Below are 42,804 nucleotides of genomic sequence, written 5' to 3' on the forward strand. Positions count from 1 at the left end.
AAGCGCTACCAACGCGGACAAAGAAAGCAGTCCGAGCGATGTCGTCCATTTCTTCAAGATCATTACCCCCTGTTCTGGTTAGGGACCTTTCACGGAGATTATCCATGGTGGCAATCATGACAAATTTTAATTTTGCGATCCCTTGAAGCTATTATAACGGGGGTAAAAATGTGATGTACATAACATCATACGGAAGTTTGACGCCATCTCATTCATGCCAGGATTAAATAGTTCGGGACTTGGGGATAAAAAAAGCCGGCGCCGATCACCATGGACGCCAGCCAGCAGAGAAGAAAATGTAATTTATTTACACTGTATTTAAAAACGCGCTGTAAGCTTAAGCGCAGAACCACTTTTACATTCGATCCCATGGTGAGAGGAGTCTTTTGCATGACAACGTACAGCGTACCCGTAATCATCGTCGGAGGAGGCTTGGTCGGCTTGTCTGCCGCCTTGTTTCTAAACCGGCAGGGCATTTCTTATGTGCTGGCGGAACGGCATTCCGGCACGTCCATCCATCCCAGGGCCCGCGGCTTCAATCTGCGCACGATGGAGCTTTACCGGAGTTTAGGCTTGGAGCAGGCGATCCGCGAAGCTGGCGCATCCTTATCGAAAAGCAAGGGCATGTATACGGCGGAAACGTTGGCCGCAGCCGAGCTGGATCTGCCCAAAACCGGCGTGCCCGAATCAACGCTTCATCTCATGAACCCGTTCGTTCCGAACGACGACATCAGTCCCACGCGCGGAAACCGCTGCACCCAGGACGTCGTCGAACCGCTCTTGCTGCAGGCCGCCCGCGACCGCGGCGGCGATCTGCGCTTTTCGACGGAGCTCCGTTCCTTCCGGCAGGATCGCGACGGGGTCACCGCCGAACTGGTCGATCGGGTCACCGGAACGGTTACAACCGTCAGAGCCCGCTACATGATCGCCGCCGATGGAGCGAAAAGCCCGGTTAGGCAAGCCTTAGGCATCTCCATGACGGATGAGTACTTGCACGGATCTCTGATCAATATCTACTTTCAGGCGGACCTCCGCGATGTGGTGCAGGGGCGCGAATTCAGCATCTGCAACATCATGCATCCGGAAGCGACCGGAATGCTCGTCGCCATTAACAACAGCGACCGCTGGTGCTTCCATGCCCCCTACGACCCGCAGACCGAATCGCCGGAGGATTATACGCCAGAGCGGTGCAAGGAGCTGATCGCCAAAGCGCTCGGGTTCCCCGGCCTCGACATTCGAATACTCAGCGTGCTATCCTGGGAAGCCGCCGAAGGCGTAGCCGAGCGGTTCCAAGCGGGCCGCGTGTTTCTCGCCGGGGACGCGGCGCACGTCATGCCGCCGACCGGAGGCTTCGGAGCGAATACCGGTGTGCAGGATGCGCACAACTTGGCTTGGAAGCTGGCGGCGGTGCTGCGCGGCCATGCGGGCCCCGGACTGTTGGAAACGTATGAAAACGAACGCCGGCCCGTCGCCCGGTTTACGGCGAAACAGGCCGGCATGATTGCGGCGAACAGCATGCTTTCTTTTTTCAAAGGAAGAACGCAGGGAACACCCGCCAACGTGCTCGTCACCGCCATGGGGTACCGTTACAAGTCAACCGCCGTGCTTGCGAGCGACGACAGCGAAGCGTCGCAAGACCAGCCTGAGTTTCACGCAGCTCCCGGCACCCGGGCTCCGCACGTCTGGGTCGGGCATCGGAGCGGCCGAATCTCCACGCTGGACTTATTCGAACGGAGCTTCGTGCTTGTGGCCGGACCCGACGGGGCGTCATGGCATTCGGCGGCCGAAACGGCCCGCAGACGTCTGGGGATCGGCATCGACTGCTATCTGCTCGGGCCGGAAGACGATTTGTCGGACCCTAACGGTCTCGGACAGCAGGCGATCCGGCTCAGTCCCGGCGGGGCCGTGCTGGTCCGTCCGGACGGCTTTGTCGCGTGGCGAAGCGACGGCGACGCGGCCGACCACGAACAGGAGCTCGTACTGGCGCTGGTGCTGCTCCTGAGCCGCGAATCCGGCGGGCACTTGATCCAGAACGTTTAACGATAGAGCAAGGAGTGTTATTCGCGATCCGTTCGAATTCACGAATCCCGCTCTGCCGGTCATACCTTAAACCGGGACATCAATTCCCGAAGCTCCTCGACCATGAGCGTCAACGATTCGGAAGAGGCGGCAATCTCCTCCATCGCCGCGAGCTGCTCCTCGCTGGAGGCGGCCACATGCTGCGCATTGGCCGCGGCCTCCCGCGCGATCCGGGATAGCTCCTGCGTCGTTGCGTTCACCTGCTCGGAGCTGGCGGACATTTGCTGGGAAGCGGCGGAAACCTCTTGGATTTGATCGTCCATTGCATGAATGTGGTGCAGAATGGCTTGGAACGCCTCGCCTGCTTGACCGACCAAGCGGGTCCCCCGCTCCATTTCTACGGCGCCCGTTTCCACCGAGGCGGCAGCCTCCGCGGCGAAGCTCCGGATTTGACCGATCAGCTCTCCGACCTGCTCGGCGGATTGCTTCGTTTGCTCGGACAGCTTGCGGATCTCGTGGGCCACCACGGCAAATCCTTTGCCGTGCTCCCCGGCCCTGGCCGCTTCAATCCCCGCGTTCAGCGAGAGCACATTCGTTTGGTTGCTGATCCCGGTAATCACTTCCATGATTTTGCCGATTTCCCGGGAGCGCGCGTTGAGCTGCCGGATGATGTCGGCCGTCTGCTTGGCGTTCTCGTTCACGTGATTCATGCCGGCTACCGCTTCCTGAATTTTCTCGTTGCCCTCCGAAGCTTTCGCCGTCGTTTCCTCGGAGGAATCGCGGACTAGGGAAGACGACTCGGCAATGCGTTGAATCCCAAGCGTCAGCTCATCCATCGCCCGGACGGTTTCCTCCGCTCCGCGAAGCTGCACATCGGCGCCCAGCGCGACCTCCTGAATCGTCGTGGAAATGTTTTCCGCCACCTTGCTGGTCTGCTCGGCGCTGGCGGACAGCTGCTCGGAGGTGGACGCGGCATGCAGCGTATGCTCGGACACCTTATTCAGCATCTGTCTAAGCTCGCCGGTCGTCCGGTTGAAGTGCTCCGACATTTGCCCGAATTCGTCCCGGCTCGAGACCGCAATGTGATGCGTGAAATCCCCCGCCACCAGCTTCTCGGACAGCTTGTTCAGCTTGGCGATTTGGATGGTAATCCCGCGGCTGTAGACCAGAATGACTGCCGCAATCAGCAGAATTCCGGCCAGTCCGATCAGACATAGCTTGAACAACAGCTGCGTAAGCGGCTCCGTCCATTCCTTGTCCGGCATCACGACCGCAAGAATCCACTGCGTCCTCGGGATTTCTTTATAGAACACGTGGTTCACGCCGTTTGCGCCTGCGTACGTCGTGTTCCCGTTTTTGTTTTGTAGCAGCTCTTGACCCAAACCGGCCAATGCGGAATCGGGGTCCTGCTGGAGCTTGGATTTCATGACTTTCCCCTGATCCGGGCCGGCCAAATAAGTGCCGTCCTTATGGATAAGCAACGCCCAGCCCGTAGCCCCGACCTTCATATCCGCCACGGTCTTTTGCAGCGTGGACAGATCGATATCCCCCGTCACCACGCCGATAAACTGTTTGGCGGTGTTATAGACGGGAGCAGACGCCGTCACCATAGACACTTTCGTAACATTGTCATAGTACGGATCGGTATAAACGGTATCCTTTTGATTAACGGCGGCTTTGTACCAATTTTGGTTCAAATAATCGTAGGCGGGATCGTTGTAGTCTTCCGTCGATTTGATGCTGTCCTTATCCCGAAAGGCATACGTGGAGAAATATTTCGTTTTCGGGTTATAGACGCCGGGTTCGAAAAAAATCCCGAGACCGAACGTCTCCCCGTTCACTCGCACCCCCCCTTTCATCATGGACTGGTAATCCTGAAGCGTAAGCTTCGTATAGGTATCCTCGACCGTATGGGCGATCATCTCCGGAAGCCTCATGTGCGCTACGAGCCGGGTATCGATATCGTTCGAGATGCTCTTCAATTGCTCGTTCATGCCATATCGGCTCTGGTCGAGAATGATCCCCTTGGCATAAACATAAGCGGCGACTAGGACGGCAGCAAACAAAACAAGCACGGCAGGCATAAACAAGAGGAACGTTTTGGCTTTGACGCTTCGAAGTCTCATGAAGGCAGCTCCCTTTGGATGGATATATAGAACCATTTTCCAAATATCATTCGACATATTTCGCCAAAAACCTCTGACTCCTGCAAGTTTACATGCCTTTTATATTTTCGCCCGGGCAGCGAACCTTATGATGCTCACAGTCTATTTTTATAGACTAAGCGTACCCCTATATCCGATTACCGCGCAAAAAGGCCAGCATCGCCTCGTCCGTCTCCTCCGCGCCCTTCCCGAGCCAAATTAAATGGCCCCATGTGTCCAACAGCCGAAGTTCCGACTGCGGAAGATGGCGATGCGCGTGAAACGCGTGCTCCAACGAGACGAGACGGTCGTTTTTGCTGTGCAGTACAAGAGCCGGGCACCGTACATTTTCCAGCTCCGTCGGGACGATGTCCCCGGTCTGGGACAGATCGATGAAAAAGCCGTGACCCGACCGCTGCCGGTTGTTCATCCGGCGGATCGCTTCCCAATCTCCATCGCCGGCCTTGGTGACGATTACGCTCTGGGACAGGGTACTGAACGAAGGCGCCATCTGCCGAAAAATGAAACTCGGAAACCGGTTGTTCAAGCGGCCGAGCAGCTTCCAGACCGCCTCTTCCGCAGGGGGGCGGAACAGCAGCCGCGCCACGCGGTATTCCTTGTCTTGCGGAGTCAACCAAGCCTTCGTGACCGCGCATTGCAGCGTGAACGTGCGGATACGTTCCGGGTATAACGAAGCGAAGCGGATGCCGCTTGGGCCGCCGGCCGAGACGGCCAGCAAATGCACCTTGCCGAGCTGCAGCCGGTCCAGCAAGCCATTGTATGCCTGGCAAGCCTGAGTCAAGCTCGATCCAAGCTCCTTGGAGGTGCCGCCATACCCTGCGCGGGACGGGGTAATCAGGGAATAGCCCTGACGGATCAAGGCCTCGTAGCCGAATTCCTCGTAACAGTTGGAATGCCCGCCGTGCATCACAAGAATCGGCTCGCCCTCTCCTGCAACGGAGTATTCCAAGGGCAGGTCTTCGAATCGGTAAACATCCAAGCGCCGGTTCATTGGCCTTCTCTCGTTCCATCGGCATCCGAAGCCGTAAGTCCGTTGACCACAAAACGGATCAGGAGCTCCACTACCCGCTCGTAGACGTCCCCGAGCTCGGCTTTGTGCAGCGAGACGAAGACAACCGCCCGAAGCAGCCCGGACACGACCTCATGCTCCAGCGGAAGCATGGCCCCTTGGCTCTGCCATTTCTCGAAGAGCTGCTGTGCGGCGCGGGTATCCTCCTCCGCATGCTGCTGCATCGTTTCCTGCGGCAGCTTCCGGACTAGCTGCTCCCATTCGTCCTGCCGGAATACCCGCTGCAGGAACGGATTCGCATCAATCGTCTCGAAGCTCGTCCGAAACAGCTCGTGGAGCAGGACTTTAGGCGGAAGCTCCGAGGACAGCATATCCGCCAGCAGCCGGTCTTTGAAGCCTTCCTCCCGCTTGGCGATCTCGAAGTACAATTCTTCCTTGGTGTCAAAAAAGCTGTAGAACGAGCCCTTCGCGATGCCGCAAGTGGCCACGATATCGTCCAGGCTCGTCTTCTTCAAGCCGTATTGGACGAACAGCTCCTTTCCTTTGGATAACAAGCATTCGCGAATCGCTTCTTTCTCCTCTTTGCGAAATTTCGGCATCTTACTCTTCCTCCCCGCTTGATTTCAGACAGTCGTATACCGCGCGGCGCACGGCATTCTCCCGCGGATTGCGGTCCATATACCCGCCGATCCGGTTCAAAACATAGGCGTAGCCGAGCCCAAGATCGGGGTCCGCGAAGCAAAACGAGCCTCCCGCGCCGGGATGCCCGAACGCATGCAGGCTGCTGCCGAACATGCGGCTGGGGATCGGCTTCCACAGCCCGAGCGAATAGCCGAGGTCGACCCGGTTCACCCGGTCGAACCAGCCGGAGGCCGGCGGCTCCGCAGGCCGGCACAGCTCCTGCATCGTAGAGGCAGCCAGCCCAAGCTTCTCGCCGCCCGTGGCGAACTCGCCGTAAATCCGCGCCATGGCCCGGGCCTCCCCGATTCCGTTGCCGGACGGAAACTCGATCGATAGCATGTCCCGGTCGTTGAAGTTCGCGTTGGCCACCAGCTGTTTGCGGTCCACCATGCTGCGGGACGTGAGCGATCTCGGATTCAAAAATCCGGCGAACAACGCCATCGGGATTTCATGAAGATGAAACAATAAGTCCAAGGGACTATCAATTCCCCTCACCTTGGCGAGTCTCGAATCCGGCACCTCGTCCGGCAAGCCGATGTAAAATTCCGCTTGCAGCGGCGCGCAAATCTCCTCCTGCAGCAGCCGCCCGAGGCTGCGGCCCCGCGGATCGGTCCGCCTCAGCAGCTCGCCGATAAACCAGCCGATCGTCCACGTATGATAGCCGTGCGCCGAGCCCGGCTCCCATTCCGGCTTCATCTCCGCCAATCGGCCTGCGATGTTCGCCGTATCCAAATCGGCGTACCGGTGCAGCTCCAGCCCGTCCAGCGCGCACAAGCCGGCCTGGTGGGACAGCAGCTGCCGGATCGTGACCTGTTCCTTCCCGTGCTTCCCGAATTCGGGCCAATACCGCGCCACCGGGTCGTCGTAACCGAACCTGCCCCGCGAATGAGCCACGGCGGCACACAGCGCCGCGAACCCTTTCGTGCTGGAAAACACGGGAACCATCGTATGCTCCTCCCACGGAATCCGCCGCGCCGGGTCCGCGTAGCCTCCCCACAGGTCGACCACCTTCTCGCCTCGCCAATAGACGGCGCAAGCGGCTCCGGTTTCCCCAAGCCGCTCGAAATTGCGGACAAAAGCCTCTTTTACACCCTCGAAGCCCCGCTTAACCGTTCCGCCGGCGAAGGCGGACTTCTTCGCTTGTATCATGGTCACGTCGCCTCTTATTCTTATTATATGACCAAATTATAATTTATGGTCATATAAATTGCAATGAAAAAAGCTTCTAACCGAAGCCTATTCGACCAAGAATTTATGTCTTTTCTCAAAAAAGATGAGTCAGATCGGATGATCCAACTCATTAATCAACTTGTAATTGGCGGATGTTTCTCAGTCAGTATGGTTTCACACCAAAACAAGAACCAAGCGGATTATTTCCTCTTTTCAATATAACCCAACAATGTAATTATAAACATTCCGAACGCGAAGAGAACAGAAAGAGCCTGAAATAAATCCATTTAACAGCCTCCTCCTTTCGAAGAGCTGCTCCACCATCTTACAAGTTGTACTTTAAATTTAGCCCAAAATGGTTAAAACTGGTAGAACATTAAGAACTATTTTTGAACTTTTTGTTTCAACATTTTTCGCTAGCGAATGTTGGCTTGTCAGGGAATACTAGGAGCAAGCTTGACGAACCGTCGGGGATGTCCAAGCTTGCAAATTCCGGGTAGTCCTACATTTACTCCCGGGAAGCCGTCACGTATAATGAGCCTATATTTCAACGCGGAATATAAGGAGCGTCCGCATGTCAAACCGAAAATGGAACCTGGGACTTCTTCTCCTCTTTACCGTCTTTGCCTGCTTGCTGCTGCAATTCGTGTTCTCTACGCTGCGCATAAGAGAGCTGGTCCGGCCGCTTGAATCCGGTCCCCAGGAAGGAGACCGCCCTCGCCATATCGTCCTGATCCCTCAGGAGCTGGATAACCCGTATTGGCGGTCCATCGAGCAGGGCGCGCGGGAAGCGGCCCGGCAGTACGGCATGGAGCTGGATTATACCGGACCGTTCCGCATCAACCCGGCCGAACAGTCCAAGCTGCTGGAAAAAGCAATCGCAGCCAAGGCCGATGCGATTCTGCTTCAGGGCATCGGTGACCCGCAGTACCGGGGACTGATCGACAAAGCGGCCAACCGCGGCATTCCCGTGATCGCGGTCGATACGGACGAGCCGGAAAGTCGGCGGCTGGCTTATGTCGGCACGGACAACACGGAAGCAGGAAAACGGATGGGCGAGCTTGTGGCGCAGGCGTCGGGAGGCTCGGGAACGATCGGTGTCCTGATCGGCAGCGAAGCGCCCAATCAACGGCTGCGGCTCGAAGGCTTCCGCTCGGTAATCAGCCGTTATCCGAAGCTGGGGATCGCCGAGGTGCGCTCATCGAACATTTCGCGCCTGCAAGCGGCCGACCAAGCGGCAGCCATGCTGCTCGGGCATCCGCAGATCGGCTATTTGGCCGGATTCAGCGCCTTGGACGGCCCGGGCATGCTGGAAGCCGCGGGGCGCATCCGGCCGCAGGGGCTGCGCATTTTTGCGTTCGACGACCTGCCGGAAACGACGGAAGGCGTCCGGCAATGCAAGCTTGCCGCTACGATCGTCCAGCAGCCGCGTCAAATGGGCTTCGATGCCGTAACGCTGCTGCACGATTATTTTCAAGGCAAAACGCCGCAGCCGCAGCACTATACCGATACGTCCGTGCTTGATCGCAGCGCCTTGGAGAACGGGGGAAGCTGCCCATGACGATCCGCACCAAGCTGCTGCTGTTTATTCCCCTGCTCGTGCTGCTCGTCAACTCGGTCACGTTCTTTTTATTCCAGAGCGGAAAGGTCGTGCAGCAAAGCTACGATCTGATGATGAACCGCATCCTGCTGTACAAGCAGTCCGCCCAGGCGGCGGAGGATCATCTCAAGACGCTCTATGCGTATTTACTGAATCCGGGCGAAGACCGGAAAGCGGAGCTTGACCGGGAGCGGGCCAAACTGCTGGAGCTGCGGGCCGCGCTTGCCGGGCTCAGCGGCGCGTCTCCCCATACGTCGGAGCTGACCGGCTACCTCCATCTGCTCGATACGCAGATGGAGCAGGCGCTCGCTGCCCTGCCTGGCGGCACCCCGGCCCGTTACGAGGAAGCGGAGACCACGACCCGGTTTATCCGCGAGGAAGAGCAGCATCTCGTCGATCTGGAGCTGAGCTCGTATCAGCCGGTCTACAAGCAGATCCAGGCGGAAAACGACCGCATGAACCGGCTGGCCGCAGCCGTATTCGTCGTCAATACGCTGCTCAGCGTCGTGGTCGCGGTCTGGATCTCCCGCAGCGTTACCGGACCGGTCAACCGGCTGGTCGAGATGGCCGGGCAAATTTCCCGGGGGAATCTGAATCCGGAGCCGCCGCCGCTGCAATCGGAGGATGAGCTGGGCATTTTGTCCGATGCCTTCAAACGGATGCTGGCCGACCTCAAGCTGCTGATCGAGAAGGACAAAGAACGGCTGGAGATGGGCCGGCTGGTGAAGGAGCTCGAGCTTCAGGCGCTGCAAAGCCAGATTCATCCCCACTTTTTGTTCAATACGCTCAATGCGCTTTCCAAGCTGGCGCTGCTGGAAGGCGCGGAGCGGACAAGCGACCTGATCGTGTCGATGTCGAACCTACTGCGCTACAACTTGCGCAAGCTGGACCGGCCGGTGACGCTGCGTGAAGAGCTGGAGCACGTCCGGGAGTACGTGACGATCCAGCAGGCCCGCTTCCGCGACCGGTTCCAGATCGAGACGGACATCGACGAGTCCGCGCTGGAGGTGCCCATCCCAGCTCTGACGCTTCAGCCCATCGTGGAGAATGCGTTCGTGCACGGCATTGAACGGATGGAGCAAGGCGCCGTGATCCGCCTGACGGTCCGGCGCGAGCCGGAGCATATGCGTCTGACCATCTCGGACAACGGCCGCGGCATGAGCGAGGAAGTCCGGCAAGCCTTGCTGAGGCTGGAGGACGACAACGGCGCAAGATCCGGGCAAGATACAGCAAAAAAGGAATCAACCGGACTCGGAACGCGCAACGTGTTCAAGCGGCTGCAGCTGTTTTTCGGGCGCGGCGATCTGGTGGACATCGATAGCAAACCGGGAGAAGGAACGACGGTGACGATCCGGATTCCCCGCGGAAAGGAGGGTGAGACGGCGCATGTACCGGCTGATGATCGCAGATGATGAAGCGTTGGAACGGGAAGGGCTGGAATGGATCATCCGGCGCGCGATGCCGGATACGTTCCGGGTCGTTCATGCCGAGAACGGACGGAGAGCCATTGAGCTGGCGGAAGAGCATCGTCCGCATATTATTTTGATGGATGTCAATATGCCCGGCATTCAAGGCTTGGCCGCTTTGCGTGAAATCAAAGAGCGGCTGCACGATGCGAAGCTGGTCGTGGTTACAGCCTACGACTATTTTGCCTATGCCAAGGAAGCCTTGTCGCTCGGTGTGAAGGAATATATTGTAAAACCGGCGAAGCGGGAGCAAGTCGTCCGCATGCTGCAGCAGCTCGTGGAAGAGCTGGAACGGGAGAAGCGCAAGCGGACGGAAGAATTGGAGCTCCGGGACAAAATGTCCCAGCAGCTCCCTTTGATGGAGAACGAGCTCGCCCTGATGTTCATGGTTGACCAAGTGCTGGACGCCGGCGCCGGACAATTGTCCGAATGGCTCGGCTTCCCTCTTGATCAAGGCTGCACGATGGTCGTTGCTTTTCCGGAGCTGGCTTTCATACCGGATAAGAAGAAAATCTACGACCTCATCCGCACCTTCGTCAAGGCGCAGGGGGAGCCTTGCATCGTCAGCTCGCTGATCGACCGCCACATGGCAATTTTCGTGCGCAAGAAACCGGAAGAAGCTTCGGAGGCCGCATGGAAGGACAAAATCAGGCAGTGCGGAGCAAAGCTGTGCGAATTAACCGAGCGGCAGCTCGAATTGGCGGTATCGGTCGGCATCGGGTCGGTCCATAAGGAAGCAGCGGGGCTGCGCACCTCGTATTTCGAGGCCGTTTTTGCCTCCACCTATTTCGAGCAGGGCGGCAAAGTATGCCTTTTCGACGAGCTGAAAGAAGACAAGGCTGGCGTGCTTCAAGAGCCCGAAGCAAGGTCCGCCCACAGAGAAACAGCGCGTCAGTCGTACGTAATCTCGGCGCTGCAGCGCATTCGGGAAGAGCGCGAGCGGCAGACGGTCAATGTCCTTGACAAAGCCAAAAGGTACATTCAAGAGCGGTTTGCCGAAGAGCTGTCGCTGGAGGAAGTGGCGGATTACGTCCACCTGAATCCCCACTACTTCAGCAAAATTTTCAAGCAGCAGGTGGGTGAAACGTTTATCGACTTTGTCACGAACCTGCGGATCGGCAGAGCCAAGGAACTGATGGCCTCGACGGATTTAAGCCTGAAGGAAGTATGCTTCGAGGTAGGGTATAAAGACCCGAACTATTTCAGCCGCGTATTCAAAAAAGTGACCGGCGTGACGCCGACCGACTACCGGGGCCAAACGAAATAAACGAATCATGCGGATGTCCATGCTCTCTTAAGGAGACATGGACTTTTTTGCGTTCGGAGAACAAGAAAATGCTAGCCTGCGTTGTGCGACGGACGAAGCAAGGGAATTCCGAATTAAATGCGGGAAGAGCACAAATAAGTGCGGGTGATTGCCGATTAGCCTCGCCGGCTCGCGTGATATAATGAACCCACTTCCGGATACGCGGAAAGGAGAATGGATCATGAGCACGATTCCCACCACGCAAAACGGACAAGTCAGCATGAGGTTCGTTACGCTTGTTTCTATCGTTGCCGCTTTGGGCGGCTTATTGTTCGGTTTTGATACGGCTGTCGTATCGGGCGCAGTCGGTTTCATGAAGCAGCGCTTCGACTTGAACGAATTGGAGGTCGGCTGGGCCGTCTCCAGCCTGATTATCGGCTGCATTGCCGGGGCTGCCGCTTCCGGCATGCTGAGCGATAGATTCGGCCGGAAAAAGGTGCTGATTGCCGCGGCGGCGCTGTTCATTATCGGCTCGGTCGGCTCCGCCATCCCGGATACGTTCACCGGCTACATTATTGCCCGGATGATCGGAGGCATCGGGATCGGCATCACCTCTACCCTATGCCCGCTGTATAACGCGGAAATCGCTCCGGCCCAGTACCGCGGCCGTCTGGTCGCGCTGAACCAGTTTGCTACCGTGACCGGCATTTTCCTCGTTTACTTTGTCAACTCGGGCATTGCCGGCTACGCTGATGACGCCTGGAATATCGCCACCGGCTGGCGTTGGATGTTCGGCATTGGAGTGCTACCGGGCGTGCTGTTCTTGGTATTACTGTTTTTCGTTCCCGAAAGCCCCCGCTGGCTGATCAAGCAGGGAAGACCGGTCGAAGCGCTGCCGATTCTGCTCAAGATTCACGGCGACGATCTGGCCCGGCAGGAAGTGCTCGACATCAAGGAGTCGTTCAAGCAGGAAAACGCCTCGCTCCGCCAGCTGTTCAGCCCCGGGCTGCGCACCGCCTTGCTCGTCGGCGTGGTGCTGGCCGTGCTGCAGCAGGTGACGGGAATTAACGCCATCATGTATTATGCCCCGGAAATTTTCAAAGAAGCCGGTGCAGGCACGAACGCTTCGCTGGTCCAGACCATCTTGGTCGGGCTGATCAACTTCCTGTTCACAATTCTGGCCCTGTGGCTCATCGATAAAGCGGGACGCAAAGCGCTGCTGTTGGTCGGCTCGGCCTTGATGACCGTCTCTCTGCTGGTCATCGGCATCGCGTTCCATAGCGGGCAGACGTCGGGTCCGCTGGTGCTGGTCTTTATTTTGGTCTATGTCGCCGCCTTCGCCATCTCGCTCGGTCCGGTCGTCTGGGTGCTGCTGTCCGAAATATTCCCGAACCGCATCCGGGGCCGGGCGACGGCGATCGCTTCCATGTCGCTCTGGGCAGCCGATTATATCGTGTCCCAGTCGTTCCCTCCGATGCTGAATACCGCGGGACCGGCGATGACCTTCTGGATTTTCGGCGCGCTGTCGCTCGTTACGTTCCTGTTCACCTGGCGCGTCGTGCCCGAGACGAAAGGCAAATCGCTGGAGGAAATCGAAGCCGTCTGGTCGGCCAAAGCGAAAGCCGAATCGGGCGACCAACCGGCTCTGGCTGCAGCGGTCGATTAAGGGCTTCGCATATCACACGAAAAAGAGGAGCGCTCCCCTGCGCGCTCCTCTTTTTACGTACAAATATCGCGTTAGCCGTTACGCCTCCCGCTCAACCAGCATCGCAACCCCTTGCCCGCCGCCGATGCACAGCGCCGCGAGACCGAGCTTCCCGTCACGCTTGATCAGCTCATGGAGCAGCGTGACGAGCACGCGGGCACCGCTGGCGCCGATCGGATGACCGAGCGCGATGGCGCCGCCGTTCACGTTCAGCTTTTCCCGCGGCACGCCGAGGTCCCGTCCGACCGCAAGCGATTGGGCGGCGAACGCTTCGTTCAGCTCCAGCAGGTCGATGTCGTCCATCGACACACCGGTTTTGCCAAGCAGCTTGCGGACCGCATCCACAGGACCGAGTCCCATGACCGAAGGGTCCAAAGCCGCATGCGCATAGCCTCTGATCCGCGCCAGCGGCTTCAGTCCAAGCTGCCCTGCCCGAGCCGCCGACATGACGACCAGCGCCGCGGCTCCGTCGTTGATGCCCGACGCGTTCCCCGCGGTCACGGTGCCGTCCTTGCGGAACGAAGGGCGAAGCTTGCCGAGCGTCTCGGCCGTCGTACCGTAGCGCGGATGCTCGTCGGTATCGATGACGATCGGATCGCCTTTTCGCTGCGGAATCGACACGGGGACGATTTCGTCCCGAAAACGGCCCGATTGGATTGCCTGCTCCGCTTTCTGCTGGCTCCAGGCGGCAAATTCATCCTGCTCTGCACGGGTAAGCTCATACCGGTCCGCGATATTTTCCGCGGTGATCCCCATATGGATGTCGCACATGGCGCACCACAGTCCGTCGCGGACCATCGAATCGACCAGCTTGCCGTCGCCCATGCGCAGCCCCGAGCGGGCGCCTTCCAGCAAATACGGCGCTTGGCTCATGTTTTCCATGCCGCCCGCCACGACGATTTCCGCATCGCCCAGCCGCACGCTTTGCGCCGCCAGCATGACAGCCTTGAGGCCGGAGCCGCATACCTTGTTCACCGTCAGTGCAGGCACCGCATGGGAAAAACCGCTTTTCAGCCACGCCTGGCGCGCTGGATTTTGTCCGAGTCCCGCCTGCAGCACGTTGCCCATGATTACCTCGTCGACCTGCTCCTCGCTGACGCCAGCCCGCTCCAGCGCGTCTTTGATCACGAGGCTGCCGAGCTCCGTGGCGGGAATGCCCGACAGCGCCCCTTGAAACCCGCCGATCGCCGTACGGACGGCGCTTACGATCACCGCATCGTTGTTCATGTGAACCTCCTCCAAGCTTTGTTAAACCGGCATTTATAATTCAAGCTCCCAGTTCCTCCGCCAGCCGGGGATCGACCGTAAACGAAGCTTCCGTTTCCGCCCGCACCTCATCCAGTTCTGCGCCGCCCAGCAATTCGATCAGCACCATCCCTTGAGCGGTAAAGTCGAAGACGGCGAGATCGGTAATGAGCCGATGCACGACGCCTTGGCCGGTCAGTGGGAGCGTGCATTCCTTTTTCACTTTCGCTTCCCCGTGCTTGTTGACATGCTCCATAATGACGACGATCCGCTTGGCTCCGTTCACCAGATCCATCGCGCCGCCCATGCCTTTAACCATCTTGCCGGGAATCATCCAGTTGGCCAGATCGCCCCCTTCGGATACTTCCATCCCGCCCAAAATCGCCAGATCGATATGGCCGCCGCGAATCATCGCGAACGATTCTGCGCTGTCGAAATACGAAGCGCCCGGGATCGCCGTGACCGTTTCTTTCCCGGCATTGATCAAGTCCGGATCTTCCTCGCCCTGCTTCGGATAAGGTCCGATCCCCAGCAGCCCGTTCTCCGAGTGCAGCATGACGCTCAGCTCGGCCGGAATTTCGTCGGCGACCAGCGTCGGCATCCCGATGCCCAAATTCACATACATGCCGTCCTGAATTTCCTGTACGGCCCGTTTCACAATTCTGGTTCGGCTATCGCTCATGTGAACCCCTCCTCTTTTACACGCTGCGGACCGTCAACCGCTCGATCCGTTTCTCGTAGCTTCCGCCCTGTACGACACGCTGCACGTAAATGCCCGGCGTATGAATCTCATCCGGGTCCAGCTCCCCGACGCCGACGATCTCTTCCGCTTCCGCAATCGTAATTTTGCCCGCCGCTGCGGCCATCGGATTGAAGTTGCGCGACGTCTTGCGGAAGACGAGATTCCCCATCGGATCGGCCTTCCAAGCTTTGACCAGGGCAAAATCCCCGACAATCGCCCGCTCCAGCAGGTACGTCCGCCCGTCGAACGTCTTGTGCTCCTTGCCTTCCGCAACCGGAGTCCCGACGCCGGTCGCCGTGTAAAAGCCGGGAATCCCCGCGCCGCCTGCCCGAATCCGTTCCGCGAGCGAGCCCTGCGGCACCAGCTCGACCTCCAGCTCGCCGCTCAAGAACTGCTTCTCGAACGTTTTGTTCTCCCCCACGTAGGAAGACACCATTTTCTTGATTTGCCGGTTTGCGAGCAGCAGCCCCAATCCCCAGTCGTCGACGCCGCAGTTATTGCTGACGACGGTCAAATCCTTCGTCCCTTGTTCCCTCAATGCCGCGATCAGATGCTCCGGAATGCCGCACAGCCCGAAGCCGCCGACGATCAGCACGGCTCCGTCCTGAATATCCCGTACGGCTTCCGCCATGGAGCCCATCACTTTACTTGTGCCCATGCCCTCTCCTCCTCCGAATGGTTTATTGCGCGGTGTAACCTCCGTCGATCAGCAGCGATGCCCCGGTGACGCCCTTCATTTTGTCGCTAGCGATCAGCATGGCGAATTCGGCGATTTCTTCAACCGACAGCAGCCGCTTTTGCGGGACGAGCGGGTAAATGACCTCTTCCAGCACCCGCTCCAGCGGCACCTGACGGGTTTTCGCCAGATCGTTCAGCTGGCCGCGAACAAGCGGCGTGTCGACGTAGCCCGGACACAGCGCATTGACGGTAATGCCGTGTGCCGCCCCTTCCAGGGCTGCGACCTTCGTGAGGCCGATCAGCCCGTGCTTCGCGCTGTTATAGGCGGCTTTGCCCGCGAAGCCGATCACTCCGTTAATCGAAGCCATGTTGATGATGCGGCCCCAGCCCTGCTCTTTCATGATCGGAAACACGTGCTTGATCCCGATAAAAGCGCCGGTCAGCATCACCTTCAGCATGAAATCGAACTTCTCTACCGGAAAATCCTCGATCGGCGCGACATGCTGCAGGCCCGCATTGTTGACCAGAATATCCAGTCTCCCGTAAGCCCCGCGGGCCGCTTCGACCGCAGCGGCAAAATCGCTCTCCCGCGTCACATCGAGGCTTACACCCATCGCTTCATAGCCCGCGCTGCGCAGCTCTTCCGCCGCGCTTTCCGCTTTGTCCCCGTGCATGTCGGAGACGACCACGCGGGCCCCTTCCTTCGCAAAGGTGCGGGCTATTTCCAGGCCGATGCCGCTGGCGGCTCCCGTAATTAACGCGACTTTATTCGTTAAAAAATTTCCCATAGTCCATCCCTCCGCTGGGTAATTATTAAATGAATGAGAAGATCACAGCCAAAATCAGCACGGTCAACGTCTTCAGCACAGTAACAGCAAAAATGTCCTTATACGATTGGCGATGCGTCAAGCCGGTAATCGCCAGCAGCGTGATCACCGCGCCGTTATGAGGCAGCGTATCCATGCCCCCGGAGGCCATGGAAGCGATCCGGTGCAGCAGTTCCGGGCTGATGCCTGCCGCTTGAGCCGTGGCCATGTACGTTTTGCCCATCACTTCGAGCGCAATGGACAATCCGCCGGAGGCCGAGCCGGTCACGCCTGCGAGGATGTTCACCGATACCGCTTCGGAGATGAGCGGCTGCGAGCTTAGGCCCATAATCCAGTTTTGAATCAATTTAAAGCCGGGCAGCGTCTTGACCACGTTCCCGAAACCGACCTCCGAGGCGGTGTTGAAAATCGCCAGCAGCGACCCCATCGCCGCCGCCGTCAGTCCGGCCGCCAGCTTGCTCTGCACATGGCGAATATTAATGCACAAGGCACTGACGATCCCGATGCATAGCGCGATAATGAGCGCCCAAGATGATGCAACCGTTTTCACATTGGCGATATTAAACGATTTTAGCAGCTCCGCATTATACCAGGTCGTTACGTCCAAAAAGCCGCGGCTGAGCAAATAGTTGAAGACGAGCACGAGCAGCAGCGGCAGCACGGAGATCCACAGGCTCGGATACGTCTGATTTTCCAGCAGCTCCGGCTCGTTCTTATGATCCGTTCCATAACCTTCCCCGGCGGCTTCGGCCTGCTTGCGCCGGCGTTCCAGCCACCAGAGTCCTCCGAAAAATACCATCAGACTGCCGGCGATTCCGACGATCGGCGCGGCATAAGCGTCCGTCCCGAAATAGCTGGTCGGGATAATATTTTGAATTTGCGGCGTGCCCGGCAGCGCATCCATCGTAAACGTAAAGGCGCCAAGCGCGATCGTCCCCGGAATTAACCGTTTCGGCACGTTCGCTTCCCGGAAAATCGCCACGGCAAACGGATACACCGCAAACGCCACCACGAACAACGATACGCCGCCGTACGTCAGCACCGCACAGGCCAGGATAACGGACAGAATCGCCCGCTTCGAGCCGAGCGCCCGCACGATGGACTGCGCAATGGAAGCCGCCGCCCCGCTCATTTCCATCACTTTACCGAAAATAGCCCCCAACAGGAAAATGGGGAAAAAGTTTTTTACATAGTTGGCCGCGTTCGTCATATACGTTTCCGTATAGCTGGGCATGAGCGCATTGCCCGAGATGACGACGGCCAGTAAGGTGAAAATCGGAGCAAATACAATGACCGGATAGCCCCGGTAAGCAAAAAACATGAGCAATCCCAAAGCGAACACAATGGCCAGAACTTCGATGATCATCTCGCGCTTGTCCTCTTTTCTTCTCTAAGATGAATACATTGCAAACCCTTCCAAAGATAGCGATTACAAAATCTTGGACCACCGGGTTGTTGAAGCTGTTTTGTTTTGGAAATTTTGCATCCCGAAATTTGGAAGTTCTCGCGGCTCTTCCAGTTTACAATGAGGATCGTCACGAGGTAAAATTCATACATCGAATAACAACGATGCCAAAATATTATAGGTGGAGATGAGTTTTTTGGATTTGCGAAACTTAACTTATCTTCTTGAGGTCGCCAAGCTGCAAAATTTCACCAAAGCCGCAGAAGCGCTTCATATGACGCAGCCGACGTTAAGCAAGCTGGTCCGGAGCATGGAAGAAGAGCTGGGCGTTACGTTGTTCGACCGTTCAGGCAAGCAGGTCAAGTTAACCGATGCGGGCAGCGCGGCGATCCAGCAAATCCATCACATCCTTCAAGCGGTGAATGACCTGTACATTACGCTGGACGACGTCTCCCAGCTCAAGACCGGAACGCTTACGATCGGACTGCCTCCCGTGATCAGCTCCGTTTTTTTCCCGCGCGTCATCGCGCCGTTTCAGAAGCTGTATCCCCGACTCCAATTCGAGATGGTCGAAGAAGGCGCCAAAAACGTCGAGCAGCGGGTCCTGAACGGATCGATCGATCTGGGCGTCGTCATTTCTCCCGACGAGGAAGCCGGCTTCGGGACGATGCCTTTTATCCGGCAGCAATTGGCGCTGGTGCTCCACCGGTCGCATCCGCTGGCGGAGCATCCCCCTGTGAAGCTGGCTGACCTGAGCCGGGAGCCGTTCCTCATGTTCGCCAAAGGCTTCGGCGTCCGCCATCACGTGCTCGAAGCGTGCCACCAGGCCGGATTTCATCCGCTCATCGCGCACGAAAGCTCCCAATGGGATTTGCTTGTAGAGATGGTCGCCGCTGAATTGGGTGTCGCCCTGCTGCCCGAAGCAATCTGCTCCAAGGTCGTGAACCCGGACGTCCGGGTGCTGCCGATGACGAATCCGGCGATTCCGTGGAATCTCGTCGTCATTTGGAACAAGGAGCGCTACGTTTCCTACGCGATGCGCGAATTTCTCCGGTTCGTCGAACAGACCTCCGGCCCGGGTGGCGGTGAGCCCGTTTGTTGAAAAAATTATATGTAGCCTACCTTGTCGTCTTTTTTGGAATCTCCATTGGTGCGATTATTATCGGGAGCTACGGGATTAACGATCAGAAAAGCCACATTTATGTATTGCCGGACGGTTATACGGGATGGGTCGAAATCAGATACGAGCAGGAAGACAGCCCTCCGCTGCCTCGCGAGGGAGCGGAGTATGTCAACCTCATTCCGCGCACGGGGATTTTGAATACGTCGGATTCGCCAACATCGGGAGAAATGAAATTTTATTATCTCGACGAGCAGGGGAACCGTAAAAGAATTGAGCTTGACATGATCCGCACCCAAGGGATGAGTACAAAAGACGTTCTTACCTCAAACGGAACCAGGGAAGAACTTTCAGTCAATGTTTTTTTCGTCGGTACGGAACAGCAATGGAATGAGGAGAGAAGCCGCAATTGAAGCGTGCTTGCGAAAAGAAGAAAGATCAAGCCCATTTCGGGCTGCTCCTTTTTCCGGAGGACAAGCCAAAGATTCCGTCCGAGTTAAATCGGTGCTTTTGTCAATTGAATTAATTTGTATAAACAAGATATCCCGCATATTTGGGACTCGATCCTCTTATCTTGGTAAGTACGGATTTTCTCAGCTATCTTCATGAGCATCTGCAGATCCGTATGTTCGGCAATGGCGATTGATTGTTTAAATTTTACGGTTTCCTCTGAATAAACGGAGTTTTGAAGCACTTGGATCAACCTGATTTTTAGCAGATGAGCTCCATCGTAACAACGATAACGGTTTTCAGGGTCTCGATTCACCGTTACATAACCTGCTTGCTCCCAGTAGCGAATCGTCGATTTAGGTACATGAGTCAGCTTAGATACTTTATTGATGGTGAAGCGTTCCTTTGTATATGGAGATGTATTTTCGTTCAATTGTCGTCGAATATCCTCGATCAGCTTGTCTAATTTCTCTTTGTCCTCAAATAAAGCGACTTCCTTTTCCCTAATGACCCACAAAACATCATGCGTCTTGTCCTGCCGAAGATAATGAAGCACTTCGGTTGTCACTTCCATCCCAAATGCTGGGGCCATGGCTTGAATACATGCCAAGTATGTTGCATGCAGGTCCGTATAAATACGATAGCCATTGACGGATCGTTCTGCTGGAGGAATGAGGCCTTTGGCCTCGTAATTCCGTAAGGTGCTGGCGCTAATCATGAATGTGGCCGCCATTTTTTTGGGACGCATAGTCAACTCGCGATCTCTCCCTAAAAAATCAGGATTAAAGTTAGTTATAAGATTTTCTGGAATTACATTTGATTTTCCTTCTCATTTTGCGTTAAACCTTTCAATTGGCTTGTATGTTATAGAATGAAAGTAGATTTGAGAAAAGAGGTGTATTAAATTATGATGAGTAAACAATTTCCAACCTACCATTGTGACATGACGATCGAAGAAATCGGGGCGGAAGGCAACCGATACATTGCATCTGAATGGAGGGCCTTATACGAGTCGATGTATGTACAATTGACGGCTGCTTTTCTTGAAATCGAGGATGCCGCGTATGGTCTTTTCTTGGATCAATTGATGCCGGTTGTATTTGAGAGGATGGAAGAGGCTGGATTCGAAGTAACGGAGACCCTTGAAGAGGACGATTTTGTCATCGGCAAAAACTTGATTTTTCGAAACTCACTTGAAAAATGGGGACCGGAAGACAACAGATCGCGTGTATTCTGGAACGTTGTCCGAAATAAGCAAGGTCAACCGCTTGGAACCTTATTGACAGATATTCCCCACTCTCATTTGAAGTTTGATATCCCTTCAGCACCGGTGTTTTACACGATACGGGAGAGCGTCAAGGAGCAGATCATTCAAGGGATTCGGCAACTTAAGGAGTAGTGGGAGGGAAGAAATTTAAAGATCAACATGGTTCATGTGGAGTTTCGATAAACAATGAAATTAAACGGAGTACGATAGTTTAACAATAAGGGGCTTCACATATTAGATATGTCTAGTATGCGAAACCCCTTATTTAATATAGCTTTTTAACTAACAGGGACTTGATCTTTCACTTATAAAGCAACTAATTTTCGACGTCGGCTGCTGCGTCAGGATGAATTACAGCTTCTTGAAGATCCGGTACAGGATGACGGCCGTCTCGGCTCTGGTCGCCTGTCCCTTCGGATTCAGTCCGCTGCCGTTGCCTTCCACGATACCGGCTTTGACCATAGCGGCCACGCTGTTCGTTGCGTACGAAGCAACGGCGGCTTTGTCGCTATAGGAAGCCAGATCTGCCGCAGCTCCGCGGATTTCAAGCTTTTTGGAGACGTCCAGCGCTCTTGCCGTAAGCACCATCAAATCTTGTCTCGATATTTTTTCTTTCGGGTTGAATTTATTGTCTTCCACCCCGTCGGTAATGCCCAGCTTCTTCGCAATGCCGATGGCCTGATAATAATAATCGCTAGGATTCACATCGCTGAAGTTGGAATCGAAATCGCCTTTCAAGCCAAGAGCACGAACCAGTAAGGTAATAAAATCGGCTCTCGTTATGTTTTGACCCGGCTCAAACGTCGTGTCGGAGGTGCCTTGAATAATTCCTTTCGAAGCCAGCACGGCGATCGCTTCGCTAGCCCACGAGTAGCGCTCCGTCACGTCGCGGAACGGATTCGGCACCGGCGCAGGCGTCGGAGCCGTTGGCGTTTCCTTGCCCGGTTTCGGAGATGCCGGCTGCTCCGGCTTCGGCTGCTCCGGTTTCGCCGGAGTTCCCGGCTTGGCCCCGCTGCCGCTTCCGTTGCTGCTGCTGCCGCTGCTGTCTTCGCTGCTCGAAGACGAGCTTTCCGTCCGCACGGTGACGCTCGGCCCGGTCGTCCAGTTCCCCGCGGCGTCTACCGCTTCGACTTGGAACATATAGCGGGTGTCGCTGCTCAGTCCCGTCACGCGGTACGACAGCTTGTCGCCAGGCAGCTTGACCAACTCTTTGTCCCCGTTCTTGATCCGGTAGCCGGTAACCGCCACATTGTCCGTCGCGGCGCTCCAGCTTAACGTTACCGCTGTTTCCGTCACGTCCGACGCCTTCAGCGCGCTACCCTCCGGCCATACCGGAGCGGTTTTGTCCGTGCCGTCCGTCGGCGCAGCGCCTGTCGTGAAGCCCCAGATGTCCGACAGCGTTTGCCCGCTGTTGTTGTCCGCCGCCCGCACGTACCATTGATTGTAGCTTTGCGGCTGCAGACCGCTCCAAACGACAGAAGCCTCCTGGCCTCCGGCCACCTGATCGACCTGACCGATGGCTTGGTCCGTATACACGCTGATGCTCATGTAATCCGTCGCCACGCGCTTCTGCATCGGCGTCAAATTCACGTCCAGCTCGAACTCGTCCTTGCCCGGATACTCCTTCGGATCGTAGTAGTTGTAGTCGTCCAAATACGGCGAATACGTTTTAACGTAAATTTTGTTGCGGTTCACATCGAATTGCAGCAGGCGGATATAGCCGAGCCCGCCTTTTTCGGCCCCTTGATAGTCCGCCAGCATCTGGTAGACGGTGCGGTCCGGTTTGCCATCGCCGTCGTCGTCGATCGGATCGATCTTCGTTTCCGCATCATGATAGTGGCCGCTCAAGACGGCAATGACGTTTTTGTTCGGGACGACGACCTTCTCGTAAATTTTGTCCGCAATCGGGGCCCGGTTGCCGGAAACGAGCAAAAATTCATGGAAGTTCAAAATCGCCCTGCGGTCCGGGTACTGCTTCAGCACCTCGTCCATCCACTGAATTTCGGCATCGCCGATGTTCCAGCCCATGTAGACGAAAATAAAGTCGTTGCCGCCCGCGGAAACCAAGTCGTAATGACCGCGGTTGTTCTGATAAGACCCGCCAAAGGTCGGCTGCTTCTTGAACCGGTCCTCTCCAAAATATTTCCAGTACTGCGTATAGTCCGACAGCTGATGGGACACGTCATGATTGCCCGCAAGCACGCCGTAAGGAACTTTTGCATCCTCCAGCACCTTCATATTCCGGTCCGCTTCGATCCACTGATACTCTTTGTCCGCTTCATCCACAATATCGCCGGTATGGACGACATATTTGATTTTCATCGCGTCCTGATTCTGGGCAATCCACTCGACGTTGCGCCGGTAAATTTCCGGGTAGCTTTCCGAGTAATACTGCGTATCGGACATCCACAAGAACGAAAAATCGTACGATTGCTGCGATACCGGAAGCTCGTCCTGCACGATCAGCTGGATCGTGCCGTTCGTATTGTACTCCCCGGCAGCCACGGTAGCGGTCAATGCAAAATCTTCCGCTCCCGCCACCTTGCTATCGAGCATCGTCCACTGCTGCGCCTTCGGGCTCCAGCCGTACAGGCTGACCTTGCGGCCTTCGAGCGATTTGCCCTTCCATTCTACCTTCACACGGTCCGTCGCTTGAACGGACGGGTCCAGCTTCGCTTCGAAACGATGGTACGGGAATTGACCGACGGAATCGTCGATCAGATAGTCCCCGTCCGCCGCACTGATCTTCCGGTAATCTTCCTCCGTGAACGCCTTCTCCCCGGCCAGCTCCAGCTGCTTCGGCGGCTCAATGTCCGACGCGCCCCGCTTGGCGGTCAAACCGGCCCGATGGCTGCCGCCATAGTGGAATCCGCGATAGAACGCCACGTTCATCTCATCGTTGTTCGGGTCCTCGACCTTCACCTTCAGCACGGCGTTCGGATCGACACTGGTCTGCCCGTCGACAGGCGCCACAACCGTCGGCTTATGCGGATCTTCCTCCGGCACCTCGAAGCTGACCGTGCTTTCCGCCTTATTGCCCACGTTGTCCGCTGCCCGGATCACGAGCGTATGCGTCCCCTTGCCAAGCTGGGAAGAGCTCGTCGCATACGGCAGCGTAACCGGCTTGCCGTTCAGCACCGCCTCGACGGCTTTCACGCCCGTCTGCGCATCCGCTACCTTCGCATCAAGCGTAAACGCTCCGCGGTACACCTTGCCGCTTTCGACCGAAGGCTTGATAACCGGAGCGGTGTTGTCGACCGTCACGTTGGCCGTCACCGTACCGTACACCGCGCTGGTGGCCGTCACTTGGTGGACGCCGTCGCTCAGCTGCTTCGTATCCCAAGCATACGCTTTGGCCTTCAATTGATTGGCATCCAGATTGAATTGGAAATCGAGCGCCTCGAAACGGCCGTCGCTGTCACCCATCTTGATCTCTTTTTCCTTATTGGCATACTTGGGATCGTACAGAGCCGTTCCGTCGGCGAGCACCAGCCGCACGTTTTTCACGTTGAAATCGTCCTTGTTCTCCTCCGGACGATCGTCGAACGGAGACGACTTCGAGCCCGCCCGGATCGAAAATACGTTACTGCCTACCCGCAGCCGGTCTGCACCGATTGGCACCGAAAGGGTCTGGTACGTCGGGATCGGGTCTTGGAACGTATAGATGATTTCTTTGCCGATGGTTACGGCATTTTTGAAATAATAATCGACCGAGGCCGCCTCGAAAGCAAAATAGGCATCGCTCTCCATCGCAGCATACGTCTGGGAAGAAAGGTCTTGACCGTCAATGGCCAGCTTCACCGCATCCGGACCGGACTGACCTGCAGCCGCTTTGACGATGCGCTGGCCGGATACGAGCTCCCCGTCCTTCAGGTTCAGCCGGAGGCCGTCTTTATTCATCCCCCCGGTCACGTTCGCACGGTATACGGGAGACGTCGTCTCATTCTTCCCGTCGGACACCTTGAAATAATACTCGATGTACGATTTACCGATCAGGTCGGGCGAATACACCGTATAATGATACTTTTTATCGTTGTAGTTCTGGTACAGGTACCGTTTCGTGTACTCCGCCTGGTTGTCGGAGCGGAAATACAGCGCCGTCGTCAGCACCTGACGGTCATCCACGGCATCGGCGACCAGCTCCAGGTTGCTCCACTGCTCCACTTGCGACGCCTGAGTCAGGTTCGCCACCGTCGGAGCCGACGTATCCGGGGTAACGATCAACGATTGTGCCGGCACTTGCCACCGCTCCAGGCTTCCCGGACTGGCCGGCTTCAATCCGGCGCTCGCCTTGATCATCGTGCCTGTGCCGTCCATCGGATACTTGTAAACGATGCCGTAATTTTCTTTCGTCTCGTTCGGCAGCGAGCCGTCATAATACGCGACGGATACGTCGACATGCGTATTGGTTCCGATGGAAACGCCCCGCTTGGAGCCATTGGCCATCCCGTCGCTGTATACTTTGACGATGTCCGTATTTTCCACGAGATTCGTCTGGTAGGCCGCGTTAAAATCCGCTACGGTTTTGGCCGTATTTTGGCTGTTGATGACCCAGAACACGAACGGCTTCTTCGGCGGAAGAATCAAGTCTTCCCGGTCCGTCGGCCAGAGGACGTCGTCCTCCGGCCCCGAATCGGTATACCGGTAGAACAGCTTGTAGTCCTTGAAGTTAATCGGCTGGTCCGTATTGTTGTAAATCTCGATAAATTCGTAGCCGTCCGCTCCTCCCACATTCGTGCTGTTCGGCAGCAATTCGGTCACGAGGATCGGCGGCAGCTTGGAATAATCGAAGTCGGGCAGCTTCACCGTTACCGTATACGTCTCCGAGGTAACCGTCCGGCTCCCATCCTTCGCTTGAATGAAATACTGCAGCACGGATTCGGCCAGCGACTCCCGCGGAATTTTCGCCGTATAGCCGCCGCCCGGAGCAGCAGACATTGGCAGCGACGTGAACGCCGACTGCGAGCCGGTTTTATAATAGACCGCAGCGGTTACCGTCTGCTGATTCCCGGTAAACACGGCCGAAATCGGCAAATCGTCGGCATTCGACGCTTCCGCAGGAGGCGTGTGATTAATTTGCAGCTTGGAGCCCGACGGCACGTCGTCCGGCGTCAATGCCGGTACCTGAAAGGCCTCGATCCGGCCCGGCGATGCCGCCGTCGTTCCTGCGCTGCTCATCGTCATGTTGACGCTGCCGTCTGTCGGATACTGATACACGATACCCATGTCCTGAACCGTCTGGGCGTCGTTCTGATACGATGCGGAAGAGATGATGCTGCCGCTCTTGTCCTTCACCAGCAGGCTCCGGGGCGCGCTGTTCGACATGCCTCCGCCGCCGTTCACGCGGAACAAATTGACGTTTTCCTGCAGCGACGTGCCGTAATTCGCATTGAAGGCCGCCGTCGGCTCGTTCGTATTGTCGGCGTTCATGACCCACAGCACGATCGTCTGCTGAGGCGGAATCGCCATATTGTTGTTATAGACCGCCGACCACACCGTCTCGCTCGATCCGGCCAGATAGGCCAGCGTATAGTCCTTGAAGTTGACCGTCTGCTTTGAATTGTTGTATACCTCGATGAACTCGTAAGCATCGACGGCTTTTCCCGCCACATTCGAGCTGTCGGGGACAAGCTCCGTAATAAGCAGCTTCGGCACTTTACCATAATCCGGCGTACCGGCCGCCTCCGCTGCCGATGTTCCCCATCCGCCCGGAGGCAGCAGTCCAAGCAGCAGACCGCCCACCGTCAGCGTCGAAACCCATGATTTCCACTTCCTGTTAAACACGCTTTGCACACTCCCGTCTGGTCTTGTAGGTGGATTTCCGTCTTTCAAATCGAACTATACCCGGGAGTGGCCGAGCTGCCTATACACATCTTCTTCGATCCTTTTCACCGCTTGGCATCCGCCCGTTAAGCTTTTGTGAAGCGCCAAATCGTTAAAAAAGCGCAGGATCCAAAAAAGTGACCATACCTTTGGAAGCCGGTATTGCGCTACAATATAAGGAAGCATCCAGACGATAAAGGAGCCCGCCCTCATGATTGCTTTGCTTGTTCGCCAATCTTTATTCCGCAAAATATTAACGAGCTTTATGATCCTGATCGTCATCTTCGCATTGGTCGATGTCGCCATTTTCTCGCTCGTCAAAAACCGCCTTCACGGCGAACGGATCGAGCAGAACCGGTTGACGCTGCGTAATGCAGCGGACCGGTACCACTCCCAGTTCGAGCGGGTGAAAAACGCGCTGTACAAGCAGTACACGGACAAGGACGTGACCCGGCTGAACCGCCTCATCATCTCGATGACGCAGAAGAATTCGTTCAAAACCGATGCGATTGTGGATGATATCCAAGTGATCGTACGGGAGCCGGAGCTGTATTTGGACAATATGATGCTGCTGTTCAAGCCGGTTCCGCTACTGGTGGACAAGAAGGGCGCCACCGAAGAGGAACGGCTTTTCTCCGAAATCTTTACGAGCGAAACGTATTCTCTTTCGTATTGGAAAGCGCAGTTCGAACGCGAGCCGAACTATGTCATTCATCCGGCGGCTTCGTTCTTTAACCCGGCGGAGCATCCGGAGAAAAAAACGCTCATTCCGTATTCCATCAAGCCGCCGACGGCGAGCTATTTGGTCGTCGCCATGATCGACGCCGAACGGCTGCAGCAAGCGATTGCCGGAGAGCGGACAAATCTCAACCTGACCATTCTGGAGCCGGACGGACGCCTCCTGTACCGGACGGATACCGGCGGCTCGGAGCTGCCGGACGGGCTACTGCCCGCGCTGCCGGCAGCCGGCGGCGGGCCGGATTATATGGTGCTGGACGACAACTATTACTTCAGCCAACAAGATACGGACGGCTTGCAATATGTCCTGACCGTTCCGGGCCTGAGCTTCGCGGAAGAGGCGAACCGGCTGAACAAGCTCATGCTGCTTGTGATGGTGGCGGCGGTCATCGTCAGTCTCGTGCTGTCGGTCCTGTTCAGCAAACGAATTCATAAGCCGGTCCGGGAGCTGCTCTCGTCCATCTCGAACCCTGGCGAGACGGCGCTGGATAGCCAAATCCACGAATTCGACCTGATCGGCCATAAAATCCAGACGCTGCTCAAGGAGAAAGACGAGATCCTCGGGGAGCTGCGGCAGCAGCAATCCGTATTGAACGGCTACGACTATATCGCCAAATTGAAAAATATCAATCACGAGCTGAGCGACTGGCACAGCATTCCGCATCATGCGGAGACGTTCACCATCGTGCTCTACGAGCTTCGCTTCCGCTCGGCCGCGTTCGTGGATATGCCGATCAATCGGGAGCTCGCGGCCCAATCGATCGGCGAGCATCTCAAGCTGGTGACGGACGAGCGTTTTCCCGGCTCCTATACGTTCCGGATGGAGGCGCATCAATTTCTGTCCGTCGTGCCGGGCAACGAACGGGACCGCTTGGTGGCGATGCTGGAAGAGCTGAAGCCAATGCTCGACCGCGACCGGCGCCATTGTCTTGTCACGGCGGCCGTCAGCTCGTGGTTCGGGCATTCCGCCCAGCTCGGGCACGCCTACAAGCAGGTGCAGGAGATGGCCCGGCAAGCGAGACTGCTTGAGGAGATGCAGATCGTGCTGGAGTGCCGCAATGATCCGTCCGCCTATGCGCTGACCCTGACGCAGGAGCAAGAGCTGAATGCCGCGCTGCAAGCGGCCAACGCAGCCGAAGCCGTCCGTCTCGTCGGACAATGGCTGGACGAGCTGGACCGGGACGAAGCGAGCGTCCGGCGGTTCCGTCTGTTCGCGTCCTCCGTCTCGGCGCAGGCGCAAAAAATCGTGGAGCATTACAAAGTCGAGGCAAGCACCTCCTGGCGGCTGAAGCCGATGATCCAGCAGCTCGGGGAATGCTGTACGCTGGAGGAATACCGAGGCACGCTGCAAGCGTTCCTGAACGCCGTCACCGTATTCATCAAGGAGAAAAAAGAAGCTTCCGATCCGATCGTCGAGCACGTGCTCGGCGTGCTTCAAGGGCATTATGCGGAGGACCTCTCGCTGGAGGCGCTGGCGGGGACACTGAACCTGACGCCGGCCTACGTCTCCACCTATATTAAGGAGAAAACCGGGGTCAATTTTACCGACCATCTGCATGACATTCGCGTCCGGAAGGCGCAGGAGCTGTTGCTCGAAACCGGCATGAACATTCAGGAAATCGCTGAGCAGGTCGGCTACCGCAATATTTCCTCCTTTAACCGGATGTTCAAAAACCGCACCGGGCAATCGCCCGGCGAATACCGGAGAACGCAAACGATGGCGCGCACTTCGTGAGACGGGGGATAGAACTGAATATAGCGAATCAAGTATAATGGGAAAGAGATCAACTTAACCGTTCTGCGGAGGAATTATGATTCGCTACTCAGAGCCCGTCGTGCTAAAAAGCAAAATTTCACCGCCCCTTACCCGCGAAACGCTTGTAGCGCGGGATCGTCTTCTGCACAAAATTTCCAAAGGCGTGAAGGGAAGACTTACCACCGTCTGCGCCCCTCCGGGATTCGGCAAGACGACCCTTCTCTGCCAATTTGTTCGTTATAACGAACAAGCGGCCGCTTGGGTATCGCTGGACGAGCGGGACAACGATCTGGCCCGCTTCTGGCGTTATGTCGTTCACGCTGTGGACGCCGCCATTGCCCCCGGATTTGCCGAGCTGATGGCGCCTGTGCTGCACACGTTTCCGCAAGGCTCCGTCGATACCATGATCGATGTCATGATGAACGAGCTGCATTCGCTGGACCGGCCCGCGGCCTTGATCCTGGACGACTACCACTGCCTGTACGACAAAAGCATTCATGAAAGCGTCAGCTACATGATCGATATTTTGCCGGATAACGTGCATTTGCTGATCGCGAGCCGGACGGAGCTTCCCTTTTCGACGGCCAAGTGGCTGGTGAGGGATGAACGGACGGATATTCCGGCGCCCCATATGCTGTTTACCAGCGAGGAGGCGGAGATTTTTTACCGGGAAGTCGTGAACCTTCCTTTGTCTGCCGACAACATCGCCAAAGTGCTCGGAGTGACGGAAGGTTGGGCCGCCGGCTTGCAGCTCGTTTCCCTCTCGCTCCAAGAGCGCCGGGATTACGAGCGGCTGGTGCATACCTTCTCCGGCATCGATCTTAATATCGCCGATTATTTGTTTCATGAGGTGCTGTCCCGGCTGTCGACAGAATTGTACGAGTTCGTACTGCAAACGTCCGTTCTGCAGCGTATGGACGATTCCATCTGCGACACGGTGACGCTTCGCGGCGACAGCCGGCTTGTTCTGGAGCAGCTTCGCAGCCGCAATCTATTCATCGTTGCGCTGGACGACCGTCATACATGGTTCCGGTATCACCATGTCTTCTCGGAATTTCTGCGCACTCGTCTGAGACACGAGCACCCGGAACAATGGACCCGGTTAAACCGGTTGGCGAGCCTTGGCTTTGCCGAGCGGGGGATGCTCGACGATGCGATCGACCATGCGATTGCCGCCGAAGATTACGCGCTCGCCTCGGCCCTCCTCGACAAGCACATCTTGACCGCGCTGCTGCGGGGAGAGTTCGCCACCTTGCTGAGCTGGTTCGCCTGCTTCCCTGCCCGTACGGCTTGGCCGCCTCAGCTGCATTTGCTGTATGCTTTTCTATTGGTCGTGACCGGACAATTCGAACGCGCCGAGGATGATATGCGAACCGTCGAGATTCGGCTCGCCAACGGAGAATATGCTCCCGAAATCCGGGACCACGTGCGCAGCGGATTGTTTTTCGTCAAAGCGAATCTGATGTTTTCTAGCGGCCGGTATGAGCAATGGTATGCATTTGCCGAGCGGATGAACGAGCTGCTGCCGGAAGACCCGGTCTTCTACAATTTCAATTACAACGAATCGGAGCCCCTCGTCCGCCGCACCGCCTTCGGTTTGAAGGGAGCGCTGTCCGACGAAGCGGGGAAGATCGGCAGACGATTCGTGCAAATGCTCGAAGCCCGCGGCTGGAAAGATTCGCTGATCAATCAATATGTCGTGCAGACGTTGGCCGAGTCCATGTACGAGTGGAACTGCTTGGAGGAAAGCCGTCAGTTATCGGAGCAGGTGGAGAAAGTATCCCGGGCCAAACGAATTCCCGGCTTGTTCGTGCCCAACCGCATTACACAGGCCCGGATCGATATCGCCGAGGGCCGTCTGTCGCTGGCCGGGGAAACGATGGATGAAGCGATCGACTTCGCATCCCGCCATGCCGAATACTATTGGGTTCGCCCGCTCCGGGCGTTCCGGGCGCGAATTCATTTATTGCAGGGCCGGATTGAGGAGGCCGCCGAGCAGATCGCCCTGCTGCAGCTGCCGCTAGACCTCAAGCCGACGTACAATCGGGAAATGGAGGTTTTGAGCGTCACCCGCCTGCTGGGAGCCTTGGGCAAGGAAGACGAAGCTCTTCGCCTGCTGGAGCAGCTAAAGCCGCAAGGCCGCAGGGAAGACTGCTTGATCAGCATGATCGAGATTCCGATCCAGCAGGCGCTGATGGAGCAGCGGCGTGGGCAGTCGGGTCGAGCGCTCGACTTTCTGCACGAAGCGCTTAGCGTCGCCGAGCCTTACACGTACATCCGCAGCTTTGTGGACGAAGGCCAGGCGATGGCCCGGCTGCTTCAGCAGTACGTCGCGCGGCAAAGCGCATCGGAGACGAAAACGCGCTTGTCCGCCTATGCGGGCAAGCTGCTCGGATGGTTTCCGCAGCCAGGCGATGATCCGCCTGCCGTTCCCTCTTCCGCCGGGCTGGTGGAGGCGCTGACACCAAGCGAATGGAGAATGCTGAACGGCATCCGGCAAGGCGCCTCGAACAAGCAGATCGCCCTGGAGCATGCATTAAGCGAAGGTACGGTGAAAGTATACCTATCGCGCATCTACGGCAAGCTGGGCGTCTCTTCCCGCATCCAAGCGCTGCTGCGGGCGCAGGAGCTGGGGCTTTTCGATCGGCAGGATTTTTGGTTTGAATAGCGAGTAGCCAAAAAGCACCGTCCGTTAGATGGTCGGTGCCTTTAGAGTGTTGATGAAGAGATTATTGATGAAATAGAGATACATACGGAGGTGGGGTATCTACTGGAGGAGCGATAGCGCTCGCCTTTGTCTGCGGGAAATACCCGCTGCTAAGCGGCTTCAATTAAAAATTTCCTGCAGACAAGAGCGACCGGAAGTCCCCACCCCCTCGTACACCTCTATTACCTCAATTGACTACTTTCTCAACGCTCTGAGCACCGTCCGCCGGATGGTGCTTTTTTTTTCGGCAAAATAGCCGAATATCAGGCAATAACCTTATTTTTCTTGCCTCCTGACGGCACGATGGCCGCAGGTCTGGTATAAATACAGCGGATGACGATCTCGGCTAACGCGAAGTTCAGCACTAGCGTGCCGTAAACTCCCAGCGTATAGCTGAGCGCATATTCGACGCCGAATCCATTATGAAAAACAAACGTGAACATATGGATGAATAGATTCGTGAAGCAAAAAGCGTAGCTGCGAACCATCCATTTCCGATGGCTGTCGACCTGTTTTCGCTTGATTTGCACAATCGCTGCAATGGTCAATCCCATAAAAATAAGATTCATCACATTAAACGCGATGCTGTTGATTTTTCCTCCCGTCGAGTAAGGGGCCATATAGCCGGAAGTGAGAACGACAACCGCAACGGACAGGAGGTACAAGTAGCCGTTTACCCGGTGCAGCCTCCGGTGCTTGCTTAATATTTTCGTTGAAAAATTAATGGCCCCCGCGATCATGGCCACACAAGCGAAAACAATATGAACGTACATCACATTTAACCAGACAGGGAGAACAACGGCGCGTTTCAAATCGGTTTTATGACTCAGAAATTCAGCCGCTTGCGGGTCATGAATGAAATTAACATACGTCACGTAAAGCATATAAACGACGGCAACGACGATCATCAGCAGATACAGCGACTTGCTCCTGCTTTGCAGCCTTCTCATGCGAACTATCCCCTTTCCATTTTAGAGACCGGACCGTCCGGTTTCTTTTTTTATTATATATTACCAAGTACTATACCTCACCCATAAAATGTTACAATATATGTACGAGCAAGCGAGCCCTTGAATTCCGCACAACGATAAGGCAAGAAAGGAACCTGTCCATGCGTAAAGGCGAACAAACGAAGGCCCATATCATTAAAAAATCCGCGGAGCTGTTTAATCTAAAGGGTTACTCCGGATCAACGATACAGGATATTATGGAAGCGACCGGCTTGACCAAAGGAGGCATTTACCGCAACTTCTCCAATAAAGACGAAATTGCTTTTGCCGCGTTCGAATATGCGGGGAAGGTGCTGTGGGAGCATTTCTCATCGGCGATGCAAGGCTCCGAGACCGCTACGGAGAAAATATTGGCGATGTGCGGCGTATACCGCGACGCGGTTCATCATCCTCCGCTCCAAGGCGGATGCCCTTTTTTAAATACCGCCGTAGAAAGCGATCATTCGTACCCCAGCATGCGCGAGCATGCGCTGGCGGCTTATGGCGGGATGCTGTCGTTTCTGCAAAGCATTTTACAGCAGGGTATAGCCGACGGGGAATTCCGTGCCGATCTGGACACCGAATCGGTGGCTTCTTTCGTCTTCTCCACGATCGAAGGTGGCATTATGGCGAGCCGGTTGACCCGGGACAACAAGCATGTCGGCTATGCGATGAAGCATATTGAGCAATTGCTGGGCACCTATAAGCACGGTTCAAGAAAATAAGGCACGCGGGCTGAAGCGTCTGGCATGTATTTTTAATCATCCTGTTGTTATAATGTATAGGAAGTTAACAATTAAGGAGAACGTCCCCCATGGAACTCGATCATCTGATTACTTCTAAATTTCGTGAAATCAAAAGTGTGCTTTCCGCCTACTTAACACAAATACTTCCTGCCTATGAAATAACCCCGATTATGATGTATACGCTCGAATATTTGCGCAAACATCCGGATTCCATAGCCGTTGATATCGCGAATGAGTTCGGCTTGACGCGGGGAGCCGTCACTCAGCTTCTGGATAAGTTGGAAGAGCAGGATCTCGTTGTCCGCAAGCCGCACCCGAATAGCCGGAGAAGCCTGTCCCTCCAAGTGACGGATCAAGGGAATGAGCTTGTAAAAGCGATTCTCGATGCGTACAACAAGAAAATTGAAAAGCTTTTTGCAAATTACTCGGCGGACGAGCTCGCGTCCCTGAAGCAGCTTTTGGAGAAATTGCCTTTGTAGATCCCAATGCCTTATGCGTTGGGATTTTTTTAACCTGTCTTGACTTTATTGTTTATTTTCTATATTGTTTAGTTTGTGAACAATAAAGCATAAGGAGTGTTTATACATGGATAAAATCATTGCCATTACCGGAGCTTCTTCCGGCATCGGACTCGCAACCGCCATCTTATTTGCCGGCCATGGCTGGACGGTTTATGCAGGGACCCGCAACGTCCTGCGCGATCAGGAGCAGCATGGCGGACGCCCCAACCTTCACTTTCTCGAAATGGAAGTTACGCAGCCTGAGTCGTTGGAGCGGGCTTTCGCAACGATCGAAAATAGGCACGACCATTTAGATGTGCTTTTCGCGAATGCAGGCTTTGGCTTTTTACGTCCTCTGGGGCAAGCTACGTTCGAGGAAATTCAAACCGTCTTCGATACAAACGTCTATGGAGTCATGCATACCATTCGTGCCGGACTCCCGCTCCTGTGCAAGGCGGAATCCGGTCATCTCGTAGCCACAACAAGTGTCGGCGGGTTAGTCGGTCAACCTTTAAACGAAATTTATTGCGCGAGCAAATTTGCGGTCGAAGGCTTGTTAGAGAGCTTGGCCACTTACTACAAGCCGACTTTTAACATCGATGTCACATTGCTCGAACCCGGCGCGATCGCCACCCATTTCAACAGCACCGTACTCTCGCATGTCGAACAAACCGGCGGCATCCGCGACGATGAATACAAGTCCGTTTTCGAAACGTATATCGGCACGTTCTCCAAACGGAATGCCGTTCCGCAGACGCCGGAGTCCGTCGCTGAGGTGATGCTGAAGCTGGTGAACATGGAGACGAAGCCGCTGCGCATCCGCACATCGGAGCAAGCAGACGATTTCGTACGCTTCAAAGTGGGGCAGGACCCTACCGGACTCGACGGCATGCTGAATACCCGTAAGCTGCAATTGGATCTGTAAAACGAAAAGAGAGGTGCAGTCTAATTAGGCTGCACCTCTTTCTATGCCCGGATGCCGGAGCCGCCGCAAAATTCCGTGTCGTGCAGCGCGGGCTCCCGGCCCCTCTACCGGCTCTTGACCAACAGCTGCACCGCCTCTTGGATCACTTGATCGGGCGAGTTGCCTTTTTCCAGCTCCTCCCGGATACAATGCTCCAGATTCGCCCCGATGACCGTGCCGATCGTCCGGTCCACGGCCGTCCTTATTGCAGATAGCTGCGTTACGATGTCTCTGCAATCTTTTCCTTCTTCCAGCATGCCGAGCACTCCGCGAATCTGGCCTTCGATCCGCTTCAGCCGGTTTTTGACTGCATTATCGTATTCCACACCGATTCACCTCTTCTAAATAAACAAATTCAAGCCCGAATCCTCGGCATCGCCCAAATAGGTCGCTACGCCGGCATAATCGATACCGTCGATCAATTCTTCCTTGTGGATGCCCATAATATCCATGCTCATCGTACATGCAACCAGCTTGACGCCGGACCGGATCGCATTGCCCATCAAGGCTTCCAGCGAATCGACATTTTTGCGCTGCATGACGCGGCGAATCATCTTGGCGCCAAGACCTCCCATGTTCATTTTGGACAAAGGAAGGGCGGCCGCGCCTTTGGGCATCATCATCCCGAACATCGCCTCCAAGCCGTCCTTCTTCACGGCCGGGGCTTCGGCCTTGCGCAGCACGTTCAAGCCCCAGAAGGTGAAAAACATCGTGACCGGCTTGCCCATCGCTGCGGCCCCCGAGGCGATGATGAAGGCGGCGATCGTTTTGTCCAGATCGCCGCTGAATACGACCATCGTCGCGCCGTTTTTCGACGAAACCGGGACGGATTGCTGCGGTGCGGCATCGGCCCCTTTCACGAGCACCGCCCGCACGCCTTCGGGCGAAGATTCGACCGTCTCCAGCGGATTGCCTGTTTTTTCGCACCATTTGGCAATATCCGCAGCGAAGCCAAAATCGGTGGCCTTCACTTCGAGCCGTTCTCCCGGCGCCATCTGCCGGACCGCTTCGTATACTTTCATAATAGGGCCTGGACACTGCAATCCGCAAGCGTCGACCTGAACCTGAGCTTGAACGGGAGAAGCCGGGGCCGGGGAATCGGCCGGCACCGCCGACGGACCGCTGCCCGTCTCGGAAGCCAGAAGGGGCGGCTCGTCAGCCATCGCGGCGTACGTCCTGTAGCCCCCGTCCAAATTGCGCACCTTGTACCCGTGCTGCTGAAGAAGCCGGGCCGCAACATACCCCCGCAAGCCGACCTGGCACGAAACGACAACCGGATGCTGGAGCGGCAGCTCATCCAGCCGGTTCCGCAAATCGTTCAGCGGAATGCAGACCGAACCTGGAATGTAGCCCGCCATCCGTTCGGCGTCGTCCCGGACGTCGACGAGCAGTCCACCGCCCTCGACATACGCATCCACCTCGTGCCACTGCATCGTCTCGACCAAGCCTTCCATCACATTGGACGCGACGTATCCCGCCATGTTAACCGGGTCCTTGGCCGATGAATACGGCGGCGCATACGCCAGCTCCAGTTCGGCCAGCTCGGCTGCCGTCAACCCTCCGCGCATCGCCGCGGAAATCACGTCGATCCGCTTGTCTACTCCGTCCTGCCCGACGGCTTGCGCGCCGTAAATGGCGCCGCTTGCTTTATCGAACAGCAGTTTGAGCGACAGCGGCGCAGCTCCGGGATAATACCCGGCGTGGGAGGCCGGATGGATGTGGATAGCCTCGTACGGAATCCCCGACTTGTTCAACGTCTTCTCATTCACCCCAGTGACGGCCGCGGTCAGGTCGAACGCTTGGACAATCGCCGTTCCGTAAGCCCCGGGGTAGGACGCTTTCCGTCCTTGAATCGCGTCCGCGACCAGCCGCCCTTGGCGGTTAGCCCCCCAAGCGAGCGGCACAACCGTTTCGAAGCCGAGCGTCCGGTCTTTGACTTCGATCGCATCGCCCACCGCGTAGATGGACGGATCGCTCGTTTGCAGCCGCTCGTTTACACGGATGGCTCCTTTCACGCCAAGCTCAAGCCCCGCCTCGCGGGCCAATCCGCTCTCCGGCGTCACGCCGATCGCCAGCAGCAGCATATCCGTCCGGAGGACTTGCCCCGAAGACAGTCGCAGCGTTTTCCCACGATCTTCGATCGCGACGACGGACGCACCGAGCACAAGATCTACTCCTTGGAGATGCATGTGCCGTTCCACCGGTTTGGCCATCTCGGGGTCAAGCGGCCCCAGCACCTGCCCGTTCCGCTCCACCAGCGTCACTTCAAGACCGCGATGGCGCAAATTTTCGGCCATTTCGACGCCGATAAACCCTCCGCCGATAATAGCGGCATGACGCGGCTTATGCTCGTCAATCCATGCGTGAATCCGGTCCGTATCGGGAATATTGCGCAGCGTGAACACCGCTTCCGCCTCGGCTAAGCCGGGAATCTCCGGCACGATGGGCTTCGCTCCCGGCGATAACACGAGAACATCGTACGGATATTCCGTTTCTTCGCCGGTATCCAGCTGCTTCACCCGTACTTTTTTACCCTCCCGGTCGATCGCCGTCACTTCCGTTCGCACCTTAACGTCGATGCCGAACCGGTCCTTCATCCCCTGCGGCGATTGAAGCAGCAGCTTGTCGCGGGACGCAATCGTCCCCCCGATATAATAAGGCAGCCCGCAATTGGCAAACGAAATATGCTCCCCGCGTTCGAACATCGTGATCGAATCGTGTTCGTTCAAACGTCTTAATCGGGCAGCCGCCGTAGCGCCACCCGCCACTCCGCCAACGATGACAATATTTTTAGACATGGCAATCAGTCCTTTTCTATTTAATGATAAATACCCTATGGGGTATATAATATACCTATAGGGGTATATTAGTCAACCGGACAACGAGAAAAAGAGCCGTGCGCCTGCACGACTCCTTGAACAACTCTAACGTTATTCTCTTCAACTCACACGACCTCTTGCATGCCCGTATTTGCTTTTACCAGAATCTCATCGTACTTCTCGTCGTTGCGCTTGGAGGATAGCAAGGTTCCGGCAATGGCGCCCACGAATCCGATCGGGATCGAGATGATGCCCGGATTCGTCAGCGATATCAGCGGTTCTCCGACGAGAATGGCCTTCCCTGCGACCGGATCCCACACGTTGGGGCTGACCAACACCAGGATCAACGAGCTGATCAAGCCTACGAGCATCCCCGTCACGGCGCCGGCGGTATTGAATCTGCGCCAGAACACGGTGAACACGAGGACCGGCAGGTTGGCGCTCGCAGCGACGGCGAAGGCCAGCGAGACCAGAAAAGCTACGTTCAGCTTCTGGGCAAACAGCGCCAGTATAATCGAAATGATCGCAACTCCAACGGAGGCCAGCTTGGCGGACCTTACCTGCTCCTTCTCCGTCGCCTTCCCTTTACGCAAAATATGGCTGTAGAAGTCGTGCGCGAAAGCCGAGGCCGCCGAGAGCACGAGTCCGGCAACGACCGCCAGAATCGTAGCGAACGCTACAGCCGAGACGAAAGCGAACAAGAAATCGCCGCCGAGCACCTTAGCCAGCAGCGGGGCCGCCATGTTGCCGGCCGCATTCGCCTGCACGATCACATCCTTCCCGACAAAAGCAGCCGCGCCGAAGCCGAGGAAAATCGTCATGACATAGAACACCCCGATAACCCAAGTCGCGACAACCACGGACTTCCTGGCGGTCGGGGCGTCTTTTACCGTAAAAAAGCGGATCAAAATATGCGGCAGGCCCGCGGTACCGAGCACGAGCGCCAGATTGAGCGAGATCGTGTCCAGCCCGTTCGTAAACTTGTTGCCCGGATTCAGGAAAGCTTCTTTCAACGGCGTAGCCGTGGCCATCGCATCGAACATATGAAGGAGATTAAAGTCGAATTTGGCGAACACAATCAGCGAAATGATGAACGTTCCCGCCATTAGCAGCACGCACTTGATGATCTGTACCCAGCTCGTGGCCGTCATCCCGCCGAACACGACGTAGACGGTCATCAGCGCCCCGACGATCAAGACCGAGGTCGAATATTCAAGACCAAGCAGCAGCTTGATCAAGGCTCCGGCGCCGACCAATTGGGCGATCATATAGAAGATCGAGATCGTGATCGAATTCAGCGCCGCCACGCCCCGCACTTTCTTGTTGTCAAAACGGGCCGCGATCATATCCGCCATCGTATATTTACCCAGATTGCGCAGCGGCTCCGCGACCAAATATAACACGACGAGATACGCGACAAGAAAGCCGATGCTGTAAAAGAAGCCGTCGAAGCCGAACAGCGCCACCATGCCGGCTATCCCCAGGAACGAAGCTGCGGACATGTAGTCACCCGCTATGGCCAGACCGTTCTGCCAGCCCGTCAACCCGCCCCCGGCGGTATAAAACTCGCTGGCGGTTTTCGTTTTTTTGGCCGCATAATACGTAATGACCAGCGTTCCCGCCACGATGATCAGAAACAAGAGAAAGGCTGTATTCATCATCGGCTACCCCACCTTCCGTAGGCTCGTTTTGGATTCGTCTTTGATTTGTTCGGCCAAGGCGTCGAACTCGACCGCCTTGCGGGTATACAGCGAACACAGCACCCAGGTCATAATAAATTGCGCGAAAGCGAAAATCCATGCCCACGTGATCGAACCGACCGCTTTGGTGTTCAGCAACTGCGAGTACGAGGTCAGGACCGGAAGAACGAAGTAGAACACGAGGAAAAAGATCGACATCGGCAGGATAAAACGTTTCTTTTGGACCATCAGCCTGCGAAACGTATCGGAGCGTACGATTTCGCTGTAAGCATTCCTTCGGGATTGTTCTTTCATTGGTTTTCCCTCCTGCAAAGATTGATCGTCGCTCTTGGTCTAACGTCTGCCGGAAGTACCGGCCGCCGCGCTATCGGAACCGAGATGCTTCATTCATCGGCCCCAGATCCCAGTAATTTACTTGTAAGCGCTTTATAATTGTAGCATAGGAATGCACGGATCACTTGAACTTCGGCGCGAAATGTCAAAAAACGTCCCTCAAACGGATAAAAGCCGTCCTGAACGGCGGCCTTTCCCGGCCTGCTACTCTCCCTGCAGCCGCTTGATCAATTCCTTGGCCGCCACTCTGGACAAAGGCACTTTACTCCGCCCGGCATCCTTCAAGACGACGTTGTAAGCGCCGTTAAACCACGGCTCGATTTCATCGATGCGGTCCACATTGACCAAATAGCTGCGGTGCGTCCGAAAAAAAGCATATCCCGTCAGTTTCTCCTCCAGCTCCTGAAGCGTCTGCCGGGTCGCATGCATCTGCCCGTCGGCCATATGAATTTGCGTCAGCTTCTCTTCCTTGACCGCATAGCTGATCTTCGCAGGCTCGACCACCACCATACGGCTGCCGTCATCGATGAGCAGCTTCGGCTTGAATGCGCTCCGGGAGCGGATTGCCCCATCCGCAGCCAGCGAAGCCGCCACGGCAGCGGGCGGGATCGTCTTCCCTTCGGAGGGAATCCGCATTTTGCGTATTTTTTGCAGCGTTTGGCGAAGACGTTCCTCGTCGTAAGGCTTTAACAAATAATCGGCCGCTTCCAGACGGAACGCTTCCACGGCATACTGTTCGTAGGCCGTAGCAAAAACAATATACGGCCGCGGATCGACATCCATCAGCTTGTGTGCGGTCTGCACCCCGTCCAGGCCGGGCATATGAATGTCGAGAAAGACGACATCCGGCTTGTGCACCGCTGCCAGTTCCAGCAGCTGAACGCCGCTCGCAGCAAAAGGCAGCAGCTCGACGTCCCGTTCCCGGGACAATAAATAAGTCAGCTCCTCCCGCGCCAGCCGCTCATCTTCTGCGATCATCACTTTCATCTATCGTTTCACGCCTTTCCTCCGCTTGATAAGGTATCGTACATTCGATGCGCGCCCCTCCCTCGGGCGGGTTGAAAAATTTCAGCCTGGCCTCCGGGCCGAACAGGTGGATCAGCCGCCGGTTCACGTTATAGACTCCAATGCCCGTGCTCCCGCTCCCGCCGCCCGTGACCGGAGAATCTCCCAGCGTCTCCAATACGTCCGCCGGAAAACCGTTGCCGTTGTCCTTGACCACAATGTGAACCCCGTCCGCTACGCGGCGGAGCTCGACATGAATGTCGCCCCTGTCCATCCGTCCTTTAAAGCCATGATGAATGCTGTTTTCCACCAGCGGCTGGAGTGTGGAAGGCGGGATGGACACGGATTCCAGGCCGGGATCGCATTGGCAATCGACGAAAAGCTGGTCCTCGAACCGGATATTCACGATACCGAGGTACGTATGGAGATGCTCCAATTCCTTATACAGCGGGACAAGCGGCGCTTGGGTCATCGTCAGGTTCATGCGCATGTAATGCCCGAGCTGTACGGTAACCCGTCTGGCGGCTTCGGGCTTAATCCGAATCAGCGTGACGATCGCATTGAGCGTATTGAACAGAAAGTGCGGGTTAATTTGCGCTTGAAGCGCTTTCAATTCCGCATCCTTCATCAAGCTTCTCAGTTGCTCCGCCATCGCGATATCGAGCTGGATCGAGATCAGCTTGCTCAGCCCCCGGGCAAAAGCCTCCTCCACCGGGCGGATCTGCCTAACGCTGGGATAATACAATTTGATTAATCCCGCGACTTGTCCCCCGCTTCGGATCGGAACGATAATCGCCGCGCCGATCGCCGGGTGGTGCGGTTGAATTTGCCCCTTCGTTTTGGCAATCTGAATTTCCCCGGTTTGGACCGCCTTCCTCGACAACTCCGAAGCGATAGGCGTTCCTTGGATGCCCGGCATCATCCCGGTGCCTGCGTGCGCCAATATTTTCTCAGTATCCGTAACAGCGACCGCGCTGGCGCGAAGCTCGCGGCGCAGCACACTGGCCGCCGCTTCGGCAGTCTCGAAGGTCAGCCCCTGCTTAAGAAACGGAAGCGCCATCTCCGCAATATGCAGCGCCCGCTGCGTCTCGGAGGCGGCTGCTCTTTCCTCCTCCTTCATGGCTGCTTGAATCATCGCAACCAAAATACCGACCCCTACGCTGTTGGCCGCCACCATCGGTACCCCGATGAGGTCCACGGTGCGGATCGCGGCAGGCGAGGATTCATTTACAATCAGCACGACGCCCATTTGCAGGATGGGAGCGAATACGCTGATAAATAGCGCCTTCACCGGCGCGATGACTCTTTCTTCGGCAAAGAAGCGGGCAACCAGTCCGGCCAAGAGACCCAGAATTGGCGTAGACACCGCATCGGCGACGCCGGTAATCCCGCCCAGGCTGTAAGCGTGAATGCCGGAGATGAGACCCGCCCCCGTGCCTACGGCGACCCCGCCGAGCAGACCGGCCACCATCACCCCGATCAGTGCCGAATCCGCCATCGCCTCCTCCGGCTGAAGGGAAGCCACAAGAAAGGAAGAGTCCACCCTCTCCCCAGTTATCGTCACTCCGGCGTACGTGCCTCCGATGCTGACCAGACCGAAAACCAGCGAAAACGTCAATCCGGTTCTCCAATCCGGCCTCCGGTCGAGCAGGTAACGGAACTGCGGGATTCGGGTAAGGATGAACGTAATCAACAACAGCAGGCCCATCCGCTCCATGAGCAGCAAGGTTAAGTGCTGCATCCGCATCCCTCGTTCCTTGGCTAGTTATCCCCATTATACCCGGAATTGAGCGCGGGAGAGTAAACTTTTTGGGATAGACTGCGCCCCTGCTTATAGAGATAAAAAAAAGCACCGTAAAGGTGCGGAGCTTGTTGAGATAGTGGTCGTCACTAATACAGCGGAATATACGGAGGTGGGGTATGCACTGG

General features: G+C 56.4%; 33 protein-coding genes (1 of these 33 running past the window's edge). 13 read left to right on the forward strand and 20 right to left on the reverse strand.

What is annotated here, in order from left to right; all coding sequences use genetic code 11:
* On the reverse strand, positions 1–63 hold the 5' end (the start) of the coding sequence (locus tag ET33_RS18865; protein ID WP_036685099.1) for an ABC transporter substrate-binding protein. The gene continues 1,341 nt to the left of window position 1, outside the view; the window shows 63 of its 1,404 coding nt (coding positions 1–63); it begins with the start codon at positions 61–63; its stop codon lies beyond the left edge, outside the window.
* 327 nt (positions 64–390) lie between these two features.
* Here ET33_RS18865 and ET33_RS18870 point away from each other — a divergent pair, with 327 nt between their 5' ends.
* Complete coding sequence (locus ET33_RS18870; protein WP_036685102.1) at positions 391–2,040, forward strand: FAD-dependent monooxygenase; 1,650 nt, start codon at positions 391–393, stop codon at positions 2,038–2,040.
* Positions 2,041–2,099: 59 nt separating this feature from the next.
* Here the strand turns inward: ET33_RS18870 and ET33_RS18875 are convergent, their stop codons facing one another.
* From ET33_RS18875 to ET33_RS39800, 5 genes are all read right to left on the reverse strand, one after another.
* Positions 2,100–4,145, reverse strand: a complete 2,046-nt coding sequence (locus ET33_RS18875; protein ID WP_051775438.1) for a methyl-accepting chemotaxis protein — start codon at positions 4,143–4,145, stop codon at positions 2,100–2,102.
* Positions 4,146–4,311: 166 nt separating this feature from the next.
* On the reverse strand, positions 4,312–5,175 hold the full coding sequence (locus tag ET33_RS18880) for an alpha/beta fold hydrolase (RefSeq protein ID WP_036685111.1): 864 nt from the start codon (positions 5,173–5,175) through the stop codon (positions 4,312–4,314).
* Complete coding sequence (locus ET33_RS18885) at positions 5,172–5,792, reverse strand: TetR/AcrR family transcriptional regulator (protein WP_036685116.1); 621 nt, start codon at positions 5,790–5,792, stop codon at positions 5,172–5,174. Before ET33_RS18885 ends, ET33_RS18880 begins: the two co-directional genes overlap by 4 nt.
* Position 5,793: 1 nt before the next feature.
* On the reverse strand, positions 5,794–7,023 hold the full coding sequence (locus ET33_RS18890) for an EstA family serine hydrolase (RefSeq protein WP_036685120.1): 1,230 nt from the start codon (positions 7,021–7,023) through the stop codon (positions 5,794–5,796).
* 221 nt (positions 7,024–7,244) lie between these two features.
* Positions 7,245–7,331, reverse strand: coding sequence for a putative holin-like toxin (locus tag ET33_RS39800; protein WP_220388992.1), 87 nt, complete (start codon positions 7,329–7,331; stop codon positions 7,245–7,247).
* A gap of 287 nt (positions 7,332–7,618) precedes the next feature.
* Here ET33_RS39800 and ET33_RS18895 point away from each other — a divergent pair, with 287 nt between their 5' ends.
* The 4 genes from ET33_RS18895 (at position 7,619) to ET33_RS18910 (ending at position 13,022) form a co-directional block, all read left to right on the forward strand.
* The gene (locus tag ET33_RS18895; RefSeq protein ID WP_036685123.1) at positions 7,619–8,605 is read left to right on the forward strand and encodes a substrate-binding domain-containing protein; all 987 of its coding nucleotides are present in this window, start codon (positions 7,619–7,621) and stop codon (positions 8,603–8,605) included.
* A complete protein-coding gene (locus ET33_RS18900) occupies positions 8,602–10,056 on the forward strand; it encodes a sensor histidine kinase (protein ID WP_036685125.1) in 1,455 nt (484 codons plus the stop codon). The genes ET33_RS18895 and ET33_RS18900 overlap by 4 nt, the downstream gene beginning before the upstream one ends.
* Complete coding sequence (locus ET33_RS18905) at positions 10,031–11,377, forward strand: helix-turn-helix domain-containing protein (protein WP_036685127.1); 1,347 nt, start codon at positions 10,031–10,033, stop codon at positions 11,375–11,377. Before ET33_RS18900 ends, ET33_RS18905 begins: the two co-directional genes overlap by 26 nt.
* 220 nt (positions 11,378–11,597) lie before the next feature.
* Positions 11,598–13,022, forward strand: coding sequence for a sugar porter family MFS transporter (locus tag ET33_RS18910; RefSeq protein WP_036685129.1), 1,425 nt, complete (start codon positions 11,598–11,600; stop codon positions 13,020–13,022).
* 78 nt (positions 13,023–13,100) lie between these two features.
* On the opposite strand, the gene ET33_RS18915 is transcribed toward ET33_RS18910, so the two are convergent.
* From ET33_RS18915 to ET33_RS18935, 5 genes are read right to left on the reverse strand one after another with little or no spacing between them, the layout of a single operon-like run.
* Positions 13,101–14,288 (reverse strand): acetyl-CoA C-acetyltransferase, encoded by a 1,188-nt coding sequence (locus ET33_RS18915; protein WP_036685131.1) that lies wholly within the window; start codon positions 14,286–14,288, stop codon positions 13,101–13,103.
* Positions 14,289–14,328: 40 nt separating this feature from the next.
* Positions 14,329–14,988 (reverse strand): 3-oxoacid CoA-transferase subunit B, encoded by a 660-nt coding sequence (locus ET33_RS18920; RefSeq protein ID WP_036685133.1) that lies wholly within the window; start codon positions 14,986–14,988, stop codon positions 14,329–14,331.
* 16 nt (positions 14,989–15,004) lie between these two features.
* Positions 15,005–15,706 (reverse strand): CoA transferase subunit A, encoded by a 702-nt coding sequence (locus ET33_RS18925; RefSeq protein WP_036685136.1) that lies wholly within the window; start codon positions 15,704–15,706, stop codon positions 15,005–15,007.
* Positions 15,707–15,728: 22 nt separating this feature from the next.
* The gene (locus tag ET33_RS18930; protein ID WP_036685139.1) at positions 15,729–16,514 is read right to left on the reverse strand and encodes a 3-hydroxybutyrate dehydrogenase; all 786 of its coding nucleotides are present in this window, start codon (positions 16,512–16,514) and stop codon (positions 15,729–15,731) included.
* A gap of 25 nt (positions 16,515–16,539) precedes the next feature.
* A complete protein-coding gene (locus tag ET33_RS18935) occupies positions 16,540–17,919 on the reverse strand; it encodes a GntP family permease (RefSeq protein WP_036685142.1) in 1,380 nt (459 codons plus the stop codon).
* A 235-nt stretch (positions 17,920–18,154) separates the two neighbouring features.
* Between ET33_RS18935 and ET33_RS18940 the strand changes: the two genes are divergently transcribed.
* Together ET33_RS18940 and ET33_RS18945 are read left to right on the forward strand one after the other, a co-directional pair.
* A complete protein-coding gene (locus tag ET33_RS18940) occupies positions 18,155–19,060 on the forward strand; it encodes a LysR family transcriptional regulator (protein ID WP_036685145.1) in 906 nt (301 codons plus the stop codon).
* Positions 19,057–19,491 (forward strand): DUF6843 domain-containing protein, encoded by a 435-nt coding sequence (locus ET33_RS18945; RefSeq protein ID WP_144028801.1) that lies wholly within the window; start codon positions 19,057–19,059, stop codon positions 19,489–19,491. Before ET33_RS18940 ends, ET33_RS18945 begins: the two co-directional genes overlap by 4 nt.
* Positions 19,492–19,574: 83 nt before the next feature.
* Here ET33_RS18945 and ET33_RS18950 read toward each other — a convergent pair whose 3' ends face one another.
* Positions 19,575–20,276, reverse strand: a complete 702-nt coding sequence (locus ET33_RS18950) for a MerR family DNA-binding transcriptional regulator (RefSeq protein WP_036685254.1) — start codon at positions 20,274–20,276, stop codon at positions 19,575–19,577.
* Between the two features lie 159 nt (positions 20,277–20,435).
* On the opposite strand from ET33_RS18950, the gene ET33_RS18955 reads away from it, so the two are divergent.
* On the forward strand, positions 20,436–20,927 hold the full coding sequence (locus ET33_RS18955) for a DUF6022 family protein (RefSeq protein WP_235206756.1): 492 nt from the start codon (positions 20,436–20,438) through the stop codon (positions 20,925–20,927).
* Positions 20,928–21,146: 219 nt separating this feature from the next.
* Here ET33_RS18955 and ET33_RS18960 read toward each other — a convergent pair whose 3' ends face one another.
* On the reverse strand, positions 21,147–26,579 hold the full coding sequence (locus ET33_RS18960) for an S-layer homology domain-containing protein (protein WP_051775440.1): 5,433 nt from the start codon (positions 26,577–26,579) through the stop codon (positions 21,147–21,149).
* A 250-nt stretch (positions 26,580–26,829) separates the two neighbouring features.
* On the opposite strand from ET33_RS18960, the gene ET33_RS36505 reads away from it, so the two are divergent.
* The gene (locus tag ET33_RS36505; RefSeq protein WP_051775441.1) at positions 26,830–29,091 is read left to right on the forward strand and encodes an AraC family transcriptional regulator; all 2,262 of its coding nucleotides are present in this window, start codon (positions 26,830–26,832) and stop codon (positions 29,089–29,091) included.
* A 76-nt stretch (positions 29,092–29,167) separates the two neighbouring features.
* Complete coding sequence (locus ET33_RS18975) at positions 29,168–31,780, forward strand: LuxR C-terminal-related transcriptional regulator (protein WP_036685157.1); 2,613 nt, start codon at positions 29,168–29,170, stop codon at positions 31,778–31,780.
* A gap of 302 nt (positions 31,781–32,082) precedes the next feature.
* On the opposite strand, the gene ET33_RS18980 is transcribed toward ET33_RS18975, so the two are convergent.
* Positions 32,083–32,769 carry a DUF2306 domain-containing protein gene (locus ET33_RS18980; protein ID WP_036685161.1) on the reverse strand — a complete coding sequence of 229 codons (687 nt, stop codon included), beginning with the start codon at positions 32,767–32,769 and terminating at the stop codon, positions 32,083–32,085.
* 161 nt (positions 32,770–32,930) lie between these two features.
* On the opposite strand from ET33_RS18980, the gene ET33_RS18985 reads away from it, so the two are divergent.
* From ET33_RS18985 to ET33_RS18995, 3 genes are all read left to right on the forward strand, one after another.
* On the forward strand, positions 32,931–33,533 hold the full coding sequence (locus ET33_RS18985) for a TetR/AcrR family transcriptional regulator (RefSeq protein ID WP_036685164.1): 603 nt from the start codon (positions 32,931–32,933) through the stop codon (positions 33,531–33,533).
* A gap of 89 nt (positions 33,534–33,622) precedes the next feature.
* Positions 33,623–34,033, forward strand: a complete 411-nt coding sequence (locus tag ET33_RS18990; RefSeq protein WP_036685167.1) for a MarR family winged helix-turn-helix transcriptional regulator — start codon at positions 33,623–33,625, stop codon at positions 34,031–34,033.
* Between the two features lie 106 nt (positions 34,034–34,139).
* Complete coding sequence (locus ET33_RS18995) at positions 34,140–34,979, forward strand: SDR family oxidoreductase (RefSeq protein ID WP_036685170.1); 840 nt, start codon at positions 34,140–34,142, stop codon at positions 34,977–34,979.
* Positions 34,980–35,083: 104 nt separating this feature from the next.
* On the opposite strand, the gene ET33_RS19000 is transcribed toward ET33_RS18995, so the two are convergent.
* The 6 genes from ET33_RS19000 to ET33_RS19025 form a co-directional block, all read right to left on the reverse strand.
* Positions 35,084–35,344 (reverse strand): metal-sensitive transcriptional regulator, encoded by a 261-nt coding sequence (locus tag ET33_RS19000; RefSeq protein WP_010493553.1) that lies wholly within the window; start codon positions 35,342–35,344, stop codon positions 35,084–35,086.
* Positions 35,345–35,359: 15 nt separating this feature from the next.
* Positions 35,360–37,816 carry a CoA-disulfide reductase gene (locus ET33_RS19005; RefSeq protein WP_036685176.1) on the reverse strand — a complete coding sequence of 819 codons (2,457 nt, stop codon included), beginning with the start codon at positions 37,814–37,816 and terminating at the stop codon, positions 35,360–35,362.
* A gap of 146 nt (positions 37,817–37,962) precedes the next feature.
* The gene (locus ET33_RS19010) at positions 37,963–39,498 is read right to left on the reverse strand and encodes a solute symporter family protein (RefSeq protein WP_036685178.1); all 1,536 of its coding nucleotides are present in this window, start codon (positions 39,496–39,498) and stop codon (positions 37,963–37,965) included.
* Positions 39,499–39,501: 3 nt separating this feature from the next.
* Positions 39,502–39,831, reverse strand: a complete 330-nt coding sequence (locus ET33_RS19015) for a DUF485 domain-containing protein (protein ID WP_036685180.1) — start codon at positions 39,829–39,831, stop codon at positions 39,502–39,504.
* Positions 39,832–40,074: 243 nt separating this feature from the next.
* Positions 40,075–40,857 (reverse strand): LytR/AlgR family response regulator transcription factor, encoded by a 783-nt coding sequence (locus tag ET33_RS19020; protein WP_036685182.1) that lies wholly within the window; start codon positions 40,855–40,857, stop codon positions 40,075–40,077.
* Entirely contained in the window at positions 40,832–42,616 is a 1,785-nt protein-coding gene (locus tag ET33_RS19025; protein ID WP_036685185.1) for a LytS/YhcK type 5TM receptor domain-containing protein, read from the reverse strand. The genes ET33_RS19020 and ET33_RS19025 overlap by 26 nt, the downstream gene beginning before the upstream one ends.
* Between the last annotated feature and the right edge of the window lie 188 nt (positions 42,617–42,804).

The sequence above is a fragment of the Paenibacillus tyrphae genome, from assembly GCF_000722545.1.
Lineage (GTDB): Bacteria > Bacillota > Bacilli > Paenibacillales > NBRC-103111 > Paenibacillus_G > Paenibacillus_G tyrfis.

What these genes read in the sequence shown, in the direction of transcription:
- ET33_RS18870 (WP_036685102.1), top strand. Translation starts at nt 391, where the DNA reads ATGACAACGTACAGCGTACCCGTAATCATCGTCGGAGGAGGCTTGGTC.
- ET33_RS18875 (WP_051775438.1), bottom strand. Translation starts at nt 4,145, where the DNA reads ATGAGACTTCGAAGCGTCAAAGCCAAAACGTTCCTCTTGTTTATGCCT.
- ET33_RS18880 (WP_036685111.1), bottom strand. Translation starts at nt 5,175, where the DNA reads ATGAACCGGCGCTTGGATGTTTACCGATTCGAAGACCTGCCCTTGGAA.
- ET33_RS18885 (WP_036685116.1), bottom strand. Translation starts at nt 5,792, where the DNA reads ATGCCGAAATTTCGCAAAGAGGAGAAAGAAGCGATTCGCGAATGCTTG.
- ET33_RS18890 (WP_036685120.1), bottom strand. Translation starts at nt 7,023, where the DNA reads ATGATACAAGCGAAGAAGTCCGCCTTCGCCGGCGGAACGGTTAAGCGG.
- ET33_RS39800 (WP_220388992.1), bottom strand. Translation starts at nt 7,331, where the DNA reads ATGGATTTATTTCAGGCTCTTTCTGTTCTCTTCGCGTTCGGAATGTTT.
- ET33_RS18895 (WP_036685123.1), top strand. Translation starts at nt 7,619, where the DNA reads ATGTCAAACCGAAAATGGAACCTGGGACTTCTTCTCCTCTTTACCGTC.
- ET33_RS18900 (WP_036685125.1), top strand. Translation starts at nt 8,602, where the DNA reads ATGACGATCCGCACCAAGCTGCTGCTGTTTATTCCCCTGCTCGTGCTG.
- ET33_RS18905 (WP_036685127.1), top strand. Translation starts at nt 10,031, where the DNA reads ATGTACCGGCTGATGATCGCAGATGATGAAGCGTTGGAACGGGAAGGG.
- ET33_RS18910 (WP_036685129.1), top strand. Translation starts at nt 11,598, where the DNA reads ATGAGCACGATTCCCACCACGCAAAACGGACAAGTCAGCATGAGGTTC.
- ET33_RS18915 (WP_036685131.1), bottom strand. Translation starts at nt 14,288, where the DNA reads ATGAACAACGATGCGGTGATCGTAAGCGCCGTCCGTACGGCGATCGGC.
- ET33_RS18920 (WP_036685133.1), bottom strand. Translation starts at nt 14,988, where the DNA reads ATGAGCGATAGCCGAACCAGAATTGTGAAACGGGCCGTACAGGAAATT.
- ET33_RS18925 (WP_036685136.1), bottom strand. Translation starts at nt 15,706, where the DNA reads ATGGGCACAAGTAAAGTGATGGGCTCCATGGCGGAAGCCGTACGGGAT.
- ET33_RS18930 (WP_036685139.1), bottom strand. Translation starts at nt 16,514, where the DNA reads ATGGGAAATTTTTTAACGAATAAAGTCGCGTTAATTACGGGAGCCGCC.
- ET33_RS18935 (WP_036685142.1), bottom strand. Translation starts at nt 17,919, where the DNA reads ATGATCATCGAAGTTCTGGCCATTGTGTTCGCTTTGGGATTGCTCATG.
- ET33_RS18950 (WP_036685254.1), bottom strand. Translation starts at nt 20,276, where the DNA reads ATGCGTCCCAAAAAAATGGCGGCCACATTCATGATTAGCGCCAGCACC.
- ET33_RS18955 (WP_235206756.1), top strand. Translation starts at nt 20,436, where the DNA reads ATGATGAGTAAACAATTTCCAACCTACCATTGTGACATGACGATCGAA.
- ET33_RS36505 (WP_051775441.1), top strand. Translation starts at nt 26,830, where the DNA reads ATGATTGCTTTGCTTGTTCGCCAATCTTTATTCCGCAAAATATTAACG.
- ET33_RS18975 (WP_036685157.1), top strand. Translation starts at nt 29,168, where the DNA reads ATGATTCGCTACTCAGAGCCCGTCGTGCTAAAAAGCAAAATTTCACCG.
- ET33_RS18980 (WP_036685161.1), bottom strand. Translation starts at nt 32,769, where the DNA reads ATGAGAAGGCTGCAAAGCAGGAGCAAGTCGCTGTATCTGCTGATGATC.
- ET33_RS18985 (WP_036685164.1), top strand. Translation starts at nt 32,931, where the DNA reads ATGCGTAAAGGCGAACAAACGAAGGCCCATATCATTAAAAAATCCGCG.
- ET33_RS18990 (WP_036685167.1), top strand. Translation starts at nt 33,623, where the DNA reads ATGGAACTCGATCATCTGATTACTTCTAAATTTCGTGAAATCAAAAGT.
- ET33_RS18995 (WP_036685170.1), top strand. Translation starts at nt 34,140, where the DNA reads ATGGATAAAATCATTGCCATTACCGGAGCTTCTTCCGGCATCGGACTC.
- ET33_RS19005 (WP_036685176.1), bottom strand. Translation starts at nt 37,816, where the DNA reads ATGTCTAAAAATATTGTCATCGTTGGCGGAGTGGCGGGTGGCGCTACG.
- ET33_RS19010 (WP_036685178.1), bottom strand. Translation starts at nt 39,498, where the DNA reads ATGATGAATACAGCCTTTCTCTTGTTTCTGATCATCGTGGCGGGAACG.
- ET33_RS19015 (WP_036685180.1), bottom strand. Translation starts at nt 39,831, where the DNA reads ATGAAAGAACAATCCCGAAGGAATGCTTACAGCGAAATCGTACGCTCC.
- ET33_RS19020 (WP_036685182.1), bottom strand. Translation starts at nt 40,857, where the DNA reads ATGAAAGTGATGATCGCAGAAGATGAGCGGCTGGCGCGGGAGGAGCTG.
- ET33_RS19025 (WP_036685185.1), bottom strand. Translation starts at nt 42,616, where the DNA reads ATGCAGCACTTAACCTTGCTGCTCATGGAGCGGATGGGCCTGCTGTTG.